Origin of the sequence: Streptomyces qaidamensis (assembly GCF_001611795.1) — a bacterium.
GTDB lineage: Bacteria > Actinomycetota > Actinomycetes > Streptomycetales > Streptomycetaceae > Streptomyces > Streptomyces qaidamensis.
Genome location: NZ_CP015098.1, coordinates 2,622,495 through 2,680,165, shown reverse-complemented (window position 1 = coordinate 2,680,165; position 57,671 = coordinate 2,622,495). Strand labels below are relative to the sequence as shown.

At 70.0% G+C, this 57,671-nt stretch carries 46 protein-coding genes and 2 pseudogenes (1 of these 48 only partly in view); 23 read left to right on the top strand and 25 right to left on the bottom strand.

Going from position 1 to position 57,671, the window contains the following annotated elements:
- On the bottom strand, window positions 1-115 hold the beginning of the coding sequence (gene efeO, locus A4E84_RS11725; RefSeq protein ID WP_062926511.1) for an iron uptake system protein EfeO. It extends 1,034 nt beyond the left edge of the window; 115 of the gene's 1,149 nt are visible here — the first part of the coding sequence; the start codon lies at window positions 113-115; the stop codon falls past the left edge of the window.
- A 162-nt stretch (window positions 116-277) separates the two neighbouring features.
- Between efeO and A4E84_RS11720 the strand changes: the two genes are divergently transcribed.
- The gene (locus A4E84_RS11720) at window positions 278-922 is read left to right on the top strand and encodes a PhzF family phenazine biosynthesis protein (RefSeq protein WP_062931404.1); all 645 of its coding nucleotides are present in this window, start codon (window positions 278-280) and stop codon (window positions 920-922) included.
- 98 nt (window positions 923-1,020) lie between these two features.
- Window positions 1,021-1,227, top strand: coding sequence for a hypothetical protein (locus tag A4E84_RS11715; RefSeq protein ID WP_063827559.1), 207 nt, complete (start codon window positions 1,021-1,023; stop codon window positions 1,225-1,227).
- Window positions 1,228-1,314: 87 nt separating this feature from the next.
- Here the strand turns inward: A4E84_RS11715 and A4E84_RS11710 are convergent, their stop codons facing one another.
- Together A4E84_RS11710 and map are read right to left on the bottom strand one after the other, a co-directional pair.
- Window positions 1,315-1,968 carry a biliverdin-producing heme oxygenase gene (locus A4E84_RS11710; RefSeq protein WP_062926509.1) on the bottom strand — a complete coding sequence of 218 codons (654 nt, stop codon included), beginning with the start codon at window positions 1,966-1,968 and terminating at the stop codon, window positions 1,315-1,317.
- A gap of 109 nt (window positions 1,969-2,077) precedes the next feature.
- Window positions 2,078-2,935, bottom strand: coding sequence for a type I methionyl aminopeptidase (gene map, locus A4E84_RS11705; RefSeq protein WP_062926508.1), 858 nt, complete (start codon window positions 2,933-2,935; stop codon window positions 2,078-2,080).
- A 58-nt stretch (window positions 2,936-2,993) separates the two neighbouring features.
- Here map and A4E84_RS11700 point away from each other — a divergent pair, with 58 nt between their 5' ends.
- Entirely contained in the window at window positions 2,994-3,227 is a 234-nt protein-coding gene (locus A4E84_RS11700; protein WP_062926507.1) for a hypothetical protein, read from the top strand.
- Window positions 3,228-3,300: 73 nt separating this feature from the next.
- On the opposite strand, the gene A4E84_RS11695 is transcribed toward A4E84_RS11700, so the two are convergent.
- Window positions 3,301-3,903 (bottom strand): hypothetical protein, encoded by a 603-nt coding sequence (locus A4E84_RS11695; protein WP_062926506.1) that lies wholly within the window; start codon window positions 3,901-3,903, stop codon window positions 3,301-3,303.
- A gap of 118 nt (window positions 3,904-4,021) precedes the next feature.
- Here A4E84_RS11695 and A4E84_RS11690 point away from each other — a divergent pair, with 118 nt between their 5' ends.
- The 3 genes from A4E84_RS11690 (at window position 4,022) to A4E84_RS11680 (ending at window position 6,105) form a co-directional block, all read left to right on the top strand.
- Window positions 4,022-5,095, top strand: coding sequence for a sialidase family protein (locus A4E84_RS11690; protein WP_062926505.1), 1,074 nt, complete (start codon window positions 4,022-4,024; stop codon window positions 5,093-5,095).
- A gap of 38 nt (window positions 5,096-5,133) precedes the next feature.
- Complete coding sequence (npdG, locus tag A4E84_RS11685; protein ID WP_062926504.1) at window positions 5,134-5,853, top strand: NADPH-dependent F420 reductase; 720 nt, start codon at window positions 5,134-5,136, stop codon at window positions 5,851-5,853.
- Between the two features lie 72 nt (window positions 5,854-5,925).
- Window positions 5,926-6,105, top strand: a complete 180-nt coding sequence (locus A4E84_RS11680) for a hypothetical protein (RefSeq protein WP_033305983.1) — start codon at window positions 5,926-5,928, stop codon at window positions 6,103-6,105.
- A gap of 10 nt (window positions 6,106-6,115) precedes the next feature.
- Here A4E84_RS11680 and A4E84_RS11675 read toward each other — a convergent pair whose 3' ends face one another.
- Window positions 6,116-6,913 carry a site-2 protease family protein gene (locus tag A4E84_RS11675; protein ID WP_062926503.1) on the bottom strand — a complete coding sequence of 266 codons (798 nt, stop codon included), beginning with the start codon at window positions 6,911-6,913 and terminating at the stop codon, window positions 6,116-6,118.
- Window positions 6,914-7,475: 562 nt separating this feature from the next.
- On the opposite strand from A4E84_RS11675, the gene A4E84_RS11670 reads away from it, so the two are divergent.
- Window positions 7,476-10,742: a BTAD domain-containing putative transcriptional regulator gene (locus A4E84_RS11670; RefSeq protein ID WP_237304892.1), complete on the top strand. Its 3,267-nt coding sequence runs from the start codon at window positions 7,476-7,478 to the stop codon at window positions 10,740-10,742.
- A 41-nt stretch (window positions 10,743-10,783) separates the two neighbouring features.
- Here the strand turns inward: A4E84_RS11670 and A4E84_RS11665 are convergent, their stop codons facing one another.
- From A4E84_RS11665 to panB, 3 genes are all read right to left on the bottom strand, one after another.
- The gene (locus tag A4E84_RS11665; RefSeq protein ID WP_062926501.1) at window positions 10,784-11,599 is read right to left on the bottom strand and encodes an ABC transporter permease; all 816 of its coding nucleotides are present in this window, start codon (window positions 11,597-11,599) and stop codon (window positions 10,784-10,786) included.
- Window positions 11,596-12,615, bottom strand: coding sequence for an ATP-binding cassette domain-containing protein (locus tag A4E84_RS11660; RefSeq protein ID WP_062926500.1), 1,020 nt, complete (start codon window positions 12,613-12,615; stop codon window positions 11,596-11,598). Before A4E84_RS11660 ends, A4E84_RS11665 begins: the two co-directional genes overlap by 4 nt.
- A gap of 158 nt (window positions 12,616-12,773) precedes the next feature.
- Window positions 12,774-13,649 (bottom strand): 3-methyl-2-oxobutanoate hydroxymethyltransferase, encoded by an 876-nt coding sequence (gene panB, locus A4E84_RS11655; RefSeq protein ID WP_062926499.1) that lies wholly within the window; start codon window positions 13,647-13,649, stop codon window positions 12,774-12,776.
- 205 nt (window positions 13,650-13,854) lie between these two features.
- On the opposite strand from panB, the gene A4E84_RS11650 reads away from it, so the two are divergent.
- The 4 genes from A4E84_RS11650 (at window position 13,855) to A4E84_RS11635 (ending at window position 18,752) form a co-directional block, all read left to right on the top strand.
- Window positions 13,855-15,456 carry an MFS transporter gene (locus A4E84_RS11650; RefSeq protein ID WP_079128945.1) on the top strand — a complete coding sequence of 534 codons (1,602 nt, stop codon included), beginning with the start codon at window positions 13,855-13,857 and terminating at the stop codon, window positions 15,454-15,456.
- A gap of 70 nt (window positions 15,457-15,526) precedes the next feature.
- On the top strand, window positions 15,527-16,165 hold the full coding sequence (locus A4E84_RS11645) for a TetR/AcrR family transcriptional regulator (protein ID WP_062926497.1): 639 nt from the start codon (window positions 15,527-15,529) through the stop codon (window positions 16,163-16,165).
- Window positions 16,166-16,345: 180 nt separating this feature from the next.
- The gene (locus A4E84_RS11640) at window positions 16,346-17,398 is read left to right on the top strand and encodes an endonuclease/exonuclease/phosphatase family protein (RefSeq protein ID WP_062926496.1); all 1,053 of its coding nucleotides are present in this window, start codon (window positions 16,346-16,348) and stop codon (window positions 17,396-17,398) included.
- A 136-nt stretch (window positions 17,399-17,534) separates the two neighbouring features.
- Window positions 17,535-18,752 carry an MFS transporter gene (locus A4E84_RS11635; protein WP_062926495.1) on the top strand — a complete coding sequence of 406 codons (1,218 nt, stop codon included), beginning with the start codon at window positions 17,535-17,537 and terminating at the stop codon, window positions 18,750-18,752.
- A gap of 79 nt (window positions 18,753-18,831) precedes the next feature.
- Here A4E84_RS11635 and A4E84_RS11630 read toward each other — a convergent pair whose 3' ends face one another.
- The 7 genes from A4E84_RS11630 to A4E84_RS11600 all read right to left on the bottom strand — a co-directional run bounded on the left by A4E84_RS11630 (window position 18,832) and on the right by A4E84_RS11600 (window position 25,783).
- Window positions 18,832-19,545 (bottom strand): haloacid dehalogenase type II, encoded by a 714-nt coding sequence (locus A4E84_RS11630; protein WP_062926494.1) that lies wholly within the window; start codon window positions 19,543-19,545, stop codon window positions 18,832-18,834.
- A gap of 91 nt (window positions 19,546-19,636) precedes the next feature.
- Window positions 19,637-20,029 (bottom strand): VOC family protein, encoded by a 393-nt coding sequence (locus A4E84_RS11625; RefSeq protein ID WP_062926493.1) that lies wholly within the window; start codon window positions 20,027-20,029, stop codon window positions 19,637-19,639.
- Window positions 20,026-20,328, bottom strand: a complete 303-nt coding sequence (locus A4E84_RS11620) for an ArsR/SmtB family transcription factor (RefSeq protein ID WP_062926492.1) — start codon at window positions 20,326-20,328, stop codon at window positions 20,026-20,028. The genes A4E84_RS11625 and A4E84_RS11620 overlap by 4 nt, the downstream gene beginning before the upstream one ends.
- 139 nt (window positions 20,329-20,467) lie before the next feature.
- Window positions 20,468-22,222 carry an NAD+ synthase gene (locus A4E84_RS11615; protein ID WP_062926491.1) on the bottom strand — a complete coding sequence of 585 codons (1,755 nt, stop codon included), beginning with the start codon at window positions 22,220-22,222 and terminating at the stop codon, window positions 20,468-20,470.
- 79 nt (window positions 22,223-22,301) lie between these two features.
- Entirely contained in the window at window positions 22,302-24,245 is a 1,944-nt protein-coding gene (locus A4E84_RS11610) for a S53 family peptidase (protein ID WP_062926490.1), read from the bottom strand.
- Window positions 24,246-24,497: 252 nt separating this feature from the next.
- The gene (locus tag A4E84_RS11605; protein WP_062926489.1) at window positions 24,498-25,118 is read right to left on the bottom strand and encodes a DUF305 domain-containing protein; all 621 of its coding nucleotides are present in this window, start codon (window positions 25,116-25,118) and stop codon (window positions 24,498-24,500) included.
- Window positions 25,115-25,783, bottom strand: coding sequence for a DUF3105 domain-containing protein (locus A4E84_RS11600; protein ID WP_062926488.1), 669 nt, complete (start codon window positions 25,781-25,783; stop codon window positions 25,115-25,117). Before A4E84_RS11600 ends, A4E84_RS11605 begins: the two co-directional genes overlap by 4 nt.
- 195 nt (window positions 25,784-25,978) lie before the next feature.
- On the opposite strand from A4E84_RS11600, the gene A4E84_RS11595 reads away from it, so the two are divergent.
- Entirely contained in the window at window positions 25,979-26,428 is a 450-nt protein-coding gene (locus A4E84_RS11595) for an RrF2 family transcriptional regulator (RefSeq protein ID WP_062926487.1), read from the top strand.
- On the opposite strand, the gene A4E84_RS11590 is transcribed toward A4E84_RS11595, so the two are convergent.
- Window positions 26,425-27,612 (bottom strand): globin domain-containing protein, encoded by a 1,188-nt coding sequence (locus A4E84_RS11590; protein WP_062926486.1) that lies wholly within the window; start codon window positions 27,610-27,612, stop codon window positions 26,425-26,427. The genes A4E84_RS11595 and A4E84_RS11590 overlap by 4 nt on opposite strands.
- A gap of 296 nt (window positions 27,613-27,908) precedes the next feature.
- Here A4E84_RS11590 and glnA point away from each other — a divergent pair, with 296 nt between their 5' ends.
- Both glnA and A4E84_RS40565 read left to right on the top strand, forming a co-directional pair.
- Window positions 27,909-29,270 carry a type I glutamate--ammonia ligase gene (glnA, locus tag A4E84_RS11585; protein WP_033312643.1) on the top strand — a complete coding sequence of 454 codons (1,362 nt, stop codon included), beginning with the start codon at window positions 27,909-27,911 and terminating at the stop codon, window positions 29,268-29,270.
- Window positions 29,271-29,541: 271 nt separating this feature from the next.
- Entirely contained in the window at window positions 29,542-30,336 is a 795-nt protein-coding gene (locus A4E84_RS40565) for an HNH endonuclease signature motif containing protein (protein WP_159029566.1), read from the top strand.
- Between the two features lie 44 nt (window positions 30,337-30,380).
- Here the strand turns inward: A4E84_RS40565 and A4E84_RS11580 are convergent.
- From A4E84_RS11580 to A4E84_RS11570, 3 genes and pseudogenes are all read right to left on the bottom strand, one after another.
- Window positions 30,381-30,999 (bottom strand): annotated as a pseudogene (locus A4E84_RS11580) (site-specific integrase); the annotation flags it as partial.
- 987 nt (window positions 31,000-31,986) lie between these two features.
- Window positions 31,987-32,850, bottom strand: a complete 864-nt coding sequence (locus tag A4E84_RS40550; protein WP_237305125.1) for a trypsin-like peptidase domain-containing protein — start codon at window positions 32,848-32,850, stop codon at window positions 31,987-31,989.
- Between the two features lie 62 nt (window positions 32,851-32,912).
- On the bottom strand, window positions 32,913-33,731 hold the full coding sequence (locus A4E84_RS11570) for a TRADD-N-associated membrane domain-containing protein (protein ID WP_062926483.1): 819 nt from the start codon (window positions 33,729-33,731) through the stop codon (window positions 32,913-32,915).
- A gap of 430 nt (window positions 33,732-34,161) precedes the next feature.
- On the opposite strand from A4E84_RS11570, the pseudogene A4E84_RS45720 reads away from it, so the two are divergent.
- Window positions 34,162-34,248 (top strand): annotated as a pseudogene (locus A4E84_RS45720) (glutamine synthetase); the annotation flags it as partial.
- Window positions 34,249-34,381: 133 nt separating this feature from the next.
- Here A4E84_RS45720 and A4E84_RS45715 read toward each other — a convergent pair.
- From A4E84_RS45715 to A4E84_RS11555, 4 genes are all read right to left on the bottom strand, one after another.
- Window positions 34,382-34,516 (bottom strand): DUF397 domain-containing protein, encoded by a 135-nt coding sequence (locus A4E84_RS45715; RefSeq protein ID WP_418082255.1) that lies wholly within the window; start codon window positions 34,514-34,516, stop codon window positions 34,382-34,384.
- Between the two features lie 108 nt (window positions 34,517-34,624).
- Window positions 34,625-36,169 (bottom strand): hypothetical protein, encoded by a 1,545-nt coding sequence (locus A4E84_RS40535; RefSeq protein ID WP_159029564.1) that lies wholly within the window; start codon window positions 36,167-36,169, stop codon window positions 34,625-34,627.
- A gap of 614 nt (window positions 36,170-36,783) precedes the next feature.
- The gene (locus A4E84_RS11560) at window positions 36,784-37,407 is read right to left on the bottom strand and encodes a VOC family protein (RefSeq protein ID WP_062926481.1); all 624 of its coding nucleotides are present in this window, start codon (window positions 37,405-37,407) and stop codon (window positions 36,784-36,786) included.
- A gap of 67 nt (window positions 37,408-37,474) precedes the next feature.
- Window positions 37,475-37,921, bottom strand: coding sequence for a VOC family protein (locus A4E84_RS11555; RefSeq protein ID WP_062931403.1), 447 nt, complete (start codon window positions 37,919-37,921; stop codon window positions 37,475-37,477).
- Between the two features lie 337 nt (window positions 37,922-38,258).
- Between A4E84_RS11555 and A4E84_RS11550 the strand changes: the two genes are divergently transcribed.
- The gene (locus tag A4E84_RS11550) at window positions 38,259-41,267 is read left to right on the top strand and encodes a bifunctional [glutamine synthetase] adenylyltransferase/[glutamine synthetase]-adenylyl-L-tyrosine phosphorylase (protein ID WP_062926480.1); all 3,009 of its coding nucleotides are present in this window, start codon (window positions 38,259-38,261) and stop codon (window positions 41,265-41,267) included.
- Here A4E84_RS11550 and A4E84_RS11545 read toward each other — a convergent pair.
- On the bottom strand, window positions 41,246-42,223 hold the full coding sequence (locus A4E84_RS11545; RefSeq protein WP_079128941.1) for a phosphatase PAP2 family protein: 978 nt from the start codon (window positions 42,221-42,223) through the stop codon (window positions 41,246-41,248). The genes A4E84_RS11550 and A4E84_RS11545 overlap by 22 nt on opposite strands.
- A gap of 162 nt (window positions 42,224-42,385) precedes the next feature.
- A complete protein-coding gene (locus A4E84_RS11540) occupies window positions 42,386-43,420 on the bottom strand; it encodes a LacI family DNA-binding transcriptional regulator (protein WP_062926479.1) in 1,035 nt (344 codons plus the stop codon).
- A 390-nt stretch (window positions 43,421-43,810) separates the two neighbouring features.
- Here A4E84_RS11540 and A4E84_RS11535 point away from each other — a divergent pair, with 390 nt between their 5' ends.
- From A4E84_RS11535 to A4E84_RS11505, 7 genes are all read left to right on the top strand, one after another.
- Entirely contained in the window at window positions 43,811-45,079 is a 1,269-nt protein-coding gene (locus A4E84_RS11535; RefSeq protein WP_062926478.1) for an extracellular solute-binding protein, read from the top strand.
- Between the two features lie 126 nt (window positions 45,080-45,205).
- The gene (locus A4E84_RS11530) at window positions 45,206-46,210 is read left to right on the top strand and encodes a carbohydrate ABC transporter permease (protein ID WP_062926477.1); all 1,005 of its coding nucleotides are present in this window, start codon (window positions 45,206-45,208) and stop codon (window positions 46,208-46,210) included.
- A 14-nt stretch (window positions 46,211-46,224) separates the two neighbouring features.
- Window positions 46,225-47,133 (top strand): sugar ABC transporter permease, encoded by a 909-nt coding sequence (locus tag A4E84_RS11525; protein ID WP_062926476.1) that lies wholly within the window; start codon window positions 46,225-46,227, stop codon window positions 47,131-47,133.
- A gap of 145 nt (window positions 47,134-47,278) precedes the next feature.
- Window positions 47,279-48,979, top strand: coding sequence for a glycoside hydrolase family 13 protein (locus A4E84_RS11520; protein WP_062931402.1), 1,701 nt, complete (start codon window positions 47,279-47,281; stop codon window positions 48,977-48,979).
- A 119-nt stretch (window positions 48,980-49,098) separates the two neighbouring features.
- The gene (locus A4E84_RS11515) at window positions 49,099-50,469 is read left to right on the top strand and encodes an alpha-amylase (protein WP_062926475.1); all 1,371 of its coding nucleotides are present in this window, start codon (window positions 49,099-49,101) and stop codon (window positions 50,467-50,469) included.
- A 115-nt stretch (window positions 50,470-50,584) separates the two neighbouring features.
- Window positions 50,585-55,981, top strand: a complete 5,397-nt coding sequence (pulA, locus tag A4E84_RS11510; protein WP_062926474.1) for a pullulanase-type alpha-1,6-glucosidase — start codon at window positions 50,585-50,587, stop codon at window positions 55,979-55,981.
- A 79-nt stretch (window positions 55,982-56,060) separates the two neighbouring features.
- Window positions 56,061-57,665 carry a fused response regulator/phosphatase gene (locus tag A4E84_RS11505; RefSeq protein ID WP_062926473.1) on the top strand — a complete coding sequence of 535 codons (1,605 nt, stop codon included), beginning with the start codon at window positions 56,061-56,063 and terminating at the stop codon, window positions 57,663-57,665.
- The last annotated feature ends 6 nt before the right edge of the window (window positions 57,666-57,671 follow it).

The window sequence follows — 57,671 nt, the reverse complement described above, 5'->3', positions numbered from 1 at the left end:
TCACGTTGATGACGTGGTCGCCGTCCTTCGCGTCGCTCTTCTCGGTGCAGCCCGTGACGGCGGCCAGGGCCGCCGCGGCGGCGATGACGACGGAAACGGGACGGGCGGGTCGCATGAGGGCTCCAGGGGAGAGAAGGTGAGGCTCACCTAAGACGGCACATAAGGATTACCTAAGTGGCTCAAAATCGCCCCCATGGCTGCGTCAAGGGACGGTCAAAGGTCGCCTCGCGACCCCTGGCGCATCGGGGTGCGCCCCTGACCGGCGAGAATGCCCCTCGTGACTGACTACGACGTGCTCCGCGTCTTCTGCGGGCCGAACGGTGGGTACGGCAACGAGCTCGGGGTCGTGCGCGAGGGATCCGTGATGCCCGGGCGGGACGAACGGCAGGCGTTCGCCGCGAAGGTCGGATTCAGCGAGACCGTGTTCGTCGACGATCCCGAGCGCGGAGTGATCGACATCTACACCCCGACGCTGCGGCTGCCCTTCGCCGGGCACCCCTGCGTCGGCGCGGCATGGCTGCTCGACGTGCCCGAACTGGTCACCCCCGCAGGCGTGGTCGGCGCCCGGCAGGACGGGGAGTTCTGCTGGATCGAGGCCCGGGCGGAGTGGGTGCCGCCGCGGACGCTGCGCCGCTACGGCAGCGCCGCCGAGGTCGACGACCTGGCCGTGCCGCCGCCGGGGGAGTGGGTGTACGCCTGGGCGTGGGAGGACGAGCCCGCCGGGCGCATCCGGGCCCGGGCCTTCCCCGGCCGGGGCGACGGCATCGACGAGGACGAGGCGACCGGGGCCGCGGCCCTGCTGCTCACCGACCGGCTGGGCCGGGCCCTGAACATCACCCAGGGCGCGGGCTCCCAGATCCTGACCGCGCCCCAGCCGGGCGGATGGACCGAGGTCGGCGGCCGGGTCCACCTCGAACGCTGACCCGGACGGAGCGCGTCCATACGGGTGGAACAGCGTGTGTGGACGGCGGTGAACGGGGACCTCTGGCCGTGACCAAGCACCACCGCGAGAGGAATCTCATGCGCATTCGATCCGCTCTGGCCGTCGTCGCCCTGACCGCCGCCCTGTCCGCCACCGGTGCGACGGCGGCCTCCGCCAACGACGACGCGGAGTACCGCGACGACCACCACGTGGCGTGCAGCCCGTACTTCGGTGAGCTCGAGGCCGAGACCGCCGAGATCGAGTGGGGCGGGGCCGTCTGCCACAACGGTCCGTTCGACATCTGAGCAGGACGGACCCGGCTCCCCGCCGAGCCGGCACCGGGGCCCCCTCGCCACGCGCGAGGGGGCCCCGCCCCTTCAGGGGTTCTCTCGCTATGAGCGTCCGATCAGGGTGAACTCCTCGCCCAGCGCCTCGAACACCGCGTTGTTCAGCCCGTACGCCCGCTTGCACTCGGCCACGATCCGCTGCCGCTCCAGCTCGTCACCGGGCACGGCGTCCAGCAGCTCGCAGTAAGCCCGCTTGAAGGCGGCCGGGTTGGGGATCTCCTCGAAGACGTAGAAGCGGACTCCGTCGCCCTTCTTCGAAAAGCCCCATGTCTTCTCGGCAGTGTCGCGGATGATCTGCCCGCCGGAGAGGTCGCCCATGTAGCGGGTGTAGTGGTGGGCGATGTAGCCGGCCGGCCAGTCGCGGGCGCACGCCGTGATCCGTTCCGCGTACTCCAGGGTGGCCGGCAGCGCGCTGACCGTCCTCCGCCATCCGGGGCCCCGCAGGTGCTCCAGGTCCCGCTCCAGCGCCGCCGTCCGGAACAGCTCCGGCCGGACGAAGGGGCCGGCCACCGGGTCCGCGGCGAGCTGCCGGGCGCCGGCCTCCAGCGCGCCGTACACGAACCACAGCTGCTCCGTGTAGCGCGCGAACGCGTCGACCCCCAGTTTGTGCCCCAGCAGGTCGCCGATGAAGGTCGAGCCCCTGACCTCCTCGTGCTGTTCGCGAGAAGCGGTCCGAAGGAGCGCGGAGAAGGATTCCATGGGCGTACTTTTCCCGACGGGCTGTCGGTAAAAACCTGACGCCGAAAGGAACGACCCGCCCCCGGGAGGAAGGGAGGGCGGGCCGTGCGGTGGTGTGCGGGAAGGCCGGCTACGGCAGCGTGAGGATCTCCGCGCCCGAGTCCGTCACCACCAGCGTGTGCTCGAACTGGGCCGTCCGCTTCCGGTCCTTCGTGACGACCGTCCAGCCGTCGTCCCACATGTCGTACTCGTGCGTCCCGAGCGTCAGCATCGGCTCGATCGTGAACGTCATGCCGGGCTGGATGACCGTCGTCGCGTGCCGGCTGTCGTAGTGCGGGATGATCAGGCCCGAGTGGAACGACGAGTTGATGCCGTGCCCGGTGAAGTCGCGGACCACCCCGTAGCCGAAGCGCTTGGCGTACGACTCGATGACCCGGCCGATGATGTTGATCTGCCGGCCCGGCTTGACCGCCTTGATCGCCCGCTCCAGGGACTCCCGGGTCCGCTCCACCAGCAGCCGCGACTCCTCGTCGACGTCACCCACCAGGTAGGTGGCGTTGTTGTCGCCGTGCACACCGCCGATGTACGCCGTCACGTCGAGGTTGACGATGTCGCCGTCGCGCAGCACCGTCGAGTCCGGGATGCCGTGGCAGATGACCTCGTTGACCGACGAGCACAGCGACTTCGGGAAGCCCCGGTAGCCCAGCGTCGAAGGGTAGGCGCCGTGGTCGCACATGTACTCGTGCGCGACTCTGTCCAGCTCGTCCGTGGTCACCCCGGGGGCGATCAGCTTCGCGGCCTCCGCCATCGCCCGGGCCGCGATCCGGCCGGCCACGCGCATCGCCTCGATGGTCTCGGGCGTCTGCACCTCCGGTCCGGTGTACGGCGTCGGCGCGGGCTTGCCGACGTATTCGGGGCGGCGGATGTTTCCGGGCACGGGACGGGTGGGGGACAGCTCCCCCGGTGCGAGCAGCGACTGGCCAGACATGCCAGCGAGTCTAACCAGCGGCCATGGGGGAACATGTCGATGGCGAGAGGAGCTGGTCATGGCCCTGTTCAAAAAGCGCACGGTCGGCAAGCCGGGTGAGTGGTACTACTGCCTGGAGCACAAGAAGGTCGAGGAGGGGCCGGAGTGCCCGGGCAAGGACCGGTTCGGGCCGTACGCCTCCCGCACGGAGGCCGAACACGCGATGGCGACCGCCCGCGAGCGCAACCTCCAGTGGGAGAACGACCCCAAGTGGCACGACGCCCCGGCGGGCAGCCGGGACGACGAGAACTGATCCCCCGACGCCCGGGGTCGCGCCGGCCGCGGACCCGGGCGTTCGCAACGGCTCACCGAAGGAGGCCCGGACGTCACCAGCGGGCCGGCGGCGGGGCCGTGAGGTGCTCCGCCAGGCGCGCCACCCGGTCCCGGAAGCGGCGCCGCCCGCGCGGGGCCGGCAGGGCGTTCTCCCCGGCCGCCGCGCTGACCAGGTGCTGCACCGTGTCGAGGTCCAGTTCCGAACCGTCGGGCACGGCCAGGACCTCGTGCGCCATGGACGGCAGCTCGCCCTGCCCGGGGCCGAGGGCCAGGACCGTCGCTCCGGCCCGACGGGCGTCGGACACCCGTTCCACGAGGGGCGCGGCGGGCGTCGCGGGGGCGACCACCAGCAGCGTCTCGCCCCGCCGTGCCGCCTCCAGCCGGCCCAGACCGACCGCCAGATGCGCCGGATCCGAAGGGCGCGCGCCGTGCCGCACCAGAGTCGGGGCCAGCTCCGGCGTGCCCGACCAGGCGGCCTCGTCCACCAGGTGCGCGGCGAGATGCCACGGCTCGTACTCCGGCGTGCCGACCAGCAGCAGCCCGCCCCCGTGCGACACCACCGAGCCGCGCAGCGCCCCGGCGAACCGCCGCGTCGCCCCCAGCCACTCCGTCCCGGCGAGCACTTCCCGCAGCAACGCGACCCGAACCGCATCCATGGGAGCGCATCCTGCCCCGAACGGTCACTCGTGACGTGCGGTTCACCCCGCATTCGCCCGGGCTGGGTAGGCCGACCGGTCACCCGTACCGCCGTCGAACGACCGGAGGAACCCGCCGATGACCGAGACCAGCGTCCCCTTCCGCGCCGGACGGGAGGGGTACGCCAGTTTCCGTATCCCCGCCGTCGTCGCCACCGGCACCGGTGACCTGCTCGCCTTCTGCGAAGGCAGGGTCGGCTCCCGGGACGACTTCGGGAACATCGACATCGTGCTGAAACGCTCCTCGGACGGCGGCCGCACCTGGGGCCCGCTCCAGGTCGCCGCCCGCAACGGCGACGCCCTCGCCGGCAACCCCGCGCCCGTCGTCCTCGGCACCGGCCGCGTCCTCCTCGTGCATGTGCGCAACGCGGCCCTCGCCACCGAGGACGCCATCCGGCGCGGCAAGGTGAGCGCGGCCGACGGACGCCGCGTGTGGGTGCAGCACAGCGACGACGAGGGCCGCACCTGGTCCGCTCCGAAGGAGATCACCCAGCAGACCAAGCGCCCCGAATGGCGCTGGTACGCCACCACCCCCGGCCACGCGATCCAGCTGAGCACCGGCAGGGTCGTCGTCCCCGCCAACCACTCCCTGCCGCCCACCGGCACCGACAACGGCACCGAGGGCAGGTACAACGGCGGCCACTGCCTGCTCAGCGACGACGAGGGCACCACCTGGCGGATCGGCTACGTCGACGACAACCCCGACGGCTACATCAACGCCAACGAGACCACCGCCGCCGAACTCCCCGACGGCCGCGTCTACCTCAACACCCGCAACGACTCGCCCTCACCCGGCACCCGCGCCGACGCGCACTCGGCCGACGGCGGACAGACCCTGGCGAAGCCCTTCCGTCCCCAGGCCGGTCTCACCGCCCCCGTCTGCGAGGCGGCCGTCCTGCAACTCCGCGACCCCGACCTGCTCCTGTACTCCGGCCCCGCCGACCCGGGCTTCCGCGCCCTGATGACGATCCGTGCCTCCATCGACGCCGGCACCACCTGGCGCCCGGCGCACACCGTGGACGGCCTGCCCGCCGCCTACTCGGATCTCGTGCGCGTCGACGCCGGCACCGTGGGCCTGCTCTACGAGACCGGAGACTTCAGCGCCTACGAGACGATCACCTTCCGGCGGGTGCCCCTGACAGAGCTGACCTGAGCCTCCCGGCGCGGTGGGGCGGTCGTAGAGTCGGGGCCATGACCTCTACCGACAGTGCTGCCGCCGACAACGCCCAGAAGGCCCCCGCCAAGGACCCCTGGGACCTGCCCGACGTCTCCGGACTCGTGGTGGGCGTGCTCGGCGGGACCGGGCCGCAGGGCAAGGGCCTGGCCTACCGGCTCGCCAAGGCCGGCCAGAAGGTGATCATCGGCTCGCGTGCCGCCGACCGCGCTCAGGCGGCCGCCGGAGAACTCGGCCACGGCGTCGAGGGCGCCGACAACGCCGAGACCGCCCGCCGCAGCGACATCGTGATCGTCGCCGTGCCCTGGGACGGCCATGGCAAGACCCTCGGATCCCTGCGCGAGGAACTGGCCGGCAAGCTCGTCGTCGACTGCGTCAACCCGCTCGGCTTCGACAAGAAGGGCGCCTACGCCCTCAAGCCCGAGGAGGGCAGCGCCGCCGAGCAGGCCGCCGCCCTGCTGCCGGACTCCCGGGTCACGGCCGCCTTCCACCACCTGTCGGCCGTGCTGCTCCAGGACCCGGAGATCGACGAGATCGACACCGACGTGATGGTGCTCGGCGAGGTCCGCGCCGACGTCGAGATCGTCCAGGCCCTCGCCGGCCGCATCCCCGGCATGCGCGGCATCTTCGCCGGACGGCTGCGCAACGCCCACCAGGTGGAGTCGCTGGTGGCGAACCTGATCTCCGTGAACCGCCGGTACAAGGCGCACGCGGGCCTGCGCGTCACCGACGTGTGAGCCGGTGACGTACATGGGGGACACTGGACGGCACCAGCAGTGCCGCAGTGTCCCCCGACAGGAGTCGACCCCATGCCCCGCCTCGCCCTCTACGCCCTGATCGTCTGCGTGCTCTCCGTGGCCGCCGCCGTGGTCTCCTTCACGCGGGGCAGCTTCCTGGGGATCGTGTGGGTGCTGCTGGCGGGCCTGTCGTCCAACATGTGCTGGTACTACGCCAAGCGCGCCAAGCAGCGGAAGTCCGTCGCCGGCTGACCCGCGGCCGTCAGGGAGCCGCCGAGCAGAACTCGTTCGAGCCCTGCCAGAAGCGGTACAGCTCCTGACCGCAGTACGTCTCGAAGTCGCTGATGCCGAGGGACTTCAGGATCGTGTCGACCACGTCGAAGAAGACGCCGTTCACCGCCGGCAGCCACAGCAGCGCGAACACGAACAGCAGGCCGAACGGCGCGAACGGCTCCACCTGGCGCCGGATGCTGTACGACAGCCACGGCTCGATGACGCCGTAGCCGTCCAGGCCCGGTACCGGCAGGAAGTTCAGCAGCGCGGCCGTCACCTGGAGCAGCGCGAGGAACGCCAGCGCGAACCGGAAGTCGTTCGGCACCCCGTCCAGGGCGTCCAGCCAGAACGGGGCGGTGCAGACGACGGCGAACAGCACGTTGGTCAGCGGGCCCGCCGCCGAGATCAGGCTGTGCTTCCAGCGCCCCTGGATCCGGTTCCGCTCGATGAACACGGCGCCGCCGGGCAGGCCGATGCCACCCATGATCACGAAGATCACCGGGAGCACGATGCTGAGCAGGGCGTGTGTGTAGGCGAGAGGATTGAGGCTCAAGTAGCCCTTGGCCCCCACGGTGATGTCGCCTGAGTGCAACGCGGTACGAGCGTGCGCGTACTCGTGGAGACACAGAGAGACCACCCAGGCCGAGGTCACGAAAAGGAAGACGGCCAGCCCTGGAGACGCGGCGAAATCCGTCCACACCGCCCATCCGGTGACCGCCGTAACAGCAGTGATCCCTAGGAAGACAGGGCTGATCCGCTGATCGCGCGTGCGAGGGACGGTGGTCATGGGCGGGCTCCTGGTGGGTGGTGGTGAGCATGCAGTGCGAGTTTTCCAGAGAGGAGAGACAGGAGGGGGCGCGGGTCCCGGTCGCCCGTAGGGGCTCGTCCACCTCGGGAACTTCGCAAGACGTTCCCGGAAATCTTCCGTATCTCCGCAACCAGCCCACCCCGTCCCGGCGGGTGGCATCGGACCGTGATGCCGGCGCGGACCAGATCCTCGCCGATTTCGGAGGTCTCCATGCTCTGCCAGCGCTCCGCGAAGGTGGTACCAAGAGGCACGAATCGCCAGTGATCCGTCTCGTCCGGATGGGGGTGACGATCTCCTCGTCGGGCAGGAACACGTAACCGGGGGGCAGGAACACGTAACCGGGGCACGCGGGGGAGCCGACCCGTGAAAGGCAACGGATCTTCTCGGTCACCCGGTACGTCCCGTCCTTGCGCCGTTTCTCGGACATCCCTGTCCGACTCTCTACCGGCGACGTAAGGGGCCCCGGTTTCCCGGCCTGCCCACCCGCGCAACGCCGCGGAAACCTCGTGACCGCCCCCGTATCACCGGAGACAATGACCCCGTGCACTACCGCATCCTCGGCACCACGCAGGCGCTCCGCAGTGACGGTTCGGTCGTTCCGGTCGGTGGGGCGCGGCTGCGTGCGTTGCTGACCGTGCTCGCGCTGCGGGCCGGTCGGACCGTGCCCGTGGGGCTGCTCGTCGACGAGGTGTGGGGCGGGCAGCCGCCCGCCGACGCTCCGGGGGCGTTGCAGGCGCTGGTCGGGCGGCTGCGGCGGGCGCTCGGGGCCGGCGCGGTCGCCTCCGTCGAGGGCGGGTACCGGCTGACGGCCGCGCCCGACGACGTCGACCTGCACCGGTTCGAGCGGCTGGCCGGCGAGGGGGTGCGGGCGCTGGCCGACGGCGACCCCGCCAAGGCCGCCGTGGTCCTCGACGACGCCCTCGCCCTGTGGCGCGGCCCCGCTCTCGCCGACCTGCCCGACCGCACCGCCGAGGCGGCCCGCCGGGACACCCGCCGTCTGGACGCGCTCCGGGCCCGCCACACCGCCGCCCTCGCCCTGGGCCGGGCCGAGCAGTCCCTGCCGGAGCTGACCGCCCTGTGCGACAGCCACCCCCTGGACGAGCCCCTCCAGGCCCTGCGTCTGCGCGCCCTGCGGGACGCCGGCCGTGCGGCGGAGGCGCTGGACGCCTTCGAGGACGTCCGGCGCCTCCTCGCCGACCGCCTCGGCGCCGACCCGGGGCCAGAACTGCGTTCCCTGCACGCGGAGTTGCTCCGGCTGGGGGACGCACCGGTGCCCGCGCCGGCCCGGCTGCTCGCCGGCAACCTCCGTGCCCGCCTCACCTCGTTCATCGGCCGGGAGGCCGACATCGAGACCATCCGCGGGGATCTCGCGGAGGCCCGGCTGGTCACCCTGCTCGGGCCCGGCGGTGCCGGGAAGACCCGGCTGTCGCAGGAGGCCGCGGAGACCGTGCGCGAGGCCATGCCCGGCGGTGTGTGGCTGGCCGAACTCGCCCCCGTCGACGACCCGGACGCCGTGCCGGAGGCCGTGCTCACCGCCGTCGGCGCCCGGGAGACCGTGCTGTACGGCGCCGGCGCCGAGGGCATCCGCGCCGCCGTCGCCGACCGGCTCGACGACCCCGTCGAGCGGCTCGCCGAGCACTGCTCCCGGCCCCGCATGCTGCTGATCCTCGACAACTGCGAGCACGTCGTCGACGCCGCCGCCCGGCTCGCCGAGGAGCTGCTGGCGCGCTGCCCGGACCTCACCGTCCTGGCCACCAGCCGTGAACCCCTCGGTGTTCCGGGCGAGTTGCTGCGGCCGGTGGAGCCGCTGCCCGAGCCGGTGGCGCTGCGGCTGCTGGCCGAACGGGGCGCGGCGGCCCGGCCCGGCTTCCGGATCGAGGACGACCCCGGGGCGTGTGCCGAGATCTGCCGCCGCCTCGACGGCCTGCCGCTGGCCATCGAACTGGCCGCCGCCCGGCTGCGGATGCTCACGCCCCGCCAGATCGCCGACCGGCTGGACGACCGCTTCCGTCTCCTCACCTCCGGCAGCCGCACCGTCCTGCCCCGCCAGCAGACCCTCAGAGCGGTCGTCGACTGGTCCTGGGACCTGCTCGACGAGGAGGAACGCGACGTCCTGCGGCGGCTGTCGGTGTTCGCCGGCGGCTGCGACCTGCCCGCCGCCGAGGCGGTGTGCGGGCCGGGCGCCCTGGAAGCGCTCGGCTCCCTCGTCGACCGCTCCCTGGTCGTGGCCGCCCCGCCGGACGGGTCCGCCGACGGGGAGATGCGCTACCGGCTGCTGGAGACGGTCGCCGAGTACGCCGCCGAGCGGCTGGGCGAGTCCGGGCAGCGCGCCGAGGCCGAGCGGGCCCATCTGACGTACTTCCGTGAACTGGCCCGCGTCACCGACCCGTTACTGCGCGGCCCCGGCCAGCTCGCCGCCATCCACCGGCTGGAGCGCGAGTACGAGAACCTGCGGACCGCGCTGCGGCACGCCGTCGCCCTGCGCGACGAGCAGGAGGCGCTGTGCCTGGCGCTGTCCCTCGTCTGGTACTGGCAGATGCGCGACCTGCGCATCGAGGCCCGCAACTGGTGCCGCGAGGTCATGGCCCTCGGCCCCGACCCCTTCACCGAACCCGTCCGCCCCGCGGCCCCCGTCTGGCACCGCTGCACCGACGCCCCGCCCCCGATGACCGGCGAGGTCCTGTGGGAGGCCCGGCGCGGTATTCACCTCGCCCATCTCGCCTGCATGGACACCGAGCTGGACGCCTGGCAGAACCCGGACTCCCAGCGGAAGCTGCGCGCCATCGCCGGGACGTACGAGCCCGGTCTGCCGCAGAACTGCCGGCTCCCCGGCCTGCTCTGGTTCTTCGCCGTGATGCTGACCGGCGACATGGACCGGCTGCGCGTCATCATCGACGCGTCCATCCGCACCTGCCGGCAGACCCCGGGCTTCGACTGGGAGCTCGCCTCCGGCCTGCAGATGCGGGCCAACTTCCTCGCCAACCGCACCGACTGGGCCGGCGACGCCGCCCACGACGCCGACGAGTCGCTGGAGATCTACCGGCGCCTCGGTGACGCCTGGGGCACCGCCGAGGCCCTCTCCGCCCGTGCGGAGGCCCACGAGCGCAAGGGCCACTACGCCCTGGCCGCCGCGGACTACGAGGCGGCCATCGCCCATGCCGAACACCTCGGCGCCCGCGCCCAGGCGGCGGTGCTCAGCGCCCGGCTGGGCAGCGCGCTGCTGGAGGCGGGCGACGGCGAACGCGGCGAGCGGCTGCTGCGTGAGGTGATCGCCCAGCGCGAGGACTCGCACAGCGAGGCCATGCCCGCCGCCCGCCTGTTCCTCGCCGGCTGGCTCGGGCTGACGGGCCGCACCACGGAGGCACGCGAGCAACTGGGCCGGCTGCGGCAGGATTTCCGTATCGCCCACTTCATCGTCTTCGACGCGTTCATCCTCGGCGCGGAGGCCTGGCTGGACGCCGCCGACGGCCGGTACGAGGAGTGCCTGCGCCTGATTCGCAAGGCCCTGGAGCGGGCCGCCGATCCGCTGTCCACGGCCATCGCGCCGTACATGCGCTCGGGGTACCTGATCATCGGCGCCTGGGCCCTGGCCGGTGTCGACGGCGGAGGGCGCGCCGAGGACGCGGCCCGCTGCCTGGGCGCCTTCGACGCCCTGCTGCCGCCCGGTCACATCGCCCAGCGGCAGGAGCGCGAGACCCGCGAGCGCACGGAGCGGCAGGCCCGGGCGCTGCTCGGCGACCCGGCCTACGAGGCCGCGTACGCGGCGGGCGGGGGCCTCTCCCTCGACGAGGCCACCGCCCTGCTGTGACATCGCGACGAAGGATCCGTGAGGCGGATCCGCCCGCCGGGTCAGTTCTTCGTACGGAACTTGTGGATCGCTACGGGCGCCATCACCGCCGTGATCACCGCCGACCAGCCGAGCGTCACCCACAGGTCGTGCGCGACCGGCCCGCCCACCATCAGTCCGCGCGCGGCGTCCGCGAGCGTCGACAGCGGGTTGTAGTCGGTGAACGCCTGCAGCCAGCCCGGCATCGACGTGGTCGGCGCGAAGATCGACGAGCCGAACTGCAGCGGGAACAGCACCAGGAAGCCCATCGCCTGTACGGACTGCGCGTTCTTCAGGATCACGCCCAGGGTGAGGAACACCCACATGATCGACGAGGCGAACGCCGTGGACAGGGCCACGGTCGCGAGCAGCCCCGGCCAGTTCGTGATCTCGAACCCGACCGCCACGGCGACGATCATCAGCACGGCGGTGGCGAACAGCATCCGCAGCAGTTCCACCGAGATCTTCGCGAACAGCACTGAGCCGCGCCCGATCGGCAGGGACCGGAACCGGTCCATGACACCGGAGTTGAAGTCCTGGCTGAAGCCCGTGCCGACGCCCTGGGACAGCGTCATGCTCATCATCGCGATCATGCCCGGGATCACGTACTGCACGTACCGGTCCTGCCCGCCGCCCAGCGCCTGCCCGATCGAGCCGCCGAAGACGAACACGAACAGCAGGGTGAAGATGACCGGCATCAGCAGTGCGTCGGCCATCGACTCCGGGTCCTTGCGGATCCACAGCAGGTTGCGGCGGATCAGGGCCCCGGTGTGGCGCAGATGGCCGCGCAGCGGGATACGGGCGTCCGTGGCGGCGTCGTTGACGGTGACGGCGCTCATACGGCGGCCTCCTGGAGGTCTTCGGCGGGCATGGCGTCCTGCGGGGCACTGGCACGGTGGCCGGTGAGGGACAGGAACACCTCGTCCAGGCTGGGCAGTTCGGTGGTGATGGAGGAGAGCGTGATGCCGCGCGCGGTGACCGCGCCGACCACGGCCGTCAGCTGCTCGTCGCTGAGGATCGGCACGAGGACGTCGCCCCGGTCGGTGTCGACCGTGGTGGTGGCGAGCCCGGTGATCCCCAGCTCGTCCAGGGTGCCCGCGAGGGGCCGCAGGTGGGTGGGATCGGCGGTGCGGATCCGCAGCGCCCGGCCGCCGACCTTCGCCTTCAGCGCCTCGATCGCACCCCCCGCGATGACCTGGCCGCGGTCGACGACCGTCAGCTCCGAGGCGAGCTGCTCGGCTTCCTCCATGTACTGGGTCGTGAGCAGCACGGTGACCCCGTCGCCGACCATGCGCTTGACCTCGTCCCACACCTCGTTGCGGGTGCGGGGGTCGAGGCCGGTGGTCGGCTCGTCGAGGAAGAGCACGGCCGGCCGGCCGATCATCGACGCGGCCAGGTCCAGCCGGCGCCGCATCCCCCCGGAGTACGTCGCCGCCGGCCGCTTGGCCGCCTCGGTCAACGAGAAGCGCTCCAGCAGCCTGTCGGCACGGGCGCGGGCCTCCTTGCGGGGCAGATCGAGCAGCCGCCCGATCATGTACAGGTTCTCCCAGCCCGAGAGCTTCTCGTCCACGGACGCGTACTGGCCCGTGAGCCCTATCACCCGCCGCAGCTGCCGCGGCTGCCGTACGACGTCGTACCCGGCCACGGTGGCCTGCCCCGAGTCGGCCTGCAGCAGGGTGGACAGGATCCGTACCAGGGTGGTCTTCCCGGCCCCGTTCGGCCCGAGCACCCCCATCACGGTGCCCTCCCGCACCTCCAGGTCGACCCCGTCCAGTGCCTTGGTCTCCCCGTAGTGCTTCACCAGCCCCCGCACGGTGACAGCGGCGCCGCTGGTCTGTGTGTCGATTCGCGTCATGGGACAGACGGTCCCAGTCCCCACCGACAAACCACCGACACGTCACCGACAAGCCGCCGACAGCCTGCCGATGCCCTGCCGGCCGGCCACCGCGGACGCGGGACGGCCCGCCGACGGGGGATGATCGGCGGGCCGTCCGTGGTGGTGCGGCAGTGGTTCTAGTGGACGGAGTTCTCCTCCTGCGGGAACGTCCCACCGACGACCTCGTCGGCGAACGCCTTCACCGCGTCGCCCATGACCTCACGCAGGTTCGCGTACTGCTTCACGAACTTCGGCACCCGCCCGCCGGTCAGACCCAGCATGTCGGTCCACACCAGCACCTGCGCGTCGGTCTCGGGGCCCGCCCCGATCCCCACGGTCGGGATGTGCAGCACGCGCGTCACCTCGGCGGCCAGCTCCGCGGGGACCAGCTCAAGCACCACCGCGAACGCGCCCGCGTCCTGCACGGCCTTCGCGTCCCGCAGCAGCTGCTGGGCCGCTTCCTCCCCGCGCCCCTGCACGCGGTAGCCCATGGCGTTGACCGACTGCGGGGTCAGGCCGATGTGCGCCATGACCGGGATGCCGGACTCGACGAGCAGCCGGATCTGGTCGTGCGACCGCTCGCCCCCCTCCAGCTTCACGGCCTGCACGCCCGCCTCCTTCACCAGCCGGGTCGCCGAGCGCAGCGCCTGCACCGGGCCCTCCTGGTAGGAGCCGAAGGGCAGGTCGCCGACGATCAGGGCGCGCGAGGTGCCCCGTACGACCGCCGCCGACAGCATCGTCATCTCGTCGAGGGTGACGGGCACGGTCGTCTCGTACCCGAGGTGGCAGTTGCCCGCCGAGTCGCCGACGAGCATCACCGGGATCCCGGCCTCGTCGAAGACGGACGCGGTCATGGCGTCGTACGCGGTGAGCATCGGCCACTTCTCGCCGCGCTCCTTGGCGGCGGCGATGTCGCGCACGGTGATACGGCGGGTGCCCTTGCCTCCGTACAGCGCCCTGCCGTTGCCGGAGGGCTTCATCTGAGCAGTCTGGGCAGCCGGAAGCTGCGTCATTGCACGGCTCCTAACACGTCATCTCGAGGCGCCCTGACGGCGTCCCCGGACCACGTCCATGGTGGCACCTCGTGCCATCGAGGGCTAGGGGAGCCCTTGTGAGTTCCGTCCGCGGGGGCCCCGGAAGCAGAAGCTGCGTAAGATCCCGGTAAGAGAATTCCGATACGAGACGGTCTCGTATCGAAATGCTTCTAGGCTCGGTGCCATGACTACTCCTGCCGACCCGGCCGCCCCCACCGGCCCGCGCGTACCGGAAGCGGTGCACCGGCGCCGCTGGGCGATCCTCGGCGTGCTGATGCTGAGCCTGCTGATCGTCGTGCTCGACAACTCGATCCTGAACGTCGCCATCAAGACGATCTCCACCGCGGCCCCCACCGGCCTCGGCGCCACGCAGAGCCAGCTGGAGTGGGCCATCAACGCCTACACCCTCGTCTTCGCCGGCCTGCTGTTCACCGCCGGGCTGCTCGGCGACCGGCTGGGCCGCAAGAAGGTGCTGCTCGGCGGTCTCGCCGTGTTCGGCATCGGCTCGGCGCTCGCCGCGTTCTCCGGCTCGCCGGGCCAGCTGATCACCTTCCGGGCCGTGATGGGCCTGGGTGCCGCCTTCGTGATGCCCGCCACCCTGGCCGTCCTCATGAACGTGTTCGAGCGCGAGGAGCAGCCCAAGGCCATCGGCATCTGGGCGGGCGGCGTCGGCCTCGCCGTCGCCATCGGCCCGATCACCGGCGGCGTCCTGCTCGACCACTTCTGGTGGGGCTCGGTCTTCCTGGTCAACGTGCCGATCGTGGTGGTCGCGCTCGCGCTGATGCTCTGGCTGGTGCCGGACTCCCGCGATCCGCACCCGGGCCGGGTCGATCCCGTCGGTGTCGTGCTGTCCGTCCTCGGCCTGGTGCTGCTCGTCTACGGCATCATCAAGGGCGGCCAGCTCGCCGACTTCACCGACGCGACCGTGCTGGCGACCATCGGCGCCGGCCTCGCCGTGCTCGTCGCCTTCGTCGTGTTCGAGAAGCGCAGCGACCACCCGTCGATAGACGTCACGTACTTCAAGGACAAGGTCTTCTCGGCCGCCATCGCCGCCATCGCGCTGGTCTTCTTCGCGCTGATGGGCGTGACCTTCTTCTCCGTCTTCTACACGCAGAGCGTGCGCGGCTACTCGCCGCTGCAGACCGGTCTGCTGATGCTGCCGCTGGCCGCCGCCCAGTTGATCTTCGCGCCGCGCGCCCGGCTGGTGGTCGACCGCTTCGGCAACCGGGTCACGACCACGGCCGGCATGGTCGTCATCGCCGCCATGCTGGCCGCCTTCGCCACCCTGGACGGGGACACACCCATCTGGATCCTGGAAGTGATCTTCTTTCTCATGGGTGCCGGCATGGCGCACATCATGACGCCGGTCAGCGTCGTCATCATGCAGGCTCTGCCCCGCGAGAAGGCCGGCTCCGCCTCCGCGCTCAGCAACACCTTCCGGCAGGTCGGCGGCGCCCTCGGTATCGCCGTCCTCGGTTCGGTGCTGTCCACGGCGTACCGCACGGGCATCGAGGACAAGCTCGGCGTCCTGCCCCCGGCCCTGCGGCACACCGCCGGGGAGTCCATCGAGGCCACGCTCGGCGTCGCGGACAAACTGGGCCCGCGGGGCGAGGCCCTCGTCGCCCCGGCCTACGACGCGTTCCTGCACGCGATGCACATCACCGCCCTGTGGGGCGCGGGCATCGCCCTGATCGGCGCGGTCGTCGTGGCGCTGTTCCTGCCGGGCAGGCCGCCGTCGCCCCACCGGGCGCAGGGGGACAAGGAGTTGTCGCACACGGGTTCGTAGACCTGCGGGAGAATTCACTCCCCGCGCCGCCGGGAACGGTCTCCACCCCCGTCAGGAAGGACGCAGCGACGTGAGCCTCGCCGAACGGCACACCCCGCCCGACGGTCCCGCGCGGGGCCGCCCCAGAAGCGAGGCCGTCGAGCGCGCCATCATCGAGGGCGTGATGCGGCTCCTGGAGGAGGGCGTGCCCCTCGCGGAGCTGTCCATCGAGCGCATCGCGCGCACCGCGGGCGTCGGCAAGGCCACCATCTACCGCCGCTGGAGCGGCAAGGAGGAACTCTTCGTCGACGTCGTACGCGCGGCCGAGCCGCCGGACCCGCCGCTCCCCGGCACCTCGATGCGCGACGACCTCGTGGTCCTGCTGGAACAGGTGCGCCGGCGCGGCCTGGCCAACCGCTCCTCGGCGATCCTGCACAGCGTGCAGGCCCAGATGAAGAGCAGTCCGAAACTCTGGGCGGCGTACCACGCCACCGTCGTCGCCCCGCGCCGCCGGCTCGGCCTGGAGGTGCTGCGCCGCGGCCGGGAGAACGGCGAACTGCGCACGGACCTCGACCTCGAACTGCTGAACGACATATTCGTCGGCCCGATGCTCCTCCGCGCTGTGCTGCACACCGACGCCGACCTCCCCGACGACCTCGCCGAGCAGGTCGTCGACACCCTCCTCGAAGGCCTACGCCCCGTCAGTTCCGAGCCCCACCGGCCCGGCTGAGTGTGCGCGTTTCGTCACAGACGGCGCTTTCGGCGGGCGTGACCGGAACTCTCCTCGGGGACTCGGACGTCATCGCCCCCGTACGGCCGTCACAGGACGGCGGGAACGGAACGGATCATCCCCTAGGGTCGTAAGGACACGGGGGGCGATGGTGTGCACGGCAGGCAGTGAGGCGACGGTATGGCGCAGCAGGCGTACATGACGGAGACGGACAACGGCGGCTCGGGGCCCGAGCACCGGGGAACCCGGCTTCGGCGCCTGCTCGACCGGCTGGCGGGCTCCTGGCGGGGCGACCCGCGGATCTGGCGGCGCGGACTGGTCGTCGCCGCGTGCGCGGTCCTGCTGGCCCTGGTCATGGTGCTGCACTCGCGCATTCCGAACACCATCGGCAACCTGGGCAGTCTCACCGAGACGTTCCTGCCCTGGCTGGGACTCCTCGTCCCGGTGCTGCTCGTCCTCGCCCTGGTCCGCAGGTCCGCGACCGCGCTGATCGCGGTGGTGCTGCCGTCCGTGGTCTGGCTGAACCTCTTCGGCGGCCAGCTCAGCGACAAGACCGCGACCGGCGGCGACCTCACGGTGGTCACGCACAACGTCAACGCGGACAACCCCGACCCGGCCGGCACCGCCCGTGACGTGGCCGACTCCGGCGCGGACGTGCTGGCCCTGGAGGAGCTGACGCCGGCCGCCGTCCCGACGTACGAGAAGGCGCTGGCGCCGACGTACCGCTACCACTCCGTGCAGGGGACGGTCGGCGTGTGGAGCAAGTACCCGCTGAGCGGCGTGCGGGACGTCGACCTCGACATGGGCTGGACGCGCGCCATGCGCGCCACCGTGACCGCACCGTCCGGGCAGGTCGCGGTCTACGTCGCCCATCTGCCGTCGGTGCGCGTGAAGATGGAGGCCGGCTTCACGGCCCGCCAGCGCGACCGGAGCGCCGACTACCTCGGCGAGGCCATCGCCCACGAACCGCTGAGGAACGTCGTCCTGCTCGGCGACCTGAACGGCACGATGAACGACCGCGCGCTCAACGCCGTCACCTCCCAGATGCGTTCCACGCAGGGCGCGGCCGGCAACGGGTTCGGCTTCAGCTGGCCGGCGTCGTTCCCGATGGCGCGCATCGACCAGATCATGGTGCGGGGCCTGAAGCCGGAGAGCTCGTGGACCCTCCCGCAGACGGGCAGCGACCATCTGCCGGTCGCGGCTCGTGTGAGGGTCACCACAAGCGATTCCTGAAAACCGCTGGTCAGGGCAGTTCCGTCAGAAATCCGCAACCTCGGTGTCACCGCGTGGAATAGTGCGCCTGCGAGACTTTGTTCCGTACTTGAACATACGCGTACGGATCTCCCAGCAAGTCTCGAAAGGCTCCTTCATGCCCCTGGCCCTGCTCGCCCTTGCCGTGGGCGCCTTCGGCATCGGTACGACCGAGTTCGTGATGATGGGGCTGCTGCCCGACGTCGCGGACGACCTGAACATCTCGATACCCAGCGCCGGCCATCTGGTGTCGGCGTACGCGCTGGGCGTCGTCATCGGCGCCCCGCTGCTGGCCGCGGTCACCGCCAGGATGTCCCGGCGCACGGTCCTGATCGGCCTGATGGGGCTGTTCGTCGTGGGCAACGCCCTGTCGGCCCTCGCACCCGACAACGGCTGGCTGCTGGCCGCCCGCTTCCTGAGCGGTCTGCCGCACGGCGCCTTCTTCGGCGTGGGCGCCGTCGTCGCGACGAACATGGTCGCACCCGAACGCAAGGCGCGCTCGGTCTCGCTGATGTTCCTCGGCCTGACGGTCGCGAACGTCGCGGGCGTGCCGGTCGCGACCCTGATGGGCCAGCACCTCGGCTGGAGGGCGACCTTCCTCGGCGTCAGCGCCATCGGCCTGGCGGCGATCGCCGCGCTCGCGTTCCTCATCCCGCACGACCACGAACACACCACCGCCCAGGGCCTGCGCGGTGAACTCGCCGCCCTGCGCTCCCTGCCGGTCTGGCTGTCGCTCGGCACGACCGTCGCGGGATTCGGTGCGCTCTTCGCCGCCTACAGCTACATCACGCCGATGCTCACCGACGCCGCCGGCTACGCCGACGCCAGCGTCACCCTGCTGCTGGCGCTGTTCGGCGTCGGCGCGACCGCGGGCAACCTGCTGGGCGGCCGCCTGGCCGACCACTCCCTGCGCGGCACGCTGTTCGGCGGCCTCACCGCCCTGGTGGCGGTCCTGGCGCTCTTCCCGCTGCTGATGCGCACGGAGCTCACGGCCGCCGTGGCCGTGACCCTGCTCGGCATGGCGGCCTTCGCCACCGGCTCCCCGCTCCAGCTGATGGTCATGGAGAAGGCCTCCTCGGCCCCGTCCCTGGCCTCCTCGGCCAACCAGGCCGCCTTCAACCTGGCCAACGCCGGCGGCGCCTGGATCGGCGGCCTCGCGCTGGCCGCGGGCTTCGGCGTCACCTCCCCGGCCCTGGCCGGTGTGGCCCTGGCCGTCCTCGGCCTGGCCGTGGCGTCGCTGGCCTACGCGGTGGACCGGCGCCGGGCTCCGGTCGCCGGGCGCGAGCGGATCGTGGCGAGCCACGTCCCGCAGGGGGCGGAAGCGGTGCACCACTGACGGTTTCCGGCACACGGCAGCCCGCGGGACCCGGTCCCGCGGGCTGCCGTTCCGTTGACCGGGGCGCGAGGCGGGCGCGCTACTCGACCGCCTCTGTCGTCCGACTGCCCGTCAGCGCATCGACCAGGTCCACCAGTCCGTCGAACCGCCCGTCGAAGTCGTCTGAGCCCGTCGGCGGATCCCCGGCCGGCCGGTGGACGTAGGCGGTGCGCATGCCGGCCGCCTGCGCACCGCGCAGGTCCCAGGCGTGGGCGGCGACCATCAGCACGCGTTCGGGTGGGCATCCGGCGCTGTCGAGGGCGAGCCGGTAGACCTCGGGCGCCGGCTTGTAGGCCGGAACGGCCTCTGCCGACAGTGCTCGGTGCCAGCGCAGCCCGGCATGCGCGTTGAGGTGGAGCAGGGCCGTGCGGCCGGCGTTGGACAGCCCCATCACGGGGTACCGCCGCGAGAGCCGCTCCAGCCCGGCGGCGGAGTCGCCCCACGCGGGCAGCCGCCGCCCCGCCGTGGCGAGCCGCGCGACGGCCCCCGGGTCGGTCACCCCGGCGTGCCGGGCCACCAGCCGGGCGGCCTCGGCGTCGAGCACCTCCGTGCTCGCGTACGGGCGTTGTCCCTGCCGGACGCGTTCCTGCTCCTGCTCGCAGTGCCGCCGCCACAGGGCGACGAGCTCGTCGGTGGCCGTCCGGCCGGACAGGCCGGTCGCTTCCCGTACCGCCGACCGAAGCCCGCCGGGTTCGTCGACCATGGTGCCCAGGACGTCGAAGACGACGACCTCGATGTCGCGGATCGCCGCCATGTGTTCTCCCGTGCCGGCCAGGTGTGTCACCACGTGAGCAGGTGACGATGGTGGCATCGGGAGTTGTCACCGGTCAAGGTGGTGACGACATTTACTCCGGCTGGGTCGCGATCTGGATCAGGTTGCCGCAGGTGTCGTCGAAGACGGCCGTGGTGACGGGGCCCATCTCCACGGGCTCCTGGGTGAAGCGGACGCCGAGGCCGCTCAGGCGCTCGTACTCGGCCCGGACGTCGGCGACGGCGAACTGGGCCAGCGGGATGCCGTCGGCGCCGAGCGCGTCACGGTAGGGCTTGACGGCCGGGTGGCCGGCGGGCTCCAGGAGCAGTTCCGTGCCGCCGGGCTCCTCGGGGGAGACGACGGTCAGCCACCGGTCCGTCTCGCCCAGGGGGACGTCGTACTTCTTCACGAAGCCGAGGACCTCGGTGTAGAAGCGGAGGGCCTTGGCCTGGTCGTCGACGAAGACGCTGGTCAGATGGATCTTCATGACGGGCTCTCTTCCGGTCGGGAGGGGTCGGGCACCGGCCATCGCTCGGTGATCTGCCGGAGCGGGGCCGTGTTGAGGTCGTGGAACTTGTAGCGGCCCTCCCGCCTCGTTTCGACGAGCCCGGCGGCCTCCAGCACCGCGAGGTGCTGGGAGACCGCCTGGCGCGAGATGCCGAGCCGGTGCTTCATGCTCAGTCGCGAGCAGATCTCGAACAGGGTCTGCCCGGATTGCTCCGCGAGCTCGTCGAGGATGGTGCGACGGGTGGGGTCGGCCAAGGCTTTGAAAAGGTCATCGGCCACGACCCCAGGATAGGCAAGTGAACACTTGCCTATCAAGCCTCCCGGCCCTGTCCGTCAGCCGGCCCTGTCCGTCAGCCGGCCCTGTCCGTCAGCCGGCCCCGCCCGTCAGCCGGCCCCGCCCGTCAGCCGATCCCGCCTGTCAGAGCGACTCCCGCCATCCGTTCGTGATCGGCAGCCGCCGGTCCTTCCCGAAGCCCTTCGGAGAGATCTTCGTGCCCGGCGGGTACTGGCGCCGCTTGTACTCGGCCGTGTCCACCATGCGCAGCGTCTTCGCGACCAGCCCCGCGTCGAACCCGGCCGCCACGATCTCGTCGGCTCCCCGGTCCCGGTCGACGTACAGCTCCAGAATCGCGTCCAGCACCGGGTAGTCGGGCAGCGAGTCCGTGTCCACCTGACCCGGGCGCAGTTCCGCGCTCGGGGGCTTGCTGATGGAGTTCTCGGGGATCGGCGGGGTCTGGCCGCGTTCCCGGGCGGCCCGGTTGCGCCACTCGGCGAGGCGGAAGACCGACGTCTTGTAGACGTCCTTGATGGGGCCGTACGCCCCGACCGAGTCGCCGTAGAGCGTCGAGTAGCCGACCGCCAGCTCCGACTTGTTGCCGGGCGCCAGGACGATGTGGCCCTCCTGGTTGGAGATCGCCATCAGCAGCGTGCCGCGCAGGCGCGACTGGAGGTTCTCCTCCGCCAGGCCCGTGAGCCCCAGCGAGCCCATGTAGGCGTCGAACATCGGCTCGATCGCCACCGTGCGGTAGTTCAGTCCCGTGCGACGGGCCAGTTCGGCCGCGTCGTCCTTGGAGTGGTCCGAGGAGTACTTCGACGGCATCGACACGCCGTACACGTTCTGCGCGCCCACCGCGTCGCACGCGATCGCCGCGACCAGCGCCGAGTCGATGCCGCCCGACAGGCCGATCAGGACCGACGTGAAACCGTTCTTCGCGACGTACGCCCGCAGGCCGACGACCAGCGCGGAGTAGACCTCCTCGTCGTCCTCCAGACGGTCCGCGTAGCCGCCCGTGAGCTCGGGCTCGTACGCGGGCAGCGGCTCCTCGGAGAGCACCACGCGGTCGATGCGCAGACCGTCGTCGACCACGCCGGTGGGCGCGTCCGCCGACGCCGCCGGAAGGTTCAGGTCGAGCACCACACAGCCCTCGGAGAACTGCGGCGCCCGCGCCACGACCTCGCCGTCCCGGTCGACCACGATCGAGTCGCCGTCGAACACCAGCTCGTCCTGGCCGCCGATCATCGCCAGGTACGCCGTGGTGCAGCCGGCCTCCTGGGCACGCTTGCGGACCAGCTCCAGGCGCGTGTCGTCCTTGTTGCGCTCATAGGGGGAGGCGTTGATCGAGACCAGCAGGCCCGCCTGCGCCGAACGGGCGGCGGGGACGCGGCCGCCGTCCTGCCAGAGGTCCTCGCAGATGGCCAGGGCGACATCCACGCCGTGCACCCGCAGCACCGGCATGCTGTCGCCGGGCACGAAGTAGCGGAACTCGTCGAACACGCCGTAGTTCGGCAGGTGGTGCTTGGCGAAGTTCAGGACCACCTCACCGCGGTGCAGCACCGCACCCGCGTTCTGCGGCGCGCCGGCCGGCTGGCCGTACTTCGGCTGGGCGGTCGCACTGCGGTCGAGGTAGCCGACGATCACCGGCAGCTCTCCGAAGCCCTCCTCGGCCAGACGCGTGGCGAGAGTGCGCAGCGCCGCGCGGGAGGCCTCCACGAAGGACGACCTGAGCGCCAGGTCCTCGACGGGATACCCGGTCAGCACCATCTCGGGGAACGCCACGAGATGCGCTCCCTGTTCGGCGGAGTGCCGGGTCCAGCGGACGATCGACTCGGTGTTCCCGGCGAGGTCGCCGACGCCGGCGTCGATCTGGTTCAGGGCGAGACGTAGTTGAGGCACGCCGCCCAGTGTAATCGTCAGTGCGACACAATGGGGTGGTGTGAGTCACCCCACACCACCCCATGTCCCCTTGCGGAGGTCAGCCGCGCCGGTACGACTCGACGTAGCCCTTCGCGGGTGAGCCCACGCCGGTGACGTCGTCGTAGCCCTTCACCGCCGCGAGCGAGCTGTCCTTGCCGAGACTGCGCACGGACGTGGCCAGACCGCCGGTGGCGTCGTAGCCGTTCACGAAGTCGACCCGGGCCACGGCCAGGCCGGAGCCCGTCGGGTTGTCGGTGACGTCGTGGTAGGCCTTCGAGCCGGCCTTGGCGTAGATCGCCGGGTTGGCGAAACCGATCGCCCTGCCGCCGCGGGCCTCCTGCGCCAGGGCCTGGATGGCCGCGATCGTCGGGGCCGCGAGCGAGGTGCCGCCGATGCGGTACTCGCTGTACGCCTGCTTCTTGCCGTCGGGGAGCGTCTGCGTCTGCCCGACCAGGAAGCCGGTGTTCGGGTCGGCGATCGCCGCGATGTCCGGCACGACCCGGTTGCCGTCCGCGCTGTTGGCCTTGGCCAGCGCGTCCGGCACCACACCCTGCTGGTAGGAGGGCTCGGCGACGGTCTTGCTGGTGCCGCCGCCCGCGCCGGAGGTGAAGGCGCCGGGGAAGTCCGTCCAGCTCTTGCCGTCGGCCGACAGGTTCGCCTTGTCGGTGCCCCAGCCGGTCTCCCACAGGTACGCGTTGTCCTTGCCGACGGCCAGCGAGGTGCCGCCGACGGCGGTGACCCACGCCGAGTTGGCCGGGGAGTCGACCTGCTTCGTCCCGGAGCTCGCGACCTCGTCGCCGTCGTCGCCGGAGGAGAAGTAGAAGCCGATGCCCTCGACCGCGCCCAGCTGGAACACCTGGTCGTAGGCGGCCGCGAGGTCGGGAGTCTGCGCGGCCTCCACCTCGCCCCAGGAGTTGGAGACGATGTCGGCCAGGTGGCTGTCGACGACCTTGCCGAGCGCGTCGAGCAGATCGCCGTCCCCGCAGGAGGCGGCGCCGACGTACGTGACGTCCGCGGCCGGGGCGACCGCGTGCACCGCCTCGACGTCCAGGGTCTCCTCGCCGTACCAGCCGGAGGCCGAACAGTCCTCGGTGTCGGTGTACTTCTTCGGCAGCACCTGGTGCAGCCGGCCCGTCTTCCACGCGGCGTCACCGTTGCGCTTGGCATAGGTGCCGGCGTCGTAGGCGATCGTCGGCGAGGCGTACGCGTCCGTGATGGCGACCCGGACACCCTTGCCGGTGCGCGTGCCCGCGCCGTAGGCGGCCCGCAGCTGCTTGCCCGTGTAGCCCTTGACGGCGTACGGGATCTTCTTGCCGTACGCGTCCGGGAGCGTGCTCGCGGTGTTCGAGCCGTAGTACGAGGAGAACGGCCCGGCGTTGCGGAACACGGTGTCCGGCGGGGGCAGTTGATCGTCGTGCGTGGCCATGTGCGGCGCGTTGTCCAGGCCGGTCACGGTCAGGACGGCGGCGGCCAGGCTCTGCGGCACGGAGGCGGTGCTCGCCGGGGCGCGGTACGTCTTCGAGCCCTTGGCGAAGTTGTGCAGCTGGGTGCCGAACGCCTTCTCGGCGGCGGCCACGTCACCGCCGACGGAGACGTAGTGCCGCGTGACACCGGTGACCTTCAGGCCCGACGCCGTCAGCCAGGACTTCACGGCCGCCACCTGGGCCTTGGTCGCACCGAAGCGGGCCTGTGCCTGCTTGGCCGTCAGGTACTCGCCGTACGAGGCCGAGTCCGGGTCGGAGACGGCCTTCGCATAGGCGGCGAGGCCGGCTGCGTCCTTGCCGGCGAGGTAGACCCGGGCCGAGACCTGGGCACCGTCGGAGGTGGCGCCCCTGTCCGCGCGGGCCGTGGCCCACGAGGGGCGGGTCCCCGACAGCAGGTCACGGAGCGGGTGGTCGGCGGCGTGCGCCGCGGGTATGCCGAGCGCCAGCGCACCGGCGAGCATCGGCAGTGTCGCTGCCATGCTCACCCCGGCGCGCACCGAGGCGCGGTTGGATCTCATGGAACCCCCTGTGCGGTTCGTCGCGAGTGGATCACCCGACGGTCGCCACTCTCGCGATGAACCGTTCATGCAAGGGAATTGCGCAGCCCAAGAAGCGCTCTAAGCAGACCAAGAAGAGCTCAAACGACCGCCAGGCGGGGCGATTCGAGGCTTACGCGACCACTGCCGCCAGGGTCTGTCGTTTGGATCGGGCCGCACGAAATCGACGGTGCTGTGCAGCCCCGCGTCTGGGGCGTGACCCAAACGACAAACCTAGGATCGCGGTGCGGCGCCGCGCTCCTTGAGCATGTCCGCCATCAGCCGGATCTCCGACTGCTGCGCGTCCACCATGCCCTGCGCGAGCCGCTTCTCGACACCGACCACACACCGGTCCACGCAGCCCTCGGCCATGTGGACGCCGCCCTGGTGATGGTCCGTCATCAGCTGGAGGTAGAAGACCTCCGCCTGCTTCCCGCTGAGCTCTCCGAGCTTCTTCATCTCGGAGTTGGTCGCCATGCCGGGCATCAGCGCGCCGTCCTTGGCCGAGGCCATGCCGCCCATGTCCATCCAGGTCATGGGCGGCTCGGAGGACACCTTGGGCAGACCCCACAGGTCGAGCCAGCCGAGCATCATGCCGCGCTGGTTGGCCTGCGTCTGCGCGATGTCGTACGCCAGGCGCCGGACCTCCTCGTCCTTGGTGCGGTCGCGCACGATGTACGACATCTCCACCGCCTGCTGGTGGTGCACCGCCATGTCCCGCGCGAACCCGGCGTCCGCGGAGTCGGCGGAGGGCGTCCTGCCGCTGCCGTCGTCCCCCGCGACGGCGTAGGTGATCGCACCGGTCGCGACGAGCGCCGTCACCGCGGCCCCGGCGATCAGGCCGGCATGCCTCACTTGGACAGCCCGTTCGTGCAGGCGGCACCCGGCTCGGGGGTCTGCTCGCCCTGGACGAACTTCTCGAAGAACTTGTCCACGTTCGGGTCGCTCGCGCCCGTCACGGTGCGCTGGTGCCCCCACGCCGAGAGCATGATCGGGTCCTTCTGGTCGTCCATCGGGCTCATCAGCGTGTACGGCGTCTTCTTCACCTTCGCCGCGAGCGCGTCGACGTCGGACTTCTTCGCGGCGGCGTTGTACGTCACCCACACCGCGCCGTGCTCCAGCGAGTGCACGGCGTTGGTGTTCTTCACCGGCTCGGTGTAGACGTCGCCGTTGCAGTTCATCCAGACCGGGTTGTGGTCGCCGCCGACCGGCGGTTCGGAGGCGTACTTCACGGCCTTGGTGACGTGGTTGCGGGCCAGCTTCCCCTCCCAGGTCTTCACGCCGTCCTTGCCCGTCACGAACTTGCCCTTGCCGGAGGAGTCGCTCGCCGCCGCGGTGTCACTGGCCCCGTCGTCCTGGGACCGCACGAGCACGACGCCGCCGACGACGAGTCCGGTCACGATCACGAGGCTGGCCGCGATGGTGAGGATCCGGTTGCGGCGCTCACGGGCCTGCTCGGCGCGCCGCATCTCCTCTATTCGAGCCTTGCGTGACGTGCTGGCCTTCTTGGCGGAGCCCATGGAGTGTCCTTCGTGGGAAAAGTGACGGTCGGGTGGCCTGATCGTAATGGGGGAGACGGGGCGCCTCGTAGAGCGGCCGCGGGAATGGGCCGAATCGATACGGCACCGACAGCGGGACGAAAGCTTCGCCGCTCCCGGCGCCGCCTTCCCGCCGGAAAATTTGAACCGGGGATTCCCATTACTTACGCTGCCCGCATGCGGCTGCTGCGCTCCACCGACCTCGCCCTGCGGGTCCTGATGCGGCTCGCCGTCGCGGGCGGGTCGAGTCCGACGACCCGGGACGTCGCGGACGGCATGGACGTGCCGTACACCCACCTGGCGAAGGTCGTCGCCGAGCTCCAGCACATGGGCCTGCTGCGGGCCCGCCGCGGCCGAGGCGGCGGGCTCACCCTCACCGAGCAGGGCCGTACGGCCTCCGTCGGTGCCGTGGTCCGCGCCTTCGAGGGCGGCGGCGACGTCGTCGACTGCGAGGGGCCCACCCCTTGCCCCCTCAGGTCCGCCTGCCGTCTGCGCGGCGCCCTGCGCCGGGCCCAGGAGGCGTTCTTCACCTCACTGGACCCGGTCACGGTGGAGGACATCGTGGCGGAGCCGACGGGCGCGCTGCTGCTGGGGATCTCGCGGGGCCCCGGCCCCCGTGACGTCTAGACCTGCCCCGCCAGCCACAGGTCCGGGCCGAACACCTCGTAGTGGATGTCGGCGGGGGCCACGCCCTTCGCGATCAGCTGGGTCCGCACCGAGCGCATGAACGGGAGCGGGCCGCACAGGTACGCGCGCGTGCCCGGGACGAGTGCGACGCCGGTGAGGTCGGCCAGGCCGGTGCGGGTGCCTGCGGGGGCGTCCTGTTCGTACCAGAGGTGGACGGCCGCGTCGGGGAGCTTGGCCGCCCAGGCCTCGTGGTCGGCGCGCAGGGCGTGGGCCGCGGGGGAGCGGTCTGCGTGCACGACGGTGACCGGGGCGCGGTGCCCGGAGCCGGCGAGGTGCGCCAGCATCGCGGTCATCGGGGTCACGCCGATGCCGGCCGAGGCCAGCAGGAGCGGCGTGTCGGAGCCGGAGTCCAGGACCAGGTCGCCGTACGGCTCGGACAGCTCCAGGACGTCGCCCACCTCCACGCGCGCGTGGAGGTGGTTCGATACCTCGCCGCCGGGGGCGCCGGACGTGTGCACGCGCTTCACGCTGATCTGCCGCAGGTCCGGGCCGGGCGCCCCGGACAGGCTGTACTGCCGTATCTGCCGGGCGCCGTCCGTGAGGGTGACGCGGACGGAGACGTACTGGCCCGCGAGGAAGTCCCGCACCGGGCCGCCGTCGGCCGGCCGCAGCCGGAACGTGGCGACGTCCGCGGTCTCGGCGACGCGCTCGACGACCTCCCAGGTCCGCCAGGTGTGCCCGCCGCGCTCCTCGCGCAGCCGCTGCTCCACGGCGGTCAGCGCGTTCGCCATCAGCCAGTAGACCTCGTCCCAGGCGGCGGCGACCTCGGGCGTGACCGCGTCGCCCAGCACCTCGGCGATGGCGGCGAACAGGTGCTCGTGGACGATGCCGTACTGCTCCGGCGTGACGCCGAGCGAGGCGTGCTTGTGGGCGATGCGCTGCAGCATGGCGTCGGGCCGCTGCTCCGGGCGGTCCAGCAGGTGCGTCGCGAAGGCGGCGACGGAACCGGCCAGCGCCTGGCGCTGGGTTCCGGCGGCCTGGTTGCCCCGGTTGAACAGGTCCCGCAGCAGCTCCGGGTGGGCCGTGAACAGCCCGGCGTAGAAGCGCTCGGTGATCGTGCCGAGGGCCGCGCCGACGGCGGGGAGTGTGGCGCGGACGGTGGCGGCGGACTGCTCGGACAGCATCTGGGGCTCCTCAGGGCTCGACTGTACGCACGCTATTTAAAGTTGTATATGAGATGCAAATTAAGAGTGGGGTGCAGCGCGAGGGACCGGCCGTTACGGATGCCGGTGCGAGCAGGCACTATGGGCGGAAGAGCAGTTCACCTGCCGTACGTGAGGCGTTCGACCCCGGGCCGGCCGGGCGATCATGGTCCGCAACGCGTACGAAACGGAGGTGTGGTGGGATGCTCAGGTGCCCGACCGCCTCCCGTGGTACGGAAGAGAAGGCGGCCTGACCAGCAAGGATGGGGAAGCGGAAGATGGACAAGCAGCAGGAGTTCGTGCTCCGGACGTTGGAGGAGCGCGACATCCGGTTCGTACGCCTGTGGTTCACGGACGTGCTGGGCTTCCTCAAGTCCGTCGCCGTGGCCCCGGCGGAACTGGAGCAGGCCTTCGACGAGGGCATCGGCTTCGACGGCTCCGCGATCGAGGGCTTCGCCCGGGTCTACGAGTCCGACATGATCGCCAAGCCGGACCCGTCGACCTTCCAGATCCTGCCCTGGCGTGCGGAGGCACCGGGCACGGCCCGCATGTTCTGCGACATCCTCATGCCGGACGGCTCCCCGTCCTTCGCCGACCCGCGCTACGTGCTCAAGCGCGCCCTGGCCCGCACCTCCGACCTGGGCTTCACCTTCTACACCCACCCGGAGATCGAGTTCTTCCTGCTGAAGGACCGCCCGCTGGACGGCTCCCGCCCCACCCCTGCCGACAACTCCGGCTACTTCGACCACACCCCCACCAACGTCGGCATGGACTTCCGCCGCCAGGCGATCACCATGCTGGAGTCGATGGGCATCTCGGTTGAGTTCTCCCACCACGAGGGCGCCCCCGGCCAGCAGGAGATCGACCTCCGCTACGCCGACGCGCTGTCCACGGCCGACAACGTCATGACGTTCCGCCTCGTCATGAAGCAGGTGGCCCTGGAGCAGGGCGTGCACGCGACGTTCATGCCCAAGCCGTTCTCGGAGCACCCGGGCTCCGGCATGCACACCCACCTCTCCCTCTTCGAGGGCGACCGCAACGCCTTCTACGAGTCGGGCTCGGAGTACCAGCTCTCCAAGGTCGGCCGCTCCTTCATCGCGGGCCTGCTGCGGCACGCGGCGGAGATCTCCGCGGTCACCAACCAGTGGGTGAACTCCTACAAGCGCATCTGGGGCGGCGCGGAGCGTACGGCCGGCGCGGGCGGCGAGGCCCCCTCGTACATCTGCTGGGGCCACAACAACCGCTCGGCGCTCGTCCGCGTCCCGATGTACAAGCCCGGCAAGACGGGCTCGGCGCGGGTGGAGGTCCGCTCCCTCGACTCCGGCGCGAACCCGTACCTGGCGTACGCGCTGCTGCTGGCCGCCGGCCTCAAGGGCATCGAGGAGGGCTACGAACTCCCGCCGGGCGCCGAGGACGACGTCTGGGCCCTCTCCGACGCGGAGCGCCGCGCCATGGGCATCGAGCCGCTGCCCCAGAACCTGGGCGAGGCCCTGACCCTCATGGAACGCAGCGACCTCGTCGCCGAGACCCTCGGCGAGCACGTCTTCGACTTCTTCCTGCGCAACAAGCGGCAGGAGTGGGAGGAGTACCGCTCGGAGGTCACGGCGTTCGAGCTGCGGAAGAATCTGCCGGCGCTGTAGTCGCAGGTCAAGGCGGGTTCTCCGCTGATGCAGTGCATGGGGCTGACGGTTGTGGATCGTCGGCCCCATGGCCTCTCACGGCCTCTGGGCCGTCTCTGGGCCGTCCGGCGACCTTCTGCAGACCGCCCGGAGCTTCTTCGGCGTGCCGCCGTATCGGTCTTGTTGCCTGTCGCGGCTGGAGGTCAAGTACGTTTCGGACTTGCTGAAAGGCGAGCGCTCTTGAATCGCCAGAGCGCGAGTAGAAGTTCGAGTGATTCACCTGGAGGGGAGCATGCGTGAAATCCGTGCAAAGATCGAGGCTGCGATTAAGAGAGAGGTTCGGCAGAGGTGCGGCTTCGGGTGCGTAGTATGCGGAAAGCCATTCTATGAGTACGATCACATCAATGAATACAGTAAGGTGAAGGAGCATGAAGCGGACAATCTCACGCTCCTATGCCCTGATCACCATGCTGAGAAGACTAGAGGGCTTCGATCTGCCGACCAGGTGAGAGATGCCAATGCTGCCCCATTCAATAGGCGAATGGGCTCATCAAGCCCTTACAGGCTGGCGTACGGCGGAACTGTGAGCAAGGTTTCAATCGGATCGAACAGCTTCGTGCAGACTATGGGGTCAATAAGTGAACCTCTAGTCTTGAATGGTGAACCACTTGTGAGAGTCCGCACCGAGAGTGGAAACCTCCTCGTAAGCGCAAGACTGTTTGACGCATCGGGAGCTGTCATCCTAACCATCGATGACAATGAGCTGAAATACGATACGGGAATCTGGGATGTAGAGTTTGTTTCCGATAGGCTGATTGTTCGGGAAGCTCATCGCAAAATCCTTGCCAAGATCGTCTTCTCTCCGCCAGACTCCATCACTGTAGAGCGCGCCCATTTCTCGCATGAAGGGCTGTCGGTGCAGGTGACTGCGCGTGAAATCCTGTACAGGACCAAACGTGGAAAGCTGTCAATCTCCGGCAATAGTGTCCTGGATATTCCTTATCCTCGTGGCGTCGTGCTGACAGATGAGAACCACGAGTTGGGTAGCTTGCCCGCCGCCATTAATGTTCCCGTTAGAGTCGGGTAGCGGACCGGCGCATGTAAACCGTCGGCCCGTACCCATGGCGTTTCCTAGTTGTCGGACACTGAACCCGATTGCCTGTAAAGGCCGTCCACGGCCTTCCGGGCGCGCGCGTCGCTACTCGGCATCAGGTGCGTATAGACCCTGAGCGTGAAGCCCGGATCGTTGTGCCCGAGGTCATTGCTCAGAGCCTTGACGTTCTCGCCGGTGTCCAACAGGACGGACGCGTGGAAGTGCCTGAGAGCGTGCATGCCGTGTTCTCGGGCGGCCTGGTGGCGCTCTCCGGGCTTCGGCGCGGGGATCACCCCAGCGGCGACGAGAGCAGGCTTCCAGGCGCGGTCGTTGAAGTCGGTGCGCCGAACAGCGCCCTCGCCGTCGAGGCGGGTGAACAGTAGCCGCTTCGTGACAGGCGGGCCGTCCACCCGGAGCCACGGCAGGGTGATCTCTACTGGGGGGGGGGAACGCCTCCATGTGCTGCTTGAGGACGTGCGCCACGCGGTCCGGCAAGGGGACGTCGCGGATCTTGTTCCGCTTCGGTGGGGCGAACACGAGGCCCTCTTTGGTCACCTTCACCTGGTTCGCGATGTGCAGCCATCCGGCGTCGAAGCCGATTGCATCGACGGGCAACCCGAAGATTGCCCCTTGCCGGAGTCCGCATCCGCTTGGCAGACCTGTACCGAGAGGTTCGTACGCGGTGCTTCTCGACGCTGATCTCGTGTCGCTTCGACCCCGAGACGCGGGAAGTGCTGGAGAGCCGCCGCGTCACTCCGCTGTACCGACACGAGAGCTGATCGTGCGCGTCTGTTTCGAAACGCAAGGTGGGGGAGCCAACCCCAACGAAGACTGGGTGGCCGGCAGCCCCACACTCGCCGTCGTGTTGGATGGCCTCAGTACGGCTGGACTGCCCACGGGACGCCATGGCGTCCCGTGGTACGTCGCCCACCTCGGGGGGCATCTCCTAGACGCTCTGGCAGATTTCGACCGGCCCCTGTCGGACGGCTTCGCTGATGCGCTCGAACGTGTAGCGGCGATGCATCCCGGCTGTGACCTCAGCGACCCAGGGACGCCGTCGGCCACGGTTGCGATCCTGCGGCACAAGTACGGGGTGCTTGAGCACTTGGTGCTTGCCGACTCGCCCATCGTCCTTGATGGTCCCGAGGACTACACCGTGATCAGTGACCTTCGGGTGGACGACGTCTTGCCCGAGCTGCGGGCGGAAGTCGAGAGCCACCAGACTCATACCCCAGGGCACAGGGAGGCCCTACAGCGCCTCGTACTGGCTCAGCGGCAGGTACGCAACACGCCAGAAGGTTACTGGGTGGCCGGATCCCGTCCTGACGCAGCACAGCACGCGCTGACCGGCACTACACCGCTGAGGGGTATCCGCTCGGCCGCCGTCATGTCTGATGGTGTGTCGAGGCTGGTCAGTACGGGATGGCGACCTTGTCTGATGTCTTCACCACGCTTCAGGTCGGCGGGCCGCGCGAGCTGATTGAGGCTGTGCGAAAGGTTGAGGCCACGGACCCCACAGGAGTCAGATGGCCGCGCTACAAGTCCGGGGATGACGCCACTGTGGCGTACTGCCGGTGGTGATCGCGTGCTGTAGCCCGGACCCAGAACAGGGGAGCGCTGCCAACGAAGGATGCTCGACCATCCCTACTCTGATGTAGTTGGCAGCGGTGCATGATTGCCACCTGTCGCAGTCTTGAGCCGCTCGCCACTGGTTGCGAGCAGCGCTTCGATGGTCTCCCTGATCGCACTGGCGTTGAACGCCACTCCCAAGTTCAGCTCCTGTGCGAGCTTGACGTGCGGCGCAGTGGCCACCGCTAGCGGAAGTTGCGCGTGCCGGACCTTCGTTGCGGCGATTATTCCAACTAGTGCGACTCGCTTACCTAGGGCCATGCCATCGGGAAGGTTGTATGCGCCTTCGTTCAGCAAGAAAACCGGGCTGCCGCTACTTCCGCCAAATACGGAACCGTCCACTAGGAAGGTCGGATCTCCGTCCATATCAAGGTCGAGTGGTGTCGCAGTGATGCCCCGCCTAACAATGGGTGTGAGGTGTTTGCGATCATAATGTCCGTTGGGGTATCCAACGAACGTGATCTCCTCGATCGCGTCGACGTAGAAGTCCTCAACCTCAGTGGTCAGCATCGACGTCGGCAGAGCTCTGGTGAAACAGTGTTGAACTATCGCATTCCATACCGGTGCGAGAGGGATCACCGCTACGTCGACGCGAGGGCTTGGATGCCCTACGCAGCGGGCTGACGGTAGATCCACCTCAGCCCCTTTACCAAAGTTTGGTTCATCGGCGCCAGATTTCCTTGTTATCAGGTGCGCAGTTAGCGTTTCCGCATCCTCGACCACATGCTTGTTGGTCACCAGCATGGGGCATCCCCTACCGTTCTCAAGCTCTGCCATCAGGAGAAACCCGGTGCCGGACGTCGTGGCACCCGACTTCTTCTTGTTGACTATGCGTGCGGTCGAGAAGAGGAGCTGCCAGCCAGGGGTGTTCAAGTTCATCACCACCGCAGCATCCCATCTGATCCTCGGCATCGTGGGCGATGCCGGAAATCGGCCGAGGCCTACTGCTGAGCCGATTGCCCAGGCACTTGGCCTGGCAACGGATTGGGGGCTGGCGGAGTGACCATCGCCTGCACCAGAGCCGTGATGACCTCCGCCCGCTCTTCGCGAGTAAGATCGGCCTCCGCGACCAGCCGTTCCGCAGCGAGGTAGCGTGAGAACTCCAGCGGTTGGTCAAAGTAGGCGCGCAAGTGAGCGGCTGCCGTCTCCTGAGACTTCACGAAGGTGCGGCTGACATACCCTGCCAGCGCCGCTGCGACTGCGCCCAGCCCCCCTGCGACGACACTGCCCGCAGTTGTGCTTGCGTTCAGCGCCACTACGACGAAGACGATCAACAGGGTGAAACCAACAAGCATGGCTGCTTGCGCATTGCGGAATGATTGGCGCGCCTGCCCTGTCGCGATGTCGTGATACAGGTCGAGTCGAGTGTGCGTCACAGCCCATAGTTCTGGCAGCGTCAAACGGGACGATGAGAAGCGCTGGTCGTCCTGCGCGACCCTGACATCCGTTGTGACAACGTCCGTTGTGACCGTATCTGCTGTGACAACCACGTTTGCGTCGGTGACGGCCAGGCTGCCGTCCGGCGACCGCGTGACGCGAAGGGCGGCCTCCAGATCACGCTCCGCGGCACGCACCCGCTCGCGACCCTCAGCGATGTTGTGATCGTCCCGCACGTGTGGCCCGGTCCCTAGCCACACCCAAGCAACCATTAGCCCCGTCAGGGTGGGTGCCACCGTGCCGATGACGTTGAACTTCCACTTCTCCGGTAGCCATCCGAACGTGGCCGCGATCAGGACGACGATCAGGATCGAAATAAGCACTGCGGAGAGGATGCGGGTAGCTCGAAAGGGGGAGGCCGCAGCAGGGTCGGGGGAGTGGGGCGACATAGTTGATCAGAATGGCGCCTTGTGGCTCGCCTGCCAACCGCTTTGCTTCAATCCACTCCGCACCCCGGTCGTACACCGCGATCCCGTCCGCGTACGAGGTGAACCCCTCCCTTGATGGTGACCCGAACGCACCGTCTCAACGCCGGCCTGTCACGCGCCCTGGTCAGCATGGATGACGCGCGGCCTGGATGCCCGACGTGCTCCAGAGTCGGGCCGTCTGTGGGCCGTCGAAGGGCGGCCCAGGGTGACCAACGACGACCACCAACGGCCACCAACGACCACCAACGGCCACCAACGACCCATCGGCAGACAGCCAGCGCTGCATTGAGGTCGATCGCGCGAGATCGCTCCCGCCCCGCACCACTTCCTGCGCAACAAGCGCCAGGAGTGGGAGGAGTACCGCTCGGAGGTCACGGCGTTCGAGCTGCGGAAGAACCTTCCGGCGCTGTAGGCGCAGGTCAGCGCAGCTTTCCGCTAGTTCAGCGGAGGGGGCCGACGGTCGCGGACCGTCGGCCCCCTGGCGTCTCACTGGCAGGGGGCAGTCCCTGGATCCGCCGGCGTCGGATCAGCGCTGTCGTACAGCGTCACCACGGATGGGATGCGCTGCCGGTGCAGACGGCCTGCCGGAAGCGTTCCCAGCCCTGTGCTGATATTCGTATGGGTGGTTGCGTTGCGTTCTTGCTGTCTCGAACCCATACGACTGAATACTCCCAGGCCATCTCAACCAACTCGAATTGGCGCCTGTATGGGAGCTCTTCCCCATGCGAATGATTCACCCATCATTTCCCTGATCGGTGGTTCGACAAGTCCACCTCGTGGTCGACTCATCACGGCTGACGGTGGTGCAACTGGCTTGCTATGCGCCTGACGCTGACGGTGATCGGATGCATGGCGGAAAGATGGGTGCAGTCGCTTTCGAGTGCGGTGAGCCGCTCCAGTGCGTCGCCATGTCGCCCGGCTTCCATCAAGTACTGAACCACCCACCTGCGTCGGTCCAACACAGCCAGGTCCCCTGGCCCCAGTGTGCTGGTGCTCTTCTGAACGGCGGTTTCGAGGAGAGACAGGCCCTCGTCGTGGGCTCCAGACGCAAATATGCTGCTGGCGAGTCCGAACTCCAGACCGAGGACGACGCGATGATCGTCTCCCAGTATTGGGACTGACCTGCCCAACAGTCGTTCGTAAAGAATGCAGGCTTCGGAATGGTGGCCGCGGTGAAAAGTGAAGGAGGCGACCATGCTTTCTGCCAGCAGCGTCTCCTCATGGTCGGCGCCGAACTCTTGTCGAAGAGCCCGCGTTCGTTGCTCAGCGACGGCCAAGCCTTCCTCTGCGGACCGCATGGGCGCGCCCGCTTCCCATAGAATCGACTCGGCTTGGCCGATACCTGCTTCTGCCGCACGTCGCAGTGCTGGGAGAGCGAGCGTGAAATTACCGGACAGATAGAAGTTGCAGGCGATCGTGTAGGCCTCATGGGGCGATGCGAGGTCCATTACTGCGACCCAGACCGCTTCTGGTATGGCGTCCTGCACTGGAAGGTCGATCAAATAGTCGAAAGCCAGGAGGCCGTGTTCGGCGTCGCCGAGCAGCAGGCTGTTCGCCCCCGCCGGGACTGTGGGGGTCAGAGCCCAGGTCAGAGCCTCCGGGAACGACTCGGGGCGCAATTCCGTCCCGCCGCGGCGAACAAGGTAGCCCTCGTGAAGCTGCTTGAGAACTTCGACGGGCAAGGGGCCGTGGTAGCCGGCGCGACGGGCATCGACAGCCGCTGCGACCAGTGCCGCGCCGCGCGGGTGGTGTCCCGGGACCCACGCATGCTGCCAGCCTTCGAGCAGTTCCGGGCCGGCCGCTAACAGTTCGGCCACCCCGAAGCGTTGATCACCGGCCAATGCGCGGACGAGCCGGGGGTCGGTCGTCACCGCCCGAGCTCGTTCGCGCTCGGTGTCTGTCCATCGCCTGTCGACGTGGACCACTTGAGCCTGTCTCAATACGGCCCGGCCTTGACGCCAGATTTCCTGGGCCGGCCCGGAAGCCTCCATTTCCGCTCGATCGCGGTAGCGGTCGTACTCGTGGCTGCGCATGGTGGCCAGCACGAGTACCTGCCGGTCCGAGATCAGCAGACGGTGCAACGCGGACGTGGTCAGCCCTCCTGGCCCCAGGAAGCGTTCCAAGTCATCCAGCCACACCACACAGCCGTCTGCTGCTTCCCAGTCGTCCAACAGCACCGCAACGGCCTCGCGCGTTGAGGGAGCTACAAAATGATGATCAGGGTGCAGTAGCCGAATCGCCTCGAAGGCAGCCCGCGTCTTACCTGCGGTGGACTCGCCGACCAAGAGGATGAAGCCTCCACGGCGCAGGGCAGCGTGCAGGTGCGGTTCCATGTCGCGAGTGACATACGCCGGAACCCGATCGAGCCTGCCTTCCCTCTCAGTGGTCTCGGCCGGGTGCACTCCCACGGCGATGGGGTCACTCAGATCCCGCACCAGCGGAAAGCGCCCTCCAAGTGAGGCAATCTCCAAGGCCTCGGGTCGACGACGAGCCGCCTCGGTCTGCCGCTGCCACTCCGATTGAGCGCCTAGCGCAACAACACTCACTACGGCCGCGACGGCAGCTCCCAACACCCCTGCCGATGCCTCCGACCCCCACAGAGCAGTGAGTAGTCCGATCACCGCGCTGGCGGCCACCACAGCGCCCAACCGCACCCACGGTCGGTACTGACTCCTCGTGATCCCCACCGTTCCCCCCCCCTCCGATGGCCAGGGACCCCCCGGGGAAGCCTTCCCCGAGCGGATCGGGACCGAACCGGTAGGTAGAAGGCCGCATTGGTTCGTTCGACGCGCCATGAGTACGAATGCCCGCGACGGAGCGAAGGTCCGCTGCTGCCGTGTGGGACAAGCCGCCTCGGCGCTGTAGACCGCAGTTTTCCGCCCGCCAGTCCGGTGAGAGACCGGTGATCACCGACCGTCGGGCCCAGGCCGGGCGTCCTGCGGCGCGCTCACACCGACGCGCTCTCCGAAGCCGTGGTCCAGGCGAATCCGTCCGGGTCGGTGAACGGTCCGGCGTCGCCCGCGATGGTCAGGCGGTGGGAGCCGGTGCCGTCGGGGGAGACGCCGGCGACCTTGGCGAGGCCGCGGCGCTTGTACAGGGCCAGCTTCACGGGGCCTCCGGCGGCGAACTCGACGTACTTGCCGCCGAAGCTCTTCCCCACGGCCAGACCGTGCTCGACGTAGAACTGCTTGCTGGCCTTCACGTCCTCGACGCCGAGCAGCAGGACGAACTCGTCGACCTGCCGGGTCGCCGGGCCGGTGTTCTTCTTCGACGAGGACGCGAGCTGCCAGATCGTCCCGTCGGGGGCCTGGACGACGCCCCCGTAGCCCCAGAGCGACTTGGCGGCGGGCTTCAGCGTCGTCGCACCGGCCTGCACGGCCGCGTCGAGGAGGGCGTCCACATCGGCCGGCTGGGCGACCACGAGCGACAGCGTGAACCCGCGGAAGCCGGAGGTCGGTGCCTCCGACGCCCGCAGGCGCAGCCGGTCGCCCAGACCGAAGGCGGCGGCGTAGAAGCGTTCGGCGGCGGCGGGGTCGGCCACCTCGAGGGTGACGGATGCGATGGAAGTCATGACAACGACGCTAATCGCGCTCCGGCACCCGTGCTTCTCGATTCCTGACCGGTTCCTCCGGGGGGCTTCAGGCCTGCTGCCGCTTCAGGTCCGCCAGCAGCTGGTGCAGCGGCTCGGTGGCCCGGCGCCGGTACTCCTGGACCGCCCACCCGTTGCCGTCCGGGTCCTGGAAGTGCATGAACGTGGCGCCGTCGTCCGGGGAGTACTGGACGGGTTCCGAGACGTCGAGGCCGCGGGCGATCAGTTCCGCGTGGGCCGCCTTGATGTCGGCGACGCAGAGCTGAAGGCCCTGGTAGGAGCCCGGGGCCGGGGTGGGGCCGGGCGTCATCTGCCAGATCGACTCGCCCAGGGCGATCGAGCAGCCGGAACCCGGAGGGGTCAGCTGGACGATCCGCATCCCGGGCATGACCTCCTGGTCGATGTCCACGTGGAAGCCGACCTTGTCCCGGTAGAAGTCCCGGGCGCGGTCGATGTCGCTCACGGGCAGCGGGATGACTTCGAGGGTGATGTCCACGGGCATGACTCCTTCGTCCGGCCTTACGGGAACCGATCACCGGGTCCGGCTGAAGCCGGCTGAACGGCTCTTCCTCACCGAAGCCGAAAACGCCGGGCGGCGCCACCGAGTGGACGGCCACCGGACGCGTGCCGGGGCACAAATGGCCCTCGCGTCTCCCGGAACGCCGCCAACCGCCGTACCGCGCCTCCCCCCGCACGGCCAGTTCACCTGGCCACGCGCGCACCCCGTCCGCGTGCCGAACTCCCCGGCGCTTCCCCCGGCCCGTGCGGTTAGGCTCAAAGCCGTACGACCTTGATCCGATGCATGTCCGAGGAACAGTGCGAGGGAGGCCCGGATGACGGCGGCGCCGGGACGCAGGAGCAGTACCTTCACGCGGCTGCTGCGGCACGGTTTCACCGACGCCTCCGCCGCCGAGCGGCTCCTGGACAGCCCGGAGCTCGCGCCCCTGCGCGACGACCCGGTGCTGCTGGAGGCACTGGGCGCCACCGCCGACCCCGATCTCGCGCTGCTCGGCCTCGTCCGGCTGCTGGAGGCCCAGCAGAGCCCCGGCGCCCGCCGGGAACTGCTCGACACCCTGATCGCGGCCAAGCCCCTGCGCGACCGCCTCCTCGGCGTGCTCGGTGCCTCCACCGCCCTCGCCGACCACCTCACCCGGCACCCGGACGACTGGCAGGCGCTCGTCATGTACGAGGCGTACGACCTGCACCCCGGGGTGCAGGAGTTCGAGGACGGCCTCGCGGAGGCCACCGACCCGGTCTCCCTGCGGGTCGCCTACCGGCGCTGCCTGCTGTCCATCGCCGCCCGGGACGTCTGCGGCACCACCGGCCTCGCCGAGTCCGCCGCCGAGCTCGCCGACCTCGCCACCGCCACCCTGCGCGCCGCCCTCGCCCTCGCCGAGGCGGCCGCGCCGGAGGACGCCGAGCAGTGCCGGCTCGCGGTCGTCGCGATGGGCAAGTGCGGCGGCCACGAGCTGAACTACGTCTCCGACGTGGACGTCATCTTCGTCGGGGAGGCCACCGAGGGCACCGACGAGACCAAGGCCGTACGCGCCGCGACCCGGCTCGCCTCGCACATGATGCGGATCTGCTCGGAGACGACCGTCGAGGGCTCCATCTGGCCCGTCGACGCCAACCTGCGGCCCGAGGGCAGGAACGGCCCCCTGGTGCGGACCCTCTCCAGCCACCTCGCCTACTACCAGCGCTGGGCCAAGACCTGGGAGTTCCAGGCGCTGCTGAAGGCCCGCCCGGTGGCCGGCGACCTCGACCTCGGCGAGGAGTACGTCGCCGCCGTCCAGCCCCTGGTGTGGAAGGCCGCCGAGCGCGAGAACTTCGTCCCCGACGTGCAGAAGATGCGCCGCCGGGTCGTGGAGAACATCCCCGTCGCCGAGGTCGACCGCCAGCTGAAGCTGGGCCCGGGCGGCCTCCGGGACGTCGAGTTCGCCGTGCAACTGCTCCAGCTGGTGCACGGCCGGGCCGACACCTCCCTACGCAGCGGTACGACCCTGGACGCGCTGGGGGCCCTCGCCGCCGGCGGCTACGTCGGCCGGTCCGACGCGGCCCAGCTCGACGACGCCTACCGCTTCCTGCGCTCCATGGAGCACCGCATCCAGCTGTTCCGGCTGCGGCGCACCCACCTCGTCCCCGAGGACGAGGCCGACCTGCGCCGCATCGGCCGCTCCCTCGGCCTGCGCACGGACCCGGTCGCCGACCTGCACCGCGAGTGGCGGCGGCACGCGGGCGTCGTACGCCGGCTGCACGAGAAGCTCTTCTACCGGCCGCTGCTCGACGCGGTCGCACAGCTCGCCACCGGCGAGGCCCGGCTCAGCACCGAGGCGGCCCGGGAACGCATGGTCGCCCTCGGCTACGCCGACCCGGCGTCCGCCCTGCGCCACCTGGAGGCGCTGGCCTCCGGCGTCACCCGCAAGGCCGCCATCCAGCGGACCCTGCTGCCCGTGCTGCTCGGCTGGTTCGCCGACTCGGCCGACCCGGACGCGGGCCTGCTCAACTTCCGCAAGGTCTCCGACGCGCTCGGCAAGACCCCCTGGTACCTGCGGCTGTTGCGGGACGAGGGCGCCGCCGCGCAGAACCTCGCCCGGGTGCTGTCCGCCGGCCGCCTCGCGCCCGACCTGCTGATGCGCGCCCCGGAGGCGGTCGCGCTGCTCGGCGACGGGGACGGCGGCGGCCTGGATCCACGGCCGCGCGCCCACCTGGAGCAGGAGACATACGCCGCGGTGAAACGCGCCGACGGCGCCGCCCAGGCGGTCACGGCCGCCCGCGGGGTGCGTCGGCGGGAGCTGTTCCGCACCGCCGCCGCCGACATCGTCGGCTCCTACGGCACCGAGGAGCAGCCCGCCGAGGCCGACCAGGGCGCCCTGGTGGACATGGTCGGCGGCGCGGTGTCGGACCTGACGGCCGCGACGCTCGCGGGCACGCTCCGCGCGGTCGTGCGGGACGGCTGGGGGGACGACCTGCCCACCCGGTTCGCGGTCATCGGCATGGGCCGGTTCGGCGGCCACGAGCTGGGCTACGGCTCCGACGCGGACGTGCTGTTCGTGCACGAACCGTGCGACGGCGTCGACGAGCGGGAGGCGTCCCAGGCGGCCAACAAGGTCGTCTCCGAGATGAGCCGCCTGCTGCAGATCCCCAGCGCCGACCCGCCCCTGCTCATCGACGCCGACCTGCGCCCCGAGGGCAAGTCCGGGCCGCTGGTCCGCACCCTCACGTCGTACGCGGCGTACTACCGTCGGTGGGCCCTGACGTGGGAGTCGCACGCGCTGCTGCGGGCCGAGCCCGTCGCGGGCGACGCGGACCTGGGCCGTCGCTTCATCGAGCTGATCGACCCGCTGCGCTACCCGGCGGACGGGCTCGCCGACGAGGCCGTGCGCGAGATCCGGCGGCTGAAGGCGCGCATGGAGTCCGAGCGGCTGCCGCGCGGCGCCGACCCCAAGCTGCACGCCAAGCTCGGTCCGGGCGGTCTGTCCGACGTGGAGTGGACCGTGCAGCTCATGCAACTGCGGCACGGCTCGGCGGTGCCGGGCCTGCGCACCACCCGCACCCGTGAGGCCCTGGCCGCGGCCCGTGCTGCCGGGCTGATCACCGAGGAGGACGCGGCGACCCTCGACGAGGCCTGGGTCCTCGCGACCCGCGTCCGCAACGCGGTGATGCTGGTCCGAGGCCGGGCCGGCGACACCTTCCCCTCCGACCCCCGGGAACTGGCGGCCGTAGGACGCTACTTGGGCTACGGCCCCGGCCACGTCGGCGACATGCTCGACGCCTACCGGCGGACCGCGCGCAGGGCGCGAGGCGTGATGGAGGAACTCTTCTACGGGGCCGCCGAGCGCTGAGGCCTGCCGGTCCGCGCCCCGGGCCCATCCTCCGCCCGTTCCCGGGCCTGTTCCCGTTCCCGGGTCTCCTCCCGTTCCCGGGTCTCCTCCCTTTCCCGGGCCTCCGCCCTTTCCCGGGCTGCGCCCCGCCTGCGGGCCGGCACCGTCCGGGGCAGTGCGTAGGGCTGCCTTCCGTACCAGAGCCGCGCCACCGTGAACCCGAAGGCCAGGCACAGCACGCCACCGACCGCATCCAGCCAGAAGTGGTTGGCCGTGGCGACGATGACCACCAGCGTCAGCGCCGGGTACAGCAGGCCCAGCACCCGCACCCAGGGGACACTCGCCAGGGCGAAGATCGTCAGGCCGCACCACACGGACCAGCCGATGTGCATCGACGGCATCGCGGCGTACTGGTTGGACATGTGTTTCAGGTCGCCGGACGCCATCGAACCCCAGGTCTGGTGGACCATGACCGTGTCGATGAAGCCGCCGCCGTTCATCAGCCGCGGGGGCGCCAGCGGATACAGGTAGTAACCGGCCAGGGCGACGGCCGTGGTCGCGAACAGCACCAGCCTGGTTGCCGCGTAGCGGCCGGGATGGCGACGGTAGAGCCACACCAGGACACCCAGCGTGACGATGAAGTGGAGCGTCGCGTAGTAGTAGTTCATCCCGATAATGAGCCAATGCACCGAGTTCACGGCGTGGTTGACCGACTCCTCGACGGCGATGCCCACGTGGTGCTCGGCCCGCCAGATCCAGTCGGCGTTGCGCAGCGCCTCGGCCTTCTGCTCCGGCACGGCGTTGCGGACGAGCGAGTACGTCCAGTAACTCACCGCGATCAGCAGGATCTCGAACCAGAACCGGGGCCGGCGCGGGGTGCGCATCCGGCGCAGCGGACCTTGACGCGTATCGGCCGCAACGGTCTCCTGGAGGGCCGCTTCCAGGCCCTCCGGCTTCGTCACGGTCGTTTCACCCATAGGCGCAAAGTCTGCCAGAAAAGGACTTCCCCACCGATCATCCCGCGGCCTCGTACGAGCCGCATGTTCTACGGCGAAATCAGGCCGAAGGTCTCAGGGGTCCTTTCACTGTGAGCGTCCGATCAGGCCGCGCGACCGGGACGGGCACAGGGGAAGGATTCCTCAGGAGCGACCGCGTTCCCCCGGGGCCGAGGCGGTCGAACCGCGCACCACCAGTTCCGGCATGAACACGAACTCGCTGTGCGGCGCGGGCGTCCCGCCGATCTCCTCCAGCAGCGTGCGCACGGCGGCCTGCCCCATCGCCGGGACCGGCTTGCGGATCGTGGTCAGGGGCGGGTCGGTGAAGGCGATCAGCGGGGAGTCGTCGAAGCCGACCACGGAGATGTCCTTCGGCACGTCCAGACCGAGCTGCCGGGCCGCCCGGATCGCGCCCAGCGCCATCATGTCGCTGGCGCACACCACGGCCGTGCAGTTCCGCTCGATCAACGCCGTGGCCGCCGCCTGACCACCCTCCAGGGTGTACAGGGAGTGCTGCACCAGCTCCGACTCGACGGTCTCGGCGCCCAGGCCCAGCTGGTCCTGCACCGTGCGCACGAACCCCTCGATCTTGCGCTGCACCGGCACGAACCGCTTCGGCCCGAGGGCCAGGCCGATCCGGGTGTGCCCCAGGGACACCAGGTGCGTGACCGCGAGGCTCATCGCCGCGCGGTCGTCGGGGGAGATGAACGGCGCCTGCACCTTCGGCGAGAAGCCGTCGACCAGCACGTAGGGCACGCCCTGGGCGCGCAGCCGGTCGTAGCGCTGCATGTCGGCGGTGGTGTCCGCGTGCAGTCCGGAGACGTAGATGATGCCGGCGACCCCGCGGTCCACGAGCATCTCCGTCAGCTCGTCCTCCGTCGAGCCGCCCGGCGTCTGGGTGGCCAGCACCGGGGTGTAGCCCTGCCGTGTCAGCGCCTGGCCGATGACCTGCGCCAGGGCCGGGAAGATCGGGTTCTCCAGCTCCGGGGTGATCAGCCCCACCAGCCCCTCGCTGCGCTGGCGCAGGCGCACCGGGCGTTCGTAGCCCAGCACGTCGAGAGCGGCCAGCACGGACTGGCGGGTGGTGGCGGCGACGCCCGGCTTCCCGTTGAGGACGCGGCTGACGGTCGCTTCGCTCACCCCCGCCTGCACAGCGATGTCGGCAAGCCGTGTGGTCACAGCACCGGACTGTAGCGGCCGGGGTTCTCCTTGCACACCGACGGGACGCCTGGTGCGCGCCGTCGCACGGCCCGCTGCGGGTGGCTTGGTCATCGCGGTCCTCGAAACTCGTGGTCGGCGTCCGATCCGCAACGGATGATTCCCTCGGCGGAGACGGATGGCAAGTGCTTGCAGAGTCTTGCACAGCTGTCCGACTCCCCGTCGAACAGCGGTAACTCCGGGCTTCAGGGCAATCGAGCAGAGGTCACGGCGGGATAACCATCCACACCGCTTGCAACTTTTTGCTGCAAGGTCTTTCGCAACTCGTTGCAGCGCGGCTAATCTCACCGACGCCCGGCCGCCAACGGCGCAGTCGGCAGCACGAACGGGCTTCACCCTCAAGGAGAACTCATGCGGCGTGGCATAGCGGCCACCGCGCTGGTGGCGTCCCTCGCCCTGGCGGCGACGGCCTGCGGCGGAAGCGACAGCGGCGACGAGGCCGGCGGCCCGGTCACCATCACCTGGTGGGACACCTCCAACGCGACCAACGAGGCGCCGACGTACCAGGCCCTGGTCAAGGAGTTCGAGGCCGCCAACAAGGACATCAAGGTCAACTACGTCAACGTCCCCTTCGACCAGGCGCAGAACAAGTTCGACACCGCCGCCGGTTCCAAGGGCGCCCCCGACGTGCTGCGTTCCGAGGTCGGCTGGACCCCCGCCTTCGCCAAGAAGGGCTTCTTCGCGCCGCTGGACGGCACCGAGGCCCTCGCCGAGCAGGACAAGTTCCAGCCCAGCCTGATCGAGCAGGCCAAGTACGAGGGCAAGACCTACGGCGTCCCCTTCACCACGGACACCCTCGCCCTCGTCTACAACAAGGCCCTGTTCAAGAAGGCCGGCGTCGAGGCCCCCAAGACCTGGGACGACCTGAAGAAGGCCGCCGCCACCATCAAGGACAAGACCGACGTCGACGGCTACTGGGGCTCCACCCAGGCCTACTACGCCCAGTCCTTCCTCTACGGCGAGGGCACCGACACCGTCGACGCCGACGCCAAGAAGATCACCGTCACCTCGCCCGAGGCCAAGAAGGCCTACGGCACCTGGCAGGGCCTGTTCAAGGGCAAGGGCCTGCACAAGGCCGACACCACCGCCGACGCCTACGCCCACATCCAGGAGGCGTTCGTCAGCGGCAAGGTCGCCTCGATCGTCCAGGGCCCGTGGGAGATCACGAACTTCTACAAGGGCTCGGCCTTCAAGGACAAGAACAACCTCGGCATCGCCACCGTCCCGGCCGGCTCCACCGGCAAGGCGGGCGCCCCGACCGGCGGCCACAACCTCTCCGTGTACGCGGGCTCGGACAAGGCCCACCAGGAGGCCTCGCTGAAGTTCGTGAAGTTCATGACCTCGGCCAAGGCCCAGGAGACCATCGCGCTGAAGAACTCCACGCTCCCCACGCGCGAGGACGCCTACACCGCGCAGGTCAAGGCCGACCCGGGCATCGCCGGCTACCAGAGCGTGCTCTCCAGTGCCCAGCCGCGCCCGGCCCTGCCCGAGTACAGCTCCCTGTGGGGTCCGCTCGACGACGAGCTGATCGAGATCGCGGGCGGCAAGGAGTCCCTGGACAAGGGCCTCGGCGACGCCGAGACGGCCATCGCCAAGCTGGTGCCGGACTTCACCAAGTGACCGCCGGGTGGCCGCCGGATCCCCCTGACATGGGGGGAGGGGATCCGGCGGCCACCGGCCCGCGCCTGCGCCTCGACCCGGGCAGCTCCCCTCCGAACTCCTTGAACCTCCAGAAGGTGCCGAACCATGACAGTCGTCATCGACCGAGCGACCGGCAAGCGGCGCGGTGAGCGGGAACCGCGGCCCGGGCCGGGCCGCCGGCTGAAGAACGGCTTCCACAAGCACTGGTACGCCTACGCGATGATCGCCCCGGTGGCGATCGTCCTCGCCGTCCTCGTGCTGTACCCGCTGGCGTACGGCCTGTACCTGACCCTCACCGACGCCACCAGCCTGAACACCGCCCGCACGATCGGCGTCAACGAGATCGACGCCACCTACAAGTTCATCGGCCTGGACAACTACGCCGACATCCTGTGGGGCCCGACGGCATACGACCGCTTCTGGTCGCACGTGCTGTGGACGGTCTTCTGGACGGCGGCCTGCGTCGCCCTGCACTACGGCATCGGTCTCGGCCTCGCCCTGCTGCTCAACCAGAAGCTGCGCGGGCGCACCCTCTACCGGATGATCCTGGTGCTGCCCTGGGCCGTGCCGACCTTCGTCACCGTGTTCGGCTGGCGGTTCATGCTCGCCGACGGCGGCATCATCAACTCCGGCCTGGAACTGCTGCACCTGCCGACGCCGTCCTGGCTGGAGGACACCTTCTGGCAGCGGTTCTCCGCGATCATGGTCAACACCTGGTGCGGTGTGCCGTTCATGATGGTCTCGCTCCTCGGCGGCCTGCAGTCGATCGACGCGAGCCTCTACGAGGCCTCCGAGATGGACGGCGCGGGCGCCTGGCAGCGCTTCCGCTACGTCACCCTGCCCGGCCTGAGGTCCGTCAGCACCACGGTCGTCCTGCTCGGCGTGATCTGGACGTTCAACCAGTTCGCCATCATCTTCCTGCTGTTCGGCAACACCGCCCCGGACGCGCAGATCCTCGTCACCTGGGCCTACCAGCTGGGCTTCGGGCAGCAGCCGCGCGACTACGCCCAGTCCGCCGCCTACGGAATCCTGCTGTTGTCCATCCTGATCGTCTTCACCTCCTTCTACCGCCGCTGGCTGAACCGCAACGAGCAGCAGCTCGCGATCTGAGGCAGGAGTCCGAAATGAGTACGACCACCGTCGAGACCCCCGCCCCAGCGGGCGAGAAGCGCCCCGCGGGCGCCCCCGGCAGGACGCGCCGGCGCGGCGAGCAGAGCCGCGCGGCCTCCCTCGCCTCGCACGCCGTGCTGATCGTGGCGAGCCTGACCGCACTCTTCCCGGTCGCCTGGCTGTTCTTCCTGTCCCTCGGACCGGACAAGGACGACTACCTCCACCCCGGACGCATCTGGGGCAAGATGGCGCTCGACAACTACGCGTTCGTCCTCCAGGACACCAATTTCTTCCACTGGCTGAAGAGCACGCTGATCGTGGGGCTGGGCACGACGCTGATCGGCGTCGTCGTCGCCGCGTCCACCGGCTACGCGGTCTCCCGCATGCGGTTCCCCGGCTACCGGAAGCTGATGTGGGTGCTGCTCGTCACCCAGATGTTCCCCATCGCGGTACTGATCGTGCCGATGTACCAGATCCTGTCGGATCTGCAGCTCATCGACAGCTACCTTGGTCTCATCCTTGTCAACTGCACCACGATCGTGCCGTACTGCGCCTGGCTGATGAAGGGCTATTTCGACACCATCCCGTTCGAGATCGACGAGGCCGGGCGCGTCGACGGGCTGACCCCCTTCGGCACCTTCGCGCGGCTGATCCTTCCGCTGGCCAAGCCGGGCCTCGCGGTCGCCGCGTTCTACAGCTTCCTCACGGCCTTCGGTGAGGTCGCGTTCGCTTCGACGTTCCTGCTGAGCGACGACAAGTACACCTTCGCCGTCGGTCTGCAGACGTTCGTGAGCGAACACGACGCACAGCGCAACCTGATGGCCGCGACGGCTGTGCTGATCGCGATACCGGCCGCCCTGTTCTTCTACCTCGTGCAGAAGAACCTGGTGACCGGGCTGACCGCCGGCGGCACGAAGGGGTGAACCGGTGCCCCCCGGGGCACCGCCGAACCGCACCCCACCAGCCCGAGGCGGCCGCGGCGCCCATCCGACCCCGCTGTGCCGCGGCCGCCTCGTCACCCCACCCACGCCTTCCATGACCGACATCCTGTTACGCATCAAGGACGACATGAGCCAGCACTCAGCTGCACCTGCCCCCACCCCCACGTCCGCCACGGCCGTCGCCAAGCGCCGCGACTGGTGGCGGGACGCGGTGATCTACCAGGTGTACCCGCGCAGCTTCGCCGACAGCAACGGCGACGGCATGGGCGACCTGGAGGGTGTCCGCACCCGGCTGCCGTACCTGCGCGACCTCGGCGTGGACGCCGTGTGGCTCAGCCCCTTCTACGCCTCGCCGCAGGCCGACGCCGGTTACGACGTCGCCGACTACCGCGCCGTCGACCCCATGTTCGGCAACCTCCTGGACGCCGACGCACTGATCCGCGACGCCCACACACTGGGCCTGCGCATCATCGTCGACCTGGTGCCCAACCACTCCTCCGACCAGCACGAGTGGTTCAAGCGGGCCGTCGCCGAGGGCCCGGGCTCCTCGCTGCGGGACCGCTACCACTTCCGCCCCGGCAAGGGCGAGAACGGCGAACTGCCGCCCAACGACTGGGAGTCGATCTTCGGCGGCCCGGCCTGGACCCGCGTCACCGAACCCGACGGCACGCCCGGCGAGTGGTACCTGCACCTCTTCGCCCCCGAGCAGCCCGACTTCAACTGGGAGCACCCGGCGGTCGGCGACGAGTTCCGCTCCATCCTGCGCTTCTGGCTGGACATGGGCGTCGACGGCTTCCGCATCGACGTCGCCCACGGCCTGGTGAAGGCGGAGGGGCTGCCCGACCTCGGATCCCACGACCAGGTGAAACTGCTGGGCAACGATGTCATGCCGTTCTTCGACCAGGAGGGCGTGCACGAGATCTACCGTCAGTGGCGGCTGATCCTCGACGAGTACGCGGGCGAGCGCATCTTCGTCGCCGAGGCCTGGACGCCGACGATCGAGCGCACCGCCCACTACGTCCGCCCCGACGAGCTGCACCAGGCCTTCAACTTCCAGTACCTCAGCACCCACTGGGACGCCGAGGAGATGCGCGAGGTCATCGACCGCACCCTGGAGGCCATGCGCCCGGTCGGCGCCCCGGCCACCTGGGTGCTGTCCAACCACGACGTCACCCGGCACGCCACCCGCTTCGCCAACCCGGCAGGCCTCGGCACCCAGATCCGCCTGGCCGGCGACCGCGCACGCGGGCTGCGCAGGGCCCGGGCCGCGAGCCTGCTGATGCTGGCACTGCCCGGCTCGGCCTACGTCTACCAGGGCGAGGAGCTCGGGCTGCCTGACGTCGTCGACCTGCCCGACGAGGTGCGCCAGGACCCGGCGTACTTCCGGGGCGCGGGCCAGGACGGCTTCCGCGACGGCTGCCGGGTGCCGATCCCGTGGACCCGGACGGGCTCCTCGTACGGCTTCGGGGACGGCGGCAGCTGGCTGCCGCAGCCCGAGGGGTGGGGCGAGCTGAGCGTCGAGGCGCAGACCGGCGTGCCCGGTTCGACGCTGGAGCTGTACCGGGCCGCGCTCCGTGTGCGGCGCGAGCAGCCCGACCTCGGCGCCGGCACGTCCGTGGAGTGGCTGCGGGCACCCGAGGGCGTGCTGGCCTTCCGGCGCGGGGAGTTCGTGTGCGTCGCGAACACCACCGGCGAGTCGGTGGCGATGCCCGCGTACGGCCGGGTGCTGGTGGCGAGCGGGGAGATCGTCGAGGTCGACGACGAGGCGAAGGTGCCGGCCGACACCACGGTGTGGTGGACCACCGCGACCGCGGGGGCCCGCGCCTGATTTTCCTTTGAATTTCGTACGGCCCGCTGCCCTTTCGGGCGGCGGGCCTCTACTATCTGCGTCACCGCAAGGTTTCTGAACCTTGCAGCAAGAACCTTCAACGAAGAAGGAAACCCCACATGGCACGCAGATACCTCGCCGTTGCCGCGCTCACCGCGGCTTCGGTTGTCATGAACCCGACTGGTGCACAGGCCTCCCCACCTGGCACCAAGGACGTCACCGCCGTCCTCTTCGAGTGGAACTTCGCCTCGGTCGCCCGTGAGTGCACCACCACCCTCGGCCCCGCCGGATACGGCTACGTCCAGGTCTCCCCGCCCGCCGAACACATACAGGGCCCGCAGTGGTGGACCTCGTACCAGCCGGTCAGCTACAAGATCGCCGGCCGGCTCGGCGACCGCACGGCCTTCCGGAACATGGTGGACACGTGTCACGCGGCCGGGGTGAAGGTCGTCGTGGACGCCGTCGTCAATCACATGGCGGCGGGCAGCGGCACCGGCACCGGCGGCTCGTCGTACACGAAGTACAACTACCCCGGCCTCTACTCCGCGCCCGACTTCGACGACTGCACGGGCCGGATCACCAACTACCAGGACCGCTGGAACGTCCAGCACTGCGAACTGGTGGGCCTGGCCGACCTGGACACCGGCGAGTCGTACGTCCGTGGCGCCATCGCCGGGTACCTGAACGACCTGCTCTCGCTCGGCGTCGACGGCTTCCGTATCGACGCGGCCAAGCACATGGACGCCGCCGACCTCGCCGACATCAAGTCGCGGCTCTCGAATCCCTCCGTGTACTGGAAGCAGGAGGTCATCTACGGCAGCGGAGAGGCCGTCCAGCCCACCGAATACACGAGTAACGGCGATGTCCAGGAGTTCCGCTACGCCTACGACCTCAAGCGCGTCTTCAACAACGAGAACCTCGCTTACCTGAAGAACTACGGGGAGGGCTGGGGCTACATGAGCAGCGGTGTCTCCGGTGTCTTCGTCGACAACCACGACACCGAGCGCAACGGCTCGACCCTCAGCTACAAGGACAATGCCAACTACACCCTGGCCAACGTCTTCATGCTGGCCTGGCCCTACGGCGCCCCGGACATCAACTCCGGCTACGAGTTCTCCGACCACGACGCCGGCCCACCGAACGGCGGCCGGGTGAACGCCTGCTGGCAGGACGGCTGGAAGTGCCAGCACAACTGGCCGGAGATCAAGTCCATGGTCGGCTTCCGCAACGCCACCCGGGGCCAGGCCGTCACCAACTGGTGGGACAACGGGGGCGACGCGATCGCCTTCGGGCGGGGCGGCAAGGGTTTCGTGGCCATCAACCACGAGTCGGGCTCCCTGACCCGGACCTACCAGACCGCACTGCCCGCGGGGACGTACTGCAACGTGCAGAACAACACGCAGGTGACCGTGAACGGCAGTGGTCAGCTCACCACCACCCTCGGTCCGAACACCGCGCTGGCGATCCACGCGGCCAAGTCGACCTGCTGAGCGGCCGCCTGAAAAGTTTTGCCGATGGTTTCAAGCCTCTTGCTGTAAGCGTTGCGGCGGCGATACGGTCGCGCGGGGTCGGACCCGAAGAGCCGTAATCGCAAGGAGCCCATCTGTGATACCGAGATGGCCGACGCCGTCGAGGCGCCGAACCGCCCATGCCGGACGGGTCGCTGCGGTCACCGTGACCGCGCTGGCCGCAGCGCTCGTCCAGCCCCTCGCGGCGCGGGCCGACACACCGCCCCCGCCTCCCTCCGACGCCAAGCTGGCCGCCGAGCCCGCCCGGCACGACGCCACCCGTGAGCAGTTCTACTTCGTCCTGCCGGACCGTTTCGCCAATGGTGACCCGCGCAACGACAAGGGCGGCCTGACCGGCTCCCGCCTCGCCACCGGCCACGACCCCACCGACAAGGGCTTCTACCAGGGCGGCGACCTCAAGGGCCTGACCAGGAAGCTCGACTACATCAAGGGCCTCGGCACCACCGCCCTCTGGATGGCCCCGATCTTCAAGAACCGGCCCGTGCAGGGCACCGGGGCGAACGCATCGGCCGGCTACCACGGTTACTGGATCAGCGACTTCACCCAGGTCGACCCGCACTTCGGCACCAACGAGGACCTGGAAACCCTCATCGACAAAGCCCACGCCAAGGGCATGAAGGTCTTCTTCGACGTCATCACCAACCACACCGCGGACGTCGTCGACTACGAGGAGAAGTCCTACGACTACCTGTCCAAGGGCGCGTTCCCGTACCTGACGAAGGACGGCAGACCCTTCGACGACGCGGACTACGCGGACGGGCGACGGGACTTCCCCGAGGTCGACAGCGGCTCCTTCCCGCGCACGCCGAAGGTCACCGGCAAGAACAAGGTCCCGTCGTGGCTCAACGACCCGACGATGTACCACAACCGCGGCGACTCCACCTTCGCCGGGGAGAGCTCCGCCCACGGTGACTTCTCCGGGCTCGACGACCTGTGGACCGAGCGGCCCGAGGTCGTGCGGGGCATGGAGAAGATCTACCAGCGCTGGGTGCGGGACTTCGACATCGACGGCTTCCGGATCGACACCGTGAAGCACGTCAACATGGAGTTCTGGACCCAGTGGGCCACGGCCCTCGACGCCTACGCCGCCAAGCGGGGCCGGGACGACTTCTTCATGTTCGGCGAGGTGTACTCGGCCGACACGGACGTCACCTCCCCGTACGTCACCCAGGGCCGGCTCGACGCCACGCTCGACTTCCCCTTCCAGGAGGCGGCCCGCCAGTACGCCTCTCAGGGCGCGAGCGCGCAGAAGCTCGCCGGTGTCTTCGGCGACGACTACAAGTACACGACCGGCAAGGCCAACGCGTACGAGCAGGTCACCTTCCTCGGCAACCACGACATGGGCCGGATCGGGTCCTTCCTGAAGCAGGACGACCCGAAGGCCACCGACGCCGAGCTCCTCGCCAAGGACAAGCTCGCCAACGAGCTGATGTTCCTCAGCCGCGGCAACCCCGTCGTCTACTACGGCGACGAGCAGGGCTTCACCGGCCCGGGCGGCGACAAGGACGCCCGGCAGACCATGTTCGCCTCGCGCACCGCCGACTACCTCGACGACGACCGCATCGGCACCGACCGCACCCACGCCGAGGACGCCTACGACACCAAGGCGCCGCTCTACCGGCAGATCAGCGCCCTCGCGGCGCTCCGCAAGGCCAACCCCGCGCTCACCGACGGCGTCCAGCAGCAGCGGTACGCGGCCGACGGCCCGGGTGTCTACGCCTTCTCCCGCACCGACGCGAAGAACGGCACCGAGTACGTCGTCGCCTTCAACAACGCGGGCGAGGCGAAGACGGCGACCTTCCCGACCGGCTCGGCCGGCATGACGTTCAGAGGCATCCACGGCACCAGCGCCGCCCCGAAGAGCGACAGCGGCAAGAAGCTCACCGTCACCGTCCCGGCCGGCTCGGCGATCGTCCTCAAGGCGTCCGGCAGGCTCGCCAAGCCCGCCACAGCGCCCACGATCATGCTGAAGGCCCCGGCCGCCGGCGCCACCGGCACCGCGGAGGTCTCCGCGGATGTGGACGGCGGGCAGCTGAACCGGGTCGTCTTCGCCGCGCAGACCGGCAACGGCAGGTGGCAGACCCTCGGCTCCGCCGACCACGCCCCGTTCAAGGTCACCCACACGATCGGGAAGGACGTGGCGCCCGGCACGGCCCTGCGCTACAAGGCCGTCGTCATCGACGCGGCCGGCCGCACCGCGAGCTCCCTCGCCGCCTCCACCACCGGCACCCCGCCCGCCCCCGAGCCGCCCACCGCCTCCTCCCGCGACTACGCGATCGTGCACTACAAGCGCGCCGACGGGGACTACGCCGACTGGGGCCTGTACGCCTGGGGCGACCTGGCCGAGGGCGAGGCCACCGAGTGGCCCGACAGTCACCCCTTCACCGGCCGCGACGCCTACGGCGCCTTCGCCTGGGTCAAGCTCAAGCCCGGCGCCTCGAACGTGGGCTTCCTCGTCATCGACAAGGACGGGAACAAGGACGTCTCCGCCGACCGCACGATCGACGTCACGAAGACCGGCGAGATCTGGATCGAGCAGGGCAAGGACACCGTCACCACCGAGCGCCCCGAGTATCCGGCGCCCGACAAGGGCAAGGCCGTCCTGCACTACCACCGGGCCGACGGGAACCACGACGGCTGGGGCCTGCACGTCTGGACCGGCGCCGCGAACCCCACCGAGTGGTCGAAGCCCCTCGAACCGGTCAAGACTGATTCCTATGGCGCAGTCTTCGAGGTACCGCTCACCGACGGAGCCACCAGCCTCAGCTACATCCTGCACAAGGGCGACGAGAAGGACCTGCCCACCGACCAGTCGCTCGACCTCAGGGCGAGCGGCCACGAGGTGTGGCTGGTGAGCGGCCAGGAGAAGTACCTGCTCCCGCAGCCCGCGGGCAGTGCGGCCGCCCTCGACCTGACCACCTCCAAAGCCGTCTGGATCGACCGGAACACCCTCGCGTGGAACGGCTCCGAGGCCGCCGCCTCCACCCAGCTGCTCTACGCCCGCGACGGCTCGATCGCCGCGAAGGACGGCACCCTGACCGGCGACGCGAAGTGGCTGCGCCTGTCGAAGAGCGAGCTGACCGACGCCCAGAAGGCGAAGTTCCCGCATCTGAAGGAGTACGACGCCTGGACCGTCGACCCGCGCGACCGCGACCGGGTCCGCGAGGCCCTGCGCGGCCAGGTCGTCGCCACCCAGCGCGCGGTGAACGGAGCGGTGCTCGCGGCGACCGGCGTCCAGATCGCCGGTGTCCTCGACGACCTGTACCCCGGCGCCACCAAGGCCGACCTGGGGCCGACGTTCTCCAAGGGCCGCCCCACGCTGTCCGTGTGGGCGCCGACCGCACAGCAGGTGTCCCTGGAGATCGGTGACTCCACCACCGCGATGAAACGCGACGCCGCCACCGGCGTCTGGTCCGTCACCGGCCCGAAGTCCTGGAAGGGCAAGCCCTACCGTTACGTCGTGAAGGTCTGGGCGCCCAGCGTCCGCAAGGTCGTCACCAACAAGGTCACCGACCCCTACGCCCTCGCCCTCACAGCCGACTCGAAGCGCAGCCTCGTCGTCGACCTGGACGACAAGGCGCTCAAGCCCTCCGGCTGGTCGGCGTACACCAAGCCGAAGGCCGTACCGCTGCGGGACGCCCAGATCCAGGAGCTGCACATCCGGGACTTCTCCGTCGAGGACCGCACGGCGAAGCACCCCGGCACCTATCTGGCCTTCACCGACAAGGCCAGTGACGGCGGCAAGCACCTGCGCGAGCTGGCGAAGGCGGGCACCTCGTACGTGCACCTGCTGCCCGCGTTCGACATCGCCACGATCCCGGAGCGGAAGGCCGACCAGGCGAAGACCGACTGCGACCTGGCCTCCTTCCCCGCCGACTCCGACAAGCAGCAGGAGTGCGTCGGGAAGACCGCCGCGAAGGACGCCTACAACTGGGGCTACGACCCGTTCCACTACACGGTCCCCGAGGGCTCCTACGCCACCGACCCGGACGGCACCGCCCGCACCGTCGAGTTCCGGAAGATGGTGAAGGCCCTCAACGACGACGGACTGCGGGTCGTCATGGACGTCGTCTACAACCACACCGCCGCGAGCGGCCAGGACAGGACAAGCGTCCTCGACCGGATCGTGCCCGGCTACTACCAGCGGCTCCTCGCCGACGGCTCGGTCGCGAACAGCACCTGCTGCGCCAACACCGCCCCCGAGAACGCCATGATGGGCAAGCTGGTCGTCGACTCGGTCGTCACGTGGGCCAAGGAGTACAAGGTCGACGGCTTCCGCTTCGACCTCATGGGCCACCACCCGAAGGCCAACATCCTCGCGGTCCGGGGGGCCCTCGACGCGCTGACCCTCGCCGAGGACGGCGTCGACGGCAAGAAGATCATCCTCTACGGCGAGGGCTGGAACTTCGGCGAGATCGCCGACGACGCCCGGTTCACCCAGGCCACGCAGAAGAACATGGCCGGCACCGGCATCGCCACCTTCTCCGACCGTGCCCGCGACGCGGTGCGCGGCGGCGGCCCCTTCGACGAGGACCCCGGCGTCCAGGGCTTCGCGTCCGGCCTGTACACCGACCCCAACTCCTCGAAGAACAACGGCACTCCGGCCGAGCAGAAGGCCCGTCTGCTGCACTACCAGGACCTGATCAGGGTCGGCCTCTCCGGCAACCTCGCCGGCTACCGCTTCACCGACACCCGGGGCGAGGAGGTCAAGGGCTCCGAGGTCGACTACAACGGCGCCCCCGCCGGGTACGCCGACGCCCCCGGTGACGCCCTCGCCTACGCCGACGCCCACGACAACGAGTCCCTGTTCGACGCGCTCGCCTTCAAGCTGCCCGCTTCGACGAGCGCGGCCGACCGGGCCCGGATGCAGGTCCTGGCCATGGCGACGGCCACCCTCTCGCAGGGCCCGGCCCTCTCCCAGGCGGGCACCGACCTGCTGCGCTCCAAGTCCCTGGACCGCAATTCCTACGACAGCGGCGACTGGTTCAACGCCGTCCACTGGAGGTGTGAGGACGGCAACGGCTTCGGCCGCGGCCTGCCCATGGCGGCGGACAACGCCGACAAGTGGCCGTACGCCAAACCCTTGCTGACCAAGGTCGAGGTGGGCTGCGAGCAGATCGAGGGCACCTCGGCCGTCTACCGCGACCTGCTGCGGATCCGGAGCACCGAGAAGGACTTCTCCCTCGGCACGGCCGCACAGGTGCAGTCCCGGCTGTCCTTCCCGCTGTCCGGCACGGACGAGACGCCCGGCGTGATCACCATGCGGCTCGGTGACCTCGTCGTCGTCTTCAACGCCACGCCCGACAAGCAGGAGCAGCGCGTGCCCGCACTCGCCGAGGCGGGGTACCGGCTGCATCCGGTCCAGGCTGCGGGGGCGGACTCTACCGTCAAGTCCGCCTCCTATGTTGCCGAATCGGGAACCTTCGCCGTTCCGGGGCGCACGGTCGCCGTCTTCACCCGGGCCGCCGGATAGCGCACTAGGTTGGGTGGGGCGGGCCGTGATCCACGGCCCGCCCCACCTCCGTACGCGCCCCGAGAGGCCACCGAGCGGCATGCAGCACAGCCCCGGCACCACCGTGCTGGTCGTGGACGATGTCGCGGCCAGCCGGTACGCCATGGGCGCGGTGCTGCAACGGGCCGGCCACCGGGTCGTGCCCGTCGCCAGCGGCGGCGAGGCGCTCGTCGAACTCGACGTACGGCTGCGGGACGGCACCCTGCCCGACGTGGCCCTCGTCGACGTGGGCCTGCCCGACATGAGCGGTTTCGAACTGTGCCGCCGGGTCCGGGCCCAGCCGCCCATGGCAGCGCTGCCCGTCGTGCACTTCTCCGCCGCCGCGACCGCACCCGGTGACCGGTGCCGGGGGCTGGACGCCGGCGGGGACGCCTATCTGACCGTGCCCGCCGAACCACGGGAGATCCAGGCCGTCGTCCGGGCCGCCGTACGCGGGGCCCGTCGCACCACGGGCGCCGAGACCGCCGTGCACCGGCTGACGCTGCTGGCCGAGGCCGTCATCACCGTGCAGGCGGCCCGCTGCCCGCGGGAACTCGCCACCGCGGCCGCCGAGGGCACCGCACGCCTCACCGCCTCACCCGCCGTGGTGTTCGTCATCGGCCCGGACGGCGAGCCGTACCGCGGCACGGCCCGGGGCCGCCCCGCCGGCGCCGACGGCGACGCCCACCAGGCGGCGGCACGGCTGGTCACCCGGCTCGCGGAGGGCCGCACGGGCGTGCACACCACCGTCGTCCCCGCGCCGCTGTGGCCGGCCGGGGTCTTCCGGCCGGGCGTCGAGGAGGACGCCCGCGTGACCGTGGCGACGGCCCAGGACGGCCGGACGACGGTGTGCCTCGCCACGCCCGTCCGGCGTACGGAGGTCAGCGACCCCGCGGACGACGGGCTGCGCGCCCGCCTCGCGCAGGCCACCGCGCTCGCCGCCGAACCGCTGCTGATGTACCAGGTGGAGCGGCACGTCGCCCTCACCCTCCAGCGCAGCTTCCTGCCCCGGCCGCACAAGCTGCCGCACCTGCCGGGCGTCGACATCGTCGTCCGCTACGTGCCCGCCTCCGAGCAGACCGAGATCGGCGGCGACTTCTACGCCGCCCTGCGCACCCGCGACGGGATCCTCACCGCGGTCGGGGACGTCGTCGGGCACTCGCTGGACGCGGCCACCGTCATGGTCGAGATCCGCCACGCCCTGCGCGCCTACTGCGTCGACGAGAGCGACCCGGTCGTACTGGCCACGCGGCTCGACCGGATGCTCCAGGAGTACCACCCCGACGTCACGGCCACCGTGTGCCTGGCCCTGGTCGACCCCGGCAGCGGGCGGGTACGCATCGCCAACGCCGGCCACATCCCGCCGCTGATCCTGCGCGCGGGAGGCGACGCCGGGTACGCCGACGCCTGCGGTCCGCTGCTCGGACTGGGCCTGGAGCGGCCCCCGGCGACCGAGTGCCGTCTGCACCGCACCGACCGCCTGCTCATGGTCACCGACGGCCTCATCGAGACCCGCGGCATCCCCATCACGACCTCCATGGACCAGCTCCGCACGGCCGCCGCCGACGCCCCGCCCGGCCTCGACACCCTCTGCGACGTGCTGCTGGGCTGCTTCGGCCGCGACCCCGAGGACGACATCGCGATGCTGGCCCTGCGGCTAGGGTGAGCCCGT

Excerpts from the sequence above, each read along its gene's own strand:
- A4E84_RS11715 (WP_063827559.1), top strand. The coding sequence starts at position 1,021 with ATGCGCATTCGATCCGCTCTGGCCGTCGTCGCCCTGACCGCCGCCCTG.
- A4E84_RS11710 (WP_062926509.1), bottom strand. The coding sequence starts at position 1,968 with ATGGAATCCTTCTCCGCGCTCCTTCGGACCGCTTCTCGCGAACAGCAC.
- map (WP_062926508.1), bottom strand. The coding sequence starts at position 2,935 with ATGTCTGGCCAGTCGCTGCTCGCACCGGGGGAGCTGTCCCCCACCCGT.
- A4E84_RS11700 (WP_062926507.1), top strand. The coding sequence starts at position 2,994 with ATGGCCCTGTTCAAAAAGCGCACGGTCGGCAAGCCGGGTGAGTGGTAC.
- A4E84_RS11695 (WP_062926506.1), bottom strand. The coding sequence starts at position 3,903 with ATGGATGCGGTTCGGGTCGCGTTGCTGCGGGAAGTGCTCGCCGGGACG.
- A4E84_RS11690 (WP_062926505.1), top strand. The coding sequence starts at position 4,022 with ATGACCGAGACCAGCGTCCCCTTCCGCGCCGGACGGGAGGGGTACGCC.
- npdG (WP_062926504.1), top strand. The coding sequence starts at position 5,134 with ATGACCTCTACCGACAGTGCTGCCGCCGACAACGCCCAGAAGGCCCCC.
- A4E84_RS11680 (WP_033305983.1), top strand. The coding sequence starts at position 5,926 with ATGCCCCGCCTCGCCCTCTACGCCCTGATCGTCTGCGTGCTCTCCGTG.
- A4E84_RS11675 (WP_062926503.1), bottom strand. The coding sequence starts at position 6,913 with ATGACCACCGTCCCTCGCACGCGCGATCAGCGGATCAGCCCTGTCTTC.
- A4E84_RS11665 (WP_062926501.1), bottom strand. The coding sequence starts at position 11,599 with ATGAGCGCCGTCACCGTCAACGACGCCGCCACGGACGCCCGTATCCCG.
- A4E84_RS11660 (WP_062926500.1), bottom strand. The coding sequence starts at position 12,615 with ATGACGCGAATCGACACACAGACCAGCGGCGCCGCTGTCACCGTGCGG.
- panB (WP_062926499.1), bottom strand. The coding sequence starts at position 13,649 with ATGACGCAGCTTCCGGCTGCCCAGACTGCTCAGATGAAGCCCTCCGGC.
- A4E84_RS11650 (WP_079128945.1), top strand. The coding sequence starts at position 13,855 with ATGACTACTCCTGCCGACCCGGCCGCCCCCACCGGCCCGCGCGTACCG.
- A4E84_RS11640 (WP_062926496.1), top strand. The coding sequence starts at position 16,346 with ATGGCGCAGCAGGCGTACATGACGGAGACGGACAACGGCGGCTCGGGG.
- A4E84_RS11635 (WP_062926495.1), top strand. The coding sequence starts at position 17,535 with ATGCCCCTGGCCCTGCTCGCCCTTGCCGTGGGCGCCTTCGGCATCGGT.
- A4E84_RS11630 (WP_062926494.1), bottom strand. The coding sequence starts at position 19,545 with ATGGCGGCGATCCGCGACATCGAGGTCGTCGTCTTCGACGTCCTGGGC.
- A4E84_RS11625 (WP_062926493.1), bottom strand. The coding sequence starts at position 20,029 with ATGAAGATCCATCTGACCAGCGTCTTCGTCGACGACCAGGCCAAGGCC.
- A4E84_RS11610 (WP_062926490.1), bottom strand. The coding sequence starts at position 24,245 with ATGAGATCCAACCGCGCCTCGGTGCGCGCCGGGGTGAGCATGGCAGCG.
- A4E84_RS11600 (WP_062926488.1), bottom strand. The coding sequence starts at position 25,783 with ATGGGCTCCGCCAAGAAGGCCAGCACGTCACGCAAGGCTCGAATAGAG.
- A4E84_RS11595 (WP_062926487.1), top strand. The coding sequence starts at position 25,979 with ATGCGGCTGCTGCGCTCCACCGACCTCGCCCTGCGGGTCCTGATGCGG.
- A4E84_RS11590 (WP_062926486.1), bottom strand. The coding sequence starts at position 27,612 with ATGCTGTCCGAGCAGTCCGCCGCCACCGTCCGCGCCACACTCCCCGCC.
- glnA (WP_033312643.1), top strand. The coding sequence starts at position 27,909 with ATGGACAAGCAGCAGGAGTTCGTGCTCCGGACGTTGGAGGAGCGCGAC.
- A4E84_RS40565 (WP_159029566.1), top strand. The coding sequence starts at position 29,542 with ATGCGTGAAATCCGTGCAAAGATCGAGGCTGCGATTAAGAGAGAGGTT.
- A4E84_RS40550 (WP_237305125.1), bottom strand. The coding sequence starts at position 32,850 with ATGAACTTGAACACCCCTGGCTGGCAGCTCCTCTTCTCGACCGCACGC.
- A4E84_RS45715 (WP_418082255.1), bottom strand. The coding sequence starts at position 34,516 with ATGGCCTGGGAGTATTCAGTCGTATGGGTTCGAGACAGCAAGAACGCA.
- A4E84_RS40535 (WP_159029564.1), bottom strand. The coding sequence starts at position 36,169 with ATGGAACCGCACCTGCACGCTGCCCTGCGCCGTGGAGGCTTCATCCTC.
- A4E84_RS11560 (WP_062926481.1), bottom strand. The coding sequence starts at position 37,407 with ATGACTTCCATCGCATCCGTCACCCTCGAGGTGGCCGACCCCGCCGCC.
- A4E84_RS11550 (WP_062926480.1), top strand. The coding sequence starts at position 38,259 with ATGACGGCGGCGCCGGGACGCAGGAGCAGTACCTTCACGCGGCTGCTG.
- A4E84_RS11545 (WP_079128941.1), bottom strand. The coding sequence starts at position 42,223 with ATGGGTGAAACGACCGTGACGAAGCCGGAGGGCCTGGAAGCGGCCCTC.
- A4E84_RS11535 (WP_062926478.1), top strand. The coding sequence starts at position 43,811 with ATGCGGCGTGGCATAGCGGCCACCGCGCTGGTGGCGTCCCTCGCCCTG.
- A4E84_RS11530 (WP_062926477.1), top strand. The coding sequence starts at position 45,206 with ATGACAGTCGTCATCGACCGAGCGACCGGCAAGCGGCGCGGTGAGCGG.
- A4E84_RS11525 (WP_062926476.1), top strand. The coding sequence starts at position 46,225 with ATGAGTACGACCACCGTCGAGACCCCCGCCCCAGCGGGCGAGAAGCGC.
- A4E84_RS11520 (WP_062931402.1), top strand. The coding sequence starts at position 47,279 with ATGAGCCAGCACTCAGCTGCACCTGCCCCCACCCCCACGTCCGCCACG.
- A4E84_RS11515 (WP_062926475.1), top strand. The coding sequence starts at position 49,099 with ATGGCACGCAGATACCTCGCCGTTGCCGCGCTCACCGCGGCTTCGGTT.
- A4E84_RS11505 (WP_062926473.1), top strand. The coding sequence starts at position 56,061 with ATGCAGCACAGCCCCGGCACCACCGTGCTGGTCGTGGACGATGTCGCG.